General features: G+C 44.1%; 47 protein-coding genes and 1 tRNA gene (1 of these 48 only partly in view). 25 read left to right on the top strand and 23 right to left on the bottom strand.

The window, feature by feature from the left end; genetic code table 11:
• Positions 1-339 precede the first annotated feature (339 nt).
• From U2P89_RS06650 to U2P89_RS06640, 3 genes are all read left to right on the top strand, one after another.
• Entirely contained in the window at positions 340-1,500 is a 1,161-nt protein-coding gene (locus tag U2P89_RS06650) for a thioredoxin-like domain-containing protein (protein ID WP_091906577.1), read from the top strand.
• Between the two features lie 144 nt (positions 1,501-1,644).
• Positions 1,645-2,115 (top strand): transcription elongation factor GreA, encoded by a 471-nt coding sequence (greA, locus tag U2P89_RS06645; protein WP_091906579.1) that lies wholly within the window; start codon positions 1,645-1,647, stop codon positions 2,113-2,115.
• 75 nt (positions 2,116-2,190) lie between these two features.
• On the top strand, positions 2,191-2,580 hold the full coding sequence (locus tag U2P89_RS06640) for an HIT family protein (RefSeq protein WP_322190989.1): 390 nt from the start codon (positions 2,191-2,193) through the stop codon (positions 2,578-2,580).
• 93 nt (positions 2,581-2,673) lie between these two features.
• On the opposite strand, the gene coaA is transcribed toward U2P89_RS06640, so the two are convergent.
• Both coaA and htpG read right to left on the bottom strand, forming a co-directional pair.
• Entirely contained in the window at positions 2,674-3,624 is a 951-nt protein-coding gene (gene coaA / locus U2P89_RS06635; protein WP_091906583.1) for a type I pantothenate kinase, read from the bottom strand.
• Between the two features lie 193 nt (positions 3,625-3,817).
• Entirely contained in the window at positions 3,818-5,713 is a 1,896-nt protein-coding gene (gene htpG, locus U2P89_RS06630; RefSeq protein ID WP_092027619.1) for a molecular chaperone HtpG, read from the bottom strand.
• A 460-nt stretch (positions 5,714-6,173) separates the two neighbouring features.
• Between htpG and U2P89_RS06625 the strand changes: the two genes are divergently transcribed.
• Together U2P89_RS06625 and U2P89_RS06620 are read left to right on the top strand one after the other, a co-directional pair.
• On the top strand, positions 6,174-6,692 hold the full coding sequence (locus U2P89_RS06625) for an RNA polymerase sigma factor (RefSeq protein ID WP_019537761.1): 519 nt from the start codon (positions 6,174-6,176) through the stop codon (positions 6,690-6,692).
• 127 nt (positions 6,693-6,819) lie between these two features.
• Positions 6,820-7,779 carry a calcium/sodium antiporter gene (locus tag U2P89_RS06620; RefSeq protein ID WP_322190988.1) on the top strand — a complete coding sequence of 320 codons (960 nt, stop codon included), beginning with the start codon at positions 6,820-6,822 and terminating at the stop codon, positions 7,777-7,779.
• Between the two features lie 101 nt (positions 7,780-7,880).
• Here the strand turns inward: U2P89_RS06620 and lon are convergent, their stop codons facing one another.
• Positions 7,881-10,316 (bottom strand): endopeptidase La, encoded by a 2,436-nt coding sequence (gene lon / locus U2P89_RS06615; protein ID WP_416188623.1) that lies wholly within the window; start codon positions 10,314-10,316, stop codon positions 7,881-7,883.
• Positions 10,317-10,506: 190 nt separating this feature from the next.
• Between lon and U2P89_RS06610 the strand changes: the two genes are divergently transcribed.
• The 12 genes from U2P89_RS06610 (at position 10,507) to U2P89_RS06555 (ending at position 18,597) form a co-directional block, all read left to right on the top strand.
• Entirely contained in the window at positions 10,507-11,223 is a 717-nt protein-coding gene (locus U2P89_RS06610; protein ID WP_092027615.1) for a tRNA1(Val) (adenine(37)-N6)-methyltransferase, read from the top strand.
• A gap of 17 nt (positions 11,224-11,240) precedes the next feature.
• Positions 11,241-11,672 (top strand): thiol-disulfide oxidoreductase DCC family protein, encoded by a 432-nt coding sequence (locus tag U2P89_RS06605; protein WP_092027613.1) that lies wholly within the window; start codon positions 11,241-11,243, stop codon positions 11,670-11,672.
• 75 nt (positions 11,673-11,747) lie between these two features.
• Positions 11,748-12,284 (top strand): hypoxanthine phosphoribosyltransferase, encoded by a 537-nt coding sequence (hpt, locus tag U2P89_RS06600; RefSeq protein WP_322190986.1) that lies wholly within the window; start codon positions 11,748-11,750, stop codon positions 12,282-12,284.
• Positions 12,285-12,519: 235 nt separating this feature from the next.
• Entirely contained in the window at positions 12,520-13,218 is a 699-nt protein-coding gene (locus U2P89_RS06595) for an energy transducer TonB (protein ID WP_322190985.1), read from the top strand.
• A 72-nt stretch (positions 13,219-13,290) separates the two neighbouring features.
• A complete protein-coding gene (locus U2P89_RS06590; RefSeq protein ID WP_092027606.1) occupies positions 13,291-14,268 on the top strand; it encodes a polyprenyl synthetase family protein in 978 nt (325 codons plus the stop codon).
• A gap of 54 nt (positions 14,269-14,322) precedes the next feature.
• On the top strand, positions 14,323-15,018 hold the full coding sequence (locus tag U2P89_RS06585) for a hypothetical protein (RefSeq protein WP_092027604.1): 696 nt from the start codon (positions 14,323-14,325) through the stop codon (positions 15,016-15,018).
• Positions 15,015-15,791 carry a TatD family hydrolase gene (locus tag U2P89_RS06580; RefSeq protein WP_092027602.1) on the top strand — a complete coding sequence of 259 codons (777 nt, stop codon included), beginning with the start codon at positions 15,015-15,017 and terminating at the stop codon, positions 15,789-15,791. The genes U2P89_RS06585 and U2P89_RS06580 overlap by 4 nt, the downstream gene beginning before the upstream one ends.
• Positions 15,792-15,978: 187 nt before the next feature.
• A tRNA-Ser gene (locus tag U2P89_RS06575) sits at positions 15,979-16,066 on the top strand.
• 114 nt (positions 16,067-16,180) lie between these two features.
• Positions 16,181-16,975 (top strand): MotA/TolQ/ExbB proton channel family protein, encoded by a 795-nt coding sequence (locus tag U2P89_RS06570; RefSeq protein ID WP_092027600.1) that lies wholly within the window; start codon positions 16,181-16,183, stop codon positions 16,973-16,975.
• A gap of 5 nt (positions 16,976-16,980) precedes the next feature.
• Positions 16,981-17,460, top strand: a complete 480-nt coding sequence (locus U2P89_RS06565; protein WP_139233507.1) for a hypothetical protein — start codon at positions 16,981-16,983, stop codon at positions 17,458-17,460.
• Positions 17,461-17,500: 40 nt separating this feature from the next.
• A complete protein-coding gene (locus U2P89_RS06560; RefSeq protein ID WP_092027596.1) occupies positions 17,501-18,133 on the top strand; it encodes a biopolymer transporter ExbD in 633 nt (210 codons plus the stop codon).
• A gap of 2 nt (positions 18,134-18,135) precedes the next feature.
• Positions 18,136-18,597 carry a biopolymer transporter ExbD gene (locus U2P89_RS06555; RefSeq protein ID WP_322190984.1) on the top strand — a complete coding sequence of 154 codons (462 nt, stop codon included), beginning with the start codon at positions 18,136-18,138 and terminating at the stop codon, positions 18,595-18,597.
• Between the two features lie 68 nt (positions 18,598-18,665).
• Here U2P89_RS06555 and U2P89_RS06550 read toward each other — a convergent pair whose 3' ends face one another.
• Positions 18,666-19,904, bottom strand: a complete 1,239-nt coding sequence (locus U2P89_RS06550; protein WP_416188621.1) for an anaerobic sulfatase-maturation protein — start codon at positions 19,902-19,904, stop codon at positions 18,666-18,668.
• 139 nt (positions 19,905-20,043) lie between these two features.
• On the opposite strand from U2P89_RS06550, the gene U2P89_RS06545 reads away from it, so the two are divergent.
• Positions 20,044-20,457: a DoxX family protein gene (locus U2P89_RS06545; protein ID WP_076929366.1), complete on the top strand. Its 414-nt coding sequence runs from the start codon at positions 20,044-20,046 to the stop codon at positions 20,455-20,457.
• Here the strand turns inward: U2P89_RS06545 and U2P89_RS06540 are convergent.
• From U2P89_RS06540 to U2P89_RS06520, 5 genes are all read right to left on the bottom strand, one after another.
• Positions 20,395-21,672 (bottom strand): ABC transporter permease, encoded by a 1,278-nt coding sequence (locus U2P89_RS06540; RefSeq protein WP_322190983.1) that lies wholly within the window; start codon positions 21,670-21,672, stop codon positions 20,395-20,397. The two genes, U2P89_RS06545 and U2P89_RS06540, sit on opposite strands and share 63 nt — an antisense overlap.
• Positions 21,656-22,873: an ABC transporter permease gene (locus U2P89_RS06535; RefSeq protein ID WP_322190982.1), complete on the bottom strand. Its 1,218-nt coding sequence runs from the start codon at positions 22,871-22,873 to the stop codon at positions 21,656-21,658. Before U2P89_RS06535 ends, U2P89_RS06540 begins: the two co-directional genes overlap by 17 nt.
• Positions 22,874-22,886: 13 nt before the next feature.
• Positions 22,887-23,885 carry an HlyD family secretion protein gene (locus U2P89_RS06530; RefSeq protein WP_092027583.1) on the bottom strand — a complete coding sequence of 333 codons (999 nt, stop codon included), beginning with the start codon at positions 23,883-23,885 and terminating at the stop codon, positions 22,887-22,889.
• Between the two features lie 120 nt (positions 23,886-24,005).
• A complete protein-coding gene (locus U2P89_RS06525; RefSeq protein ID WP_092027581.1) occupies positions 24,006-25,532 on the bottom strand; it encodes a TolC family protein in 1,527 nt (508 codons plus the stop codon).
• Positions 25,533-25,605: 73 nt separating this feature from the next.
• Positions 25,606-26,046: a MarR family winged helix-turn-helix transcriptional regulator gene (locus U2P89_RS06520; protein WP_092027629.1), complete on the bottom strand. Its 441-nt coding sequence runs from the start codon at positions 26,044-26,046 to the stop codon at positions 25,606-25,608.
• Between the two features lie 688 nt (positions 26,047-26,734).
• On the opposite strand from U2P89_RS06520, the gene pepT reads away from it, so the two are divergent.
• From pepT to U2P89_RS06505, 3 genes are read left to right on the top strand one after another with little or no spacing between them, the layout of a single operon-like run.
• The gene (gene pepT / locus U2P89_RS06515; protein ID WP_322190981.1) at positions 26,735-27,964 is read left to right on the top strand and encodes a peptidase T; all 1,230 of its coding nucleotides are present in this window, start codon (positions 26,735-26,737) and stop codon (positions 27,962-27,964) included.
• A 1-nt stretch (position 27,965) separates the two neighbouring features.
• The gene (gcvT, locus tag U2P89_RS06510) at positions 27,966-29,051 is read left to right on the top strand and encodes a glycine cleavage system aminomethyltransferase GcvT (RefSeq protein WP_092027577.1); all 1,086 of its coding nucleotides are present in this window, start codon (positions 27,966-27,968) and stop codon (positions 29,049-29,051) included.
• A gap of 44 nt (positions 29,052-29,095) precedes the next feature.
• Positions 29,096-30,094 (top strand): lysylphosphatidylglycerol synthase domain-containing protein, encoded by a 999-nt coding sequence (locus U2P89_RS06505; RefSeq protein WP_092027575.1) that lies wholly within the window; start codon positions 29,096-29,098, stop codon positions 30,092-30,094.
• A 50-nt stretch (positions 30,095-30,144) separates the two neighbouring features.
• On the opposite strand, the gene folD is transcribed toward U2P89_RS06505, so the two are convergent.
• The 4 genes from folD to U2P89_RS06485 all read right to left on the bottom strand — a co-directional run bounded on the left by folD (position 30,145) and on the right by U2P89_RS06485 (position 34,224).
• The gene (gene folD, locus U2P89_RS06500; protein ID WP_092027627.1) at positions 30,145-31,026 is read right to left on the bottom strand and encodes a bifunctional methylenetetrahydrofolate dehydrogenase/methenyltetrahydrofolate cyclohydrolase FolD; all 882 of its coding nucleotides are present in this window, start codon (positions 31,024-31,026) and stop codon (positions 30,145-30,147) included.
• 130 nt (positions 31,027-31,156) lie between these two features.
• The gene (gene ffh / locus U2P89_RS06495; protein WP_092027573.1) at positions 31,157-32,482 is read right to left on the bottom strand and encodes a signal recognition particle protein; all 1,326 of its coding nucleotides are present in this window, start codon (positions 32,480-32,482) and stop codon (positions 31,157-31,159) included.
• Between the two features lie 287 nt (positions 32,483-32,769).
• Complete coding sequence (locus U2P89_RS06490) at positions 32,770-33,879, bottom strand: HigA family addiction module antitoxin (RefSeq protein WP_091906625.1); 1,110 nt, start codon at positions 33,877-33,879, stop codon at positions 32,770-32,772.
• A gap of 3 nt (positions 33,880-33,882) precedes the next feature.
• Positions 33,883-34,224 carry a type II toxin-antitoxin system RelE/ParE family toxin gene (locus U2P89_RS06485; RefSeq protein WP_091906627.1) on the bottom strand — a complete coding sequence of 114 codons (342 nt, stop codon included), beginning with the start codon at positions 34,222-34,224 and terminating at the stop codon, positions 33,883-33,885.
• A 303-nt stretch (positions 34,225-34,527) separates the two neighbouring features.
• Between U2P89_RS06485 and U2P89_RS06480 the strand changes: the two genes are divergently transcribed.
• A complete protein-coding gene (locus U2P89_RS06480; protein ID WP_322190980.1) occupies positions 34,528-35,451 on the top strand; it encodes a cation diffusion facilitator family transporter in 924 nt (307 codons plus the stop codon).
• 102 nt (positions 35,452-35,553) lie between these two features.
• Here the strand turns inward: U2P89_RS06480 and U2P89_RS06475 are convergent, their stop codons facing one another.
• From U2P89_RS06475 to U2P89_RS06445, 7 genes are all read right to left on the bottom strand, one after another.
• On the bottom strand, positions 35,554-36,015 hold the full coding sequence (locus tag U2P89_RS06475) for a V-type ATP synthase subunit K (protein ID WP_322190979.1): 462 nt from the start codon (positions 36,013-36,015) through the stop codon (positions 35,554-35,556).
• Between the two features lie 110 nt (positions 36,016-36,125).
• A complete protein-coding gene (locus tag U2P89_RS06470) occupies positions 36,126-37,943 on the bottom strand; it encodes a V-type ATP synthase subunit I (protein WP_322190978.1) in 1,818 nt (605 codons plus the stop codon).
• Positions 37,937-38,551, bottom strand: a complete 615-nt coding sequence (locus U2P89_RS06465) for a V-type ATP synthase subunit D (protein ID WP_322190977.1) — start codon at positions 38,549-38,551, stop codon at positions 37,937-37,939. Before U2P89_RS06465 ends, U2P89_RS06470 begins: the two co-directional genes overlap by 7 nt.
• The gene (locus tag U2P89_RS06460) at positions 38,551-39,867 is read right to left on the bottom strand and encodes a V-type ATP synthase subunit B (protein ID WP_322190976.1); all 1,317 of its coding nucleotides are present in this window, start codon (positions 39,865-39,867) and stop codon (positions 38,551-38,553) included. The genes U2P89_RS06465 and U2P89_RS06460 overlap by 1 nt, the downstream gene beginning before the upstream one ends.
• Before the next feature lie 84 nt (positions 39,868-39,951).
• A complete protein-coding gene (locus U2P89_RS06455) occupies positions 39,952-41,712 on the bottom strand; it encodes a V-type ATP synthase subunit A (RefSeq protein WP_322190975.1) in 1,761 nt (586 codons plus the stop codon).
• Positions 41,713-41,738: 26 nt separating this feature from the next.
• Positions 41,739-42,590: a DUF2764 family protein gene (locus U2P89_RS06450; RefSeq protein WP_313381566.1), complete on the bottom strand. Its 852-nt coding sequence runs from the start codon at positions 42,588-42,590 to the stop codon at positions 41,739-41,741.
• A 46-nt stretch (positions 42,591-42,636) separates the two neighbouring features.
• On the bottom strand, positions 42,637-43,224 hold the full coding sequence (locus U2P89_RS06445; protein WP_313381565.1) for a hypothetical protein: 588 nt from the start codon (positions 43,222-43,224) through the stop codon (positions 42,637-42,639).
• Between the two features lie 391 nt (positions 43,225-43,615).
• Here U2P89_RS06445 and U2P89_RS06440 point away from each other — a divergent pair, with 391 nt between their 5' ends.
• From U2P89_RS06440 to U2P89_RS06430, 3 genes are all read left to right on the top strand, one after another.
• Positions 43,616-44,908, top strand: a complete 1,293-nt coding sequence (locus U2P89_RS06440; protein WP_322190974.1) for an MATE family efflux transporter — start codon at positions 43,616-43,618, stop codon at positions 44,906-44,908.
• A 109-nt stretch (positions 44,909-45,017) separates the two neighbouring features.
• On the top strand, positions 45,018-45,566 hold the full coding sequence (locus tag U2P89_RS06435; RefSeq protein WP_322190973.1) for a DUF3267 domain-containing protein: 549 nt from the start codon (positions 45,018-45,020) through the stop codon (positions 45,564-45,566).
• Between the two features lies 1 nt (position 45,567).
• Positions 45,568-46,632, top strand: a complete 1,065-nt coding sequence (locus U2P89_RS06430) for a DUF3810 domain-containing protein (RefSeq protein ID WP_322190972.1) — start codon at positions 45,568-45,570, stop codon at positions 46,630-46,632.
• A 122-nt stretch (positions 46,633-46,754) separates the two neighbouring features.
• Here U2P89_RS06430 and U2P89_RS06425 read toward each other — a convergent pair whose 3' ends face one another.
• The 3 genes from U2P89_RS06425 to U2P89_RS06415 all read right to left on the bottom strand — a co-directional run.
• The gene (locus U2P89_RS06425) at positions 46,755-48,071 is read right to left on the bottom strand and encodes a TolC family protein (protein WP_416188622.1); all 1,317 of its coding nucleotides are present in this window, start codon (positions 48,069-48,071) and stop codon (positions 46,755-46,757) included.
• Positions 48,072-48,254: 183 nt separating this feature from the next.
• Positions 48,255-51,323, bottom strand: a complete 3,069-nt coding sequence (locus tag U2P89_RS06420) for an efflux RND transporter permease subunit (protein WP_322190970.1) — start codon at positions 51,321-51,323, stop codon at positions 48,255-48,257.
• A 6-nt stretch (positions 51,324-51,329) separates the two neighbouring features.
• Positions 51,330-52,197, bottom strand: partial view of an efflux RND transporter periplasmic adaptor subunit gene (locus U2P89_RS06415; RefSeq protein ID WP_092026161.1) — the 3' portion only. Its footprint extends 236 nt past the window's final position; 868 of the gene's 1,104 nt are visible here — the last part of the coding sequence; its start codon lies beyond the right edge, outside the window; its stop codon occupies positions 51,330-51,332.

Here is a 52,197-nt window from a genome sequence, read left to right as displayed (position 1 = left end):
ATTTCCCTTCTATTTCTTTGTCAATGGTTTGAGGGAAGTGCGAAACATGAGTAATTTATTAGATATCCAAAGTAATAATTATTCGAAACATTCACGTTTCAAAAGAAAATCATGTAAATTTGCAATTAGTTACACGTTAATTCAATTCTATTGTTTTTCAGCTTCGCCGTTATTCGCTTCGCGTTATTCAGCTACGCTGTTATTCGGCTTCACCGTTGTTTGCGCTTCGTGCGTAATTTTCAAACAACAATTGGACAACAACCGGATACGAATAACAGTTGGATAACAGCTGAACAACAATTGAACAACAACCGGATACGAATAACAATTGAATAATATATGAAGAAAAAACTGAGGAGATTTTTGCCGTTCATGTTGATAGGCATGATGTTTTTTTCCTGTAAACAGGGAGATACATTTAAAGTAACAGGGAATATCAGATCTGCGGAAGGAGATACTTTATATCTCGAACATCGTGGCTTGGCCGGTGTCAGCGTACTTGATTCAACGGTGTTGAAGAATGACGGGGCGTTTGCTTTCAAGCAATCGGCTCCTGAAAATCCGGAGTTTTATCAACTACGTATTGGGAGCCGGATTGCCGTTTTTGCTGTGGACTCTACGGAGACTCTCCATATCAGTGCCGATGCTTCAGATTGGTATAATTCGTTTGTTGTGGAAAATTCGCCCACCAATGACCAAATGAAAGAGGTGGATGCGCTTACCCGGGATGCAGCGCAGAAAATTGCCGGGCTGGAGGATCAACACAAATCCGGATCGATTGATGATATGGCATTTATTGAACAATTGGATACCACATTGCAGCAATATAAAACGGCAGTAACGAAGTTGATCCTGGGAAATCCGTCGGGTGCGACGGCCTATTATGCTGTTTTCCAGAAAATAAACGACTGGCTGATTTTTGATCCCTATAACAGGCAGGATTATGCGATGTTCGGTGCTGTGGCTACTTCATGGAATCGTTATTATCCTGATACCGAAAGGACAAAACACCTCTATGAGTTTACAATGAATGCCTTGAAGGCCAGAAGACAGCAGGAACAGCAAGCGAAACTGTTAGAAAATATACCTGTAGAAGAAGGAACGGGCTTGCCCGATATTGTCTTGTCGGAGGTGGATGGACGTAAAGTGGCGTTGTCTTCACTGAATGGAAAAGTAGTCTTGCTTGACTTTTCCGTGTATAGTGCCGACTTTTCTCCGAAGCACAATATGGATCTGAATAATCTGTATGGTCGCTACCAATCGAAGGGTTTTGAAATATATCAGGTATCGTTCGACTCGGATGAACATTTCTGGAAAACATCGGCTGCCAATCTCCCCTGGCTTACCGTCAGAGATCCAAGATCGGTCAACTCCACTTTATTGGCTACCTATAATGTGAGACAAATACCTACGGCCTTTCTTATTAATCGTGAGGGAGACATTATAGCCCGGATTGAAAACTACGATCAATTAGCCGGTGAACTGGATAAGGTGTTGTAAAACATACCTGAAAATTTTGTCTGATTGGAATAAAGCGTTATCTTTGTAAAAAGTATAAACATGGAAAAAAGGGGTTCCGGTCTTGGAGTAAAGGCCGGAATTCTTTTTCTTTACGTTGAGTTTAAAGTATAAAAAAAGAGAACTATGGCTGTAACGTATATGACCGAAGAAGGACTTCGGAAATTGAAAGAAGAATTGGTAGAATTAGAATCTGTGCAGAGACCTGAAATATCGCGCCAGATTGCTGAAGCAAGGGATAAGGGCGACCTGTCTGAAAATGCAGAATATGATGCGGCGAAAGAGGCGCAAGGGATGCTGGAAGCAAAAATCTCCCAGTTGAAGAATCTTATTGCAAATGCCCGTCTTATTGATGAGAGCGCCATTGGTACGGACGAAGTGCAGATTATGAACAAGGTCACAATCAAGAATCTCAAAACGAACAAGTTGATGACCTATATGCTCGTGTCGGAGAGTGAAGCTGATTTGAAAAACGGCAAAATTGCCGTCAATACCCCTATTGCCCAAGGTTTGATGGGTAAAAAAGTGGGTGATGTTGCCGAAATAAAAGTGCCGTCGGGTACCATGACGTTTGAGGTTGTTGAAATATCGGTTTGAATAGAACCAGGATTCAAGAACCAAGACTAGGGATAGTGGATTTTTGATTTTTCACTTTTAATTTTTCACTAAAAGATGACTATTTTTAGCAAAATTATCGTGGGTGAGATTCCTTCCTATAAGATTGCGGAAGACGACCGGTTTTATGCTTTTCTTGATATCCGCCCAATGTCGAAAGGACATACCTTGGTTGTTCCCAAGCAGGAGATTGATTATCTCTTCGATTTGGATGATTCTCTTTTGTCTGATATGGCAGTTTTTGCAAAAAAAGTGACAAAGGCGATAGAGAAAGCCATTCCCTGTAAAAGAGTGGGGATGATGGTAATCGGTTTGGAGGTTCCGCATGCGCATATTCATCTGATCCCTATCCAGAAAGAGGGTGACATGAGTCTTGCCAATCCTAAGTTACAACTTTCGCCACAGGAATTCGAAGAGATTGCTGAGAGAATTCGTAAGGCATTCTGATCAGAAATGTAAACTTACCCTAGAATATAAGATGAACTTCCCCCGGAGGTTCATCTTTTTAATTTCCGGGTCCACTATATCAGAAGAGAATCTCTATATTTTTCTGATACGGATACCTCTGACAAAGTGGCACTCTCCTTTTTCAAGGATAAGGTCAGCTCGGAAGCGTGTGGGGAGAATATTTTGTTGCAGGTTGGGCAGGTTGATCTCTTCCCATACCTCATTGGCAAATTTCAACAAATTTTTTTCCGAATAGGAGGCATATCTGTGGAAATAGGAATTGGGATCCTGAAAAGCCGTTTGTTGTAGTTTTTTAAACCGTTCGATATACCATTCACGCAAATCTTTCTCGCTTGCATCAACATATACAGAGAAATCGAAAAAGTCGGATACAAAGACTCTTCTCCGCATCTTTTTACCGGGCGATACCTGTAATACATTGATACCTTCCACGATAAGGATATCAGGTCGTTCTATGATTTGCATCTGACCCTGCATCACATCGTAATAAAGATGCGAATAGACGGGAACTTCGAATGTGTCACGTCCCGATTTTACGCTGGCAAGAAATGCCAGCAATTGTTTGGCATCATAACTCTCGGGAAATCCTTTTTTATTCAGTAGGCCGCGCCTTTCCAACTCTTCGTTGGGGTAGAGGAAGCCGTCGGTAGTAATCAGTTCCACTTTCGGTTGCTCCGGAGTCATGGAAAGCAGTTTCTGTAACACCCGGGCAGTGGTACTCTTGCCTACAGCCACACTTCCGGCTATACCAATAATATAAGGAATTGGTTTGCTTGTATTGGAGAAAAACTGGTCCCGTTCGTTGTGCAGATTGCGATAGTGGGTAAGATGGATCTGTAGCAGCCGGATCATGGGGATATAGATATCTTCCACTTCGTCGAGGGTGAGCGGCTCATTGAGTGCTTGCAATTTAGTCAGATCGATATCGGAAACAGGAAACATGGGATGCTCTTCCAATTTGCTCCACTCCTCACGGGTGAAAGCACGAAAAGGAGAGAAAGTCACCTCGTATGCTTTGTTCATTGCACAATTTTTTGTTGCAAAGATAAAGTAAAAACCGGTAAACCGTATGGTTTACCGGTTTTTTACTTGGTCCATGATTAGAGTGCCTAAGTAGAAAGGTGGTTAGGTGCCTGAGTGTGAATTACAATCCCAAAACCTCAATCCAAAGCCCGAAATCACAGTTAATCCTGGATCTTGAATCTTGAATCTGAAATCAGATCATTTCGAAACTTCTTTTCACGAAGTTGCTCAATGCTTCCCCTTTGAGCATTCCATTAGAAAGGAGGGCCAGGTCGACCATCTGCTTTAACCGCTTGTCGGATGTAACTTGTGCAATGAGCGCTTCTTTATCCTTCTGTTCGCTCTCATTGATCAGTTCTTTGACGAACGGATGCTGTACATTCAGCACGATCTGGTATGTATCAGGCATTTCACCATAGAAAGCCATCTGTTGTTGCATGGCTGCCATCTCTTTCATCCTTCTTGAGAATTCGTTTTGAGTGATTTGAATCGGCCGGGAAGTTTCTCCAAAGGCTTTGAAATCGACACTGAATTCTGTTTTTTCCATTGTCGGGAGTTGTGATTTCACCGCTTCCGACACATTCTCTTTCTGCTGGTCGGTCAATTCCACTTTTGTTTCTTCTTCCTTCTCAATGATATGTTCGATGGTATCGCTATCCACTCTCACAAAGCGGGTCTTTTCCGATTTCTGTTCCAGAAGTCCCATCCAGTGGGTATCGAGTTGTCCGTCCATCAGAAGCACATCGTAACCCTTCTCTTTCGCTGCCTCGATGTGGCTGTATTGCTCCTGTCTGTCGTTTGCATAGAGATAGACAAGGTTCCCATTCTTGTCGGTTTGGGCCGATTCGATTAGCGTTTTGTATTCTTCTGAAGTGAAATATTTGCCCTCCATATTTTTCAACAAGGCAAATTTGAGAGCTCTGTCACAGAATTTTTCGTCGGAAAGCATTCCGTATTCAATAAACAATTTCAGGCTGTCCCACTTCTCTTCATACCGGGTACGTTCTTTCTTGAACAGTTCTTCCAGCTTATCAGCCACTTTTTTGGTAATGTGGTTTGATATCTTTTTTACGTTCTGGTCGCTTTGCAGGTAAGAGCGGGAGACATTCAAAGGAATATCGGGTGAATCGATTACACCATGTAGCAGTGTAAGGAATTCGGGCACAATGCCTTCTACCGAATCGGTCACGAAAACCTGATTGCTGTACAGTTGTATCTTATTACGTTGCAGATCCAGATTATTCTTTATTTTTGGAAAATAGAGGATACCGGTGAGGTGGAACGGGTAATCCACGTTCAGATGGATCCAGAACATAGGCTCGTCGGTCAGGGAAAGAGGATATAACTCCCGGTAGAATTTCAGGTAATCTTCTTCTTTTAAGCCTGCCGGTTTCTGTCGCCATAGAGGATTAGTATCATTGACTACATTGTCCTCTCCGGTATCTACATATTTACCTTCTTTCCACTCCTGTTTTTTTCCGAAAACGACCGGTACGGCGAGGAATCTACAATATTTTTTGAGTAACGATTCAATCTTGTTCTTTTCCAGAAACTCCTTATTGTCATCGTCTATATGGAGAATGATGTCAGTACCCCGGTCATTTTTGGCAGTCTCTTCCATTGTGAACTCGGGAGTTCCGTCGCATGACCATTTTACGGCCTGTGCATCTTCTTTATAGGATTTGGTTACGATCTCAACCTTTTTAGAGACCATGAATGAGGAATAAAAACCCAATCCGAAATGGCCGATGATGGCATTTGCGTTCTCCTTGTATTTATCCAGAAAATCATTGGCAGAAGAGAGCGCTATCTGATTGATATATTTGTCCACCTCTTCGGCGGTCATCCCGATACCACGGTCGGATACGGTAAGCGTTTTATTTTTCTTGTCAATGGAGATATGTACCGATAGATCTCCCAACTCACCTTTAAAATCGCCGACGTCGGCTAAGGTCTTCATTTTCTGTGTAGCATCTACTGCGTTCGACACGATCTCACGGATGAAAATCTCATGATCACTGTAGAGAAACTTTTTAATAATGGGGAAAATGTTGTCAGTCGTTACCCCTATCTGTCCTTTTTGTATCATATATGTTTAATTACAAATTACTAATTACAAATTATCAATTACCCATTTTCAAGAGCAAATAGTATGCCATAAAGCCCGATTGGCAGGATCGGGGAATTGGAATTTTTCTTTCTTTCCCGATAATTAACCAGTTGTGTTAAACCGGAGGATTAACATATGGAATATTTGCTTGTCATCTGAAAAAATTATTTAGAATTGGTCTAAAAAAATCCACGGCTTTAAATCTATTGTAATCATTTATTCAATGATTTAAGACATAAATTTTTTTTATCAGTTATCGAGGGTTTTAAGTATGTTTTTTTTGATGTTTATTTGTCTGTTTATCAGTATATTTTTAGTGATTCTGTATTTGTTAACACTAATTAATCGTTTTTGGGTGTATAAAGGGAGTAGTTTTTAAATATATCTCTTTATATTTGCAAGGACAACGATCATTTAACACAACTAAAGCACATCGCTTATGAAAACAAAGATTTCTTTCGAAAAACAGCTATTGGGGCTGCAGGATAACATGTTCAACTTCGCATTGACATTGACAGCCGACCGGGAAGAAGCTAAAGATCTGTTGCAGGAAACAACTCTTCGTGTACTGGATAACAAGGAAAAATATTATGAGAATGTCAATTTTAAAGGATGGGTTTTCACCATCATGCATAATATTTTCGTGAATAATTATCGTAAGATCGTCAGGAGCCAGACTATCATTGACAAGACAGAGAATCTGTATCATCTGAATTTACCGCAGGATTCCGGTTTTGACACGCCTGACGGAGCTTATACGATCAAAGAGATCAACAAGGCAATCAATAGTTTTACCGATGAATATAAGGTACCTTTCTCAATGCACGTTTCAGGATATAAATATGAAGAGATAGCAAAACATCTTGGATTACCGATCGGTACTGTAAAGAGCAGGATATTTTTTGCCAGAAAGCGGCTTCAGGAGTTACTCAAGGATTTTAGATTTTATTCTGAATAATTGGAAGAATAAAGAGTAAAGAACAAAGACCCCTTTTTGCACAAAGGGGTTTTTTTATGGGTAGCTAGGATATTTCGGGATGACAGACTATATTTGTATCCCAATTGAGAAAAAGACAGGTTAGATTATGGAGATTGTTTGGTTATTGGTTTCGCTGGTTATTTTGTATTTTAGTGCGGAGGGTTTGGTTTCCGGAGCGTCATCGTTGGCAAAACGTATCGGTATCAGTCCGTTGATAATCGGGCTGACCATTGTTTCAGTAGGTACCAGTGCGCCGGAATTGGTAGTGAGTGTGAAGGCTGCTATGAGCGGGCAAAGCGCACTCTCTATGGGCAATGTGCTGGGGTCGAATTTTTTTAATATAGGACTTATTCTTGGACTGGCAGCCATGATTTACCCGTTGGCGGTAAAGAGGCAGTTGCTGAAACTGGATGTGCCGGTGATGATATTGACAACGTTGTTGTTTTTTCTGTTTTTTCTTGATTCCATAATTTCGAAGATTGAGGCCTTCATCTTTATTGTGATGCTTGTCTCTTATACGGTATATCTTTTGATTTCTTCAAAAAAGAAAAATATAAAAACACAGGATAGCGATAGCGAAAAAGAGATACGTTTGGAGGAAGAGATACGTTTAAATAAACACTGGACGTTGGATATTTTATTGATTGGAGTGGGATTGCTGGGTTTGGTATATGGTTCCGACCTGCTGGTTGAGAACGCGGTAATTATTGCAGCGCGGCTGGGAATGTCGGAAGCAATGATAGGGCTTACTATTGTGGCGGCAGGCACTAGTATGCCGGAGTTAGCTACTTCAGTGGTGGCGGCCGTCAAAAAGCGGGCGGATATAGCGATAGGGAATGTAGTGGGATCCAATATTCTCAATATTCTGTTGATACTGGGAGTAGCGGGGATGATCCAGCCGATTAGTGCGCCCGATATCAATTATATCGACAGCCTCTTTGTGATTGGGATCAGCCTGTTATTATGGATCTTTATGAAACGAGGCACCCGCATCACCCGATGGCAGGGAGTTGCTTTTATCCTGTTCTATCTGGTTTACTTTTCCGTCAAGCTCTCCACGATGTAAAAGATGAAAAAACAGCGTATCCGAAGAGGCTTCCATGCCAATGGGATACGCTGATGTCATCAAAAAATTGAAAATCGTTATTTACTTTTGAGATTTCTCCTTTATTTTGTTGAAAAGTTTTTCGGCTGATCCACCTTCTCATCCATAAGCGCCAGGTCTAACACCTCTTTCACGTCACTTACATAGTGAAACGTGAGTCCTTCCACATATTTAGGATTGATCTCATCAATATCTTTCTTATTATCCCTACAAAGGATAATTTCTTTGATCCCTGCCCGTTTTGCCGCCAGTATCTTCTCGCGGATACCGCCTACAGGGAGTACCTTTCCGCGCAGGGTGATCTCACCGGTCATCGCCAGGTTGGGGCGTACTTTCCGTTGTGTATAGGCCGACGCCAGGGAAGTGATCATTGTAATACCCGCTGAGGGGCCGTCTTTAGGCATAGCGCCTTCCGGTACATGGATATGGGTATTCCAGCTTTCAAAAATTTCCGGATCGATGTCCAGTTCCTGCGCATGAGAATGGATATATTCCATGGCAAGCATTGCCGATTCTTTCATCACATCACCCAAATTTCCGGTAAGTGTGAGTTTGGCGCCTTTTCCCCGGCTGAGTGAACTTTCCACGAAAAGAATCTCACCACCTACGGCAGTCCATGCCAGACCGGTCACCACCCCGGCGTACTGGTTGCCCTGGTAACTGTCCCTGCTGTACTCCTCAATACCTAAGTATTCTTTCAGATCGGATACTTTGAGCGTTTTAGGATAAGGCTCTTCCGATGCGATCTTGCGGGCTACTTTTCGCATGATCTTGGCGATTTTTTTGTTCAGTTCACGTACCCCTGATTCCCTGGTATAGTTTTCTATGATCTTCTGTAAGGCCGGTTTGGAAATAGTGAATGCTCCTTTTGCTATACCGTGGTTCTGAAGCTCTTTGGGAATAAGATGGCGATGGGCAATCTCGATTTTCTCCTCGGTGATATAGCCTCCCACATTGATCAACTCCATCCGGTCGAGCAACGGCTGCGGAATGGAATTGAGGTTGTTTGCCGTGGCAATGAAAAGTACTTTCGACAGATCGTAATCGATGGCAAGGAAGTTGTCATGAAAAGTAGAATTCTGTTCCGGATCCAATACCTCGAGCAGAGCCGAGGAAGGATCACCCCTGAAATCATTTCCGATCTTGTCTATTTCATCTAACACGAAAACGGGGTTGGATGAGCCGGCTTTTTGTATGTTTTGTATAATCCTGCCCGGGATAGCGCCGATATAGGTACGGCGGTGCCCGCGTATTTCCGCTTCATCATGCAGGCCGCCAAGCGAAACACGTACATATTTACGGTTAAGCGCTTCGGCTATGGATTTTCCCAATGAGGTTTTACCTACACCCGGAGGGCCGTATAAGCAGAGAATAGGGGATTTCAGGTCGCCCTTCAGTTTTAATACGGCAAGGTGTTCAATGATACGCTCCTTTACTTTCTCCATGCCGAAGTGGTCTTTGTCGAGCACCTTTTGAGCATTCTTCAGGTTGAAATTGTCCTTGGTGTAAATGCCCCACGGCAGTTCGAGAATGGTCTGCAGGTACCCGAACTGTACCGAGTAATCGGGCGACTGGGGATTCAGGCGTTCCAGTTTCTGTATCTCTTTTTCGAATGTTTTTGCTACTTCATCGCTCCATTTTTTCTCTTTTGCCCGTTTCCTGAATTCATCGATCTCGATTTGCTGCGTATTTCCGCCCAGTTCTTCCTGGATGGTTTTGATCTGCTGCTGGAGAAAATACTCTTTCTGCTGTTGATTCAGATCTTCCCGGGTCTTCATCTGGATGTTCATTTTTAGTTCCAGTATCTGAGACTCACGATTTAGTATCATTAGCAGTCGATAAGCTTGTTCTTTCTCATCGTTAATGCTGAGGAGTTCCTGCTTTTCATGTGCATCAATAGGTAAATTGGTGCCACTATAACTGATCAGCATGTCGGAAAAAGATTCACTGCTGAGGGTTTGTACCAACTCCTTGGGCGGTTCACCCAGCATATGGAGCATGTGAAGCAGGGAATCCCGGATGGAATCCAGGATTGCTTTGAATTCTTTATCCTCTTTCGATGCTTTCAAATACTCCCTTATTTTGAAAGTTGCCATCAAATACGGTTCGGTTTGGACGACCTGTTGCCATTCAAACCGTTTTCTTGCCTGTACGATGATGCTTAGATTGTTGTCCCCCAATTCAATAACACGTATTACTTCTGCAATTACGCCGACCGGATAGAGGTCATTCTCTGCCGGATCATCTACGATGGAATCTTTCTGACATACCAGTCCGATGTATTTTTGCTTCTTTCCAAACGATTTGATCAGATCCAGAGATTTTTTTCGTCCTACCGATATTGGCAGTGTACTGCCTGGAAAAACAATCGTATTACGTAACGGGAGCAAGGGAAGGGTTTCCCCCAATTGAGATTCGTCTATCTCCTGATTCCCGTCAACGAAATCGCTGGCAATAAAAGATATTACATTTGTTTCGGGGTACTCTTCAGGGGCCATATATTTTTTGAATGGATTCATCATTGTGTTTTGTATCTGTCTTTAAGACAGAAAATGTTTACTTTTGTTTTTGGTTTTGTACTGAATAGTATCGATCAAAATCCGTGCCAAAATTATTGCAATTGCCAATTAGAAATTACTAGTTACTAATTGGAAACTTTCAATTATCATTTTCAATTTTCAATTAATTATGAGTAATCCTTATTTTCGGTTCAAACAATTCACTGTCTTTCACGATAAATGTGCAATGAAAGTGGGTACTGATGGTGTGCTGCTGGGAGCATGGGCCAGCGTGGAAAACGCGACAGAAGTACTGGATGTAGGAACAGGTACCGGACTCATTGCATTAATGGTAGTGCAACGTAACCCGCAGGCAAGGGTGGTTGCTATCGATATAGATGAACGAGCAGTGGAGCAGGCGAAAGAGAATATAGGAAATTCTCCTTTTTCTGACAGAATTGGCATAGAATTGTTGGCTTTCCAGCAGTTTGTCCAGGGGAGTTCGAAGCGTTTTGACCTGATTGTTTCCAATCCTCCTTATTTTACTGATTCTCTTTTGCCTCCGGACAAAAGACGGTCAAGGGCAAGGCATTCCGTCTCGCTGACGTTGGATGATTTATTGGTTTCCGCCCGGAGCTGCCTTAAAAACCATGGGACGCTCTCCCTTATCCTCCCTTACGACAAGAGGGAGGAGTTAGACGCCTTGTGTGAGAAATATCTGTTTTACATGAAACGGAAAACTATTGTATACCCTTTGCCGGATAGTGAACCGAAACGGCTATTGGTTGAGTTGACGATGTGCCCAACCGGTCATATAGAAACAAGTTCGCTCATCATTGAAAATAGCCGCCACCAATACACTAAAGATTTTACCGGCCTGGTAAGCAGTTTTTATGTTCATCTTTGATATCTTTGTATAGAAAAATGAAACCTATTATTTTTTACGACGGAGAATGCGGTGTCTGTCATCGTTGGGTGAAATGGATCATAGAGAGAGATGCCGGCCGGGTTTTCAGGTTTGCGTCTTTGCAATCGGATTTCGCCAACGATTTATTCTTGCATTTTAATGAAAAGATGACTTATAATTCCATTGTCATCTTTAAAAATGAGACGGAATTCTTGACCAAATCAGAAGCAGTTTCTTTTATTTTCTCTCAATTGAATGCCGGTTCCATTTTCTACAAAATGTTGAAAGTGTTTCCCCGCTTTCTCTCAGATATAGGATATGATTGTATCTCAGCAATTCGAAAAAAAATAAAAATGCGTGTTTGCCCTGTGTTTAACGGTGAAGAAAAAATGCTTTTTCTGAACGATGTTGATTTCCCGGCGTGGTTATCTGAGAATTATCCATTATAATGCTGAAAAAGCTATTTTCATTTTTGTAAAATCATAAAAAGTAGTAATTTTGACGCTTTAAAAAAATCCGGAATAGTGAAAGAAGTCATAACCATCAAGGATAAACAATTTGAATTGTTTATTGAGCAAGAGATCATTGAACAGGGAATAAAGCGGATTGCCGAGCAGATAGATTCAGACCTGAAAGGGAAGGACCCTGTCTTTCTGGCTGTGCTCAACGGTGCTTTTATGTTTGCCGGAGAGTTGATGAAGAAGGTTTCCATCCCCAGTGAAATTACATTCGTACGTCTCGCTTCCTATCAAGGAACTTCTACTACAAACAAAGTGCAGGAGGTGCTGGGCTTGAATGAAAGCATCGAAGGACGCAATGTGGTGATTGTGGAAGATATTGTAGATAGCGGGAATACTATGGTGGCGCTTAAAAAGGAATTGGAGAAATATAATCCCCTGGAGGTAAAGGTTGCCACCTTGTTGTTTAAACCTGCTGCATTGCGGCAGAAACTCCATATAGATTATGTGGCGCTTGAGATCCCCAATGATTTTATTGTTGGTTATGGATTGGATTACGATGGATATGGCAGAAACCTTAAAGATATATATAAGGTAAAATAAATATCTTTCATTAAACCCCGGCCGGTATAAATCGTCATAATGTTAAAGAGTAGAAACCGGCATGGTGAAAGGGACATCACAGAAATGTGAAAAAGTGGATAAACGCAATTAAAGAAATTAAAAAGTGCTTTTTTTCGCAATTTTCTTTATAAATTGCAGTACGGAAGAAAAAAATAGCTATTTTTGCATTTAAACAGAGTGAAAGGAACAAGCAGTAGATAAAAAAAGAGACACAATGAACAAAGATGAAGTAAAAAAAACGCCGAAAGCGAATCTGGAAAGACATCGAGGCACATATATCCTGATGGGATTGGTGTTGGGTGTTTCTATCCTTTTCTTCGCTTTTGAATGGTCGACCGAAACCCGGAAGCTTGACGAAAATGTCATTGTTCAGGATGTTTTGGCCGAAGAGGAAATCGAGATTACTCGTCGTGAACCGACACCTCCCCCTCCCCCTCCTCCTCCAGAACCAGCAGCACCCGAAGAAATCGTGGTGGTAGAAGAGAAGGTGGATACTCGAATGGAGATAAAGACGGAAGACGACCAGACTCAGAGACAGACAGAGGTTTATATTCCACCTCCACCACCGAAACCGAAACAGGAAGAGGTGACAGAAGAGATCTTCGTAGTGGTGGAAGAACAACCGGAATTCCCCGGAGGACAGGCTGCCATGATGAAGTTCCTGAGTGACAATATCAGGTATCCGGTCATTGCACAGGAAAACGGTATTCAGGGACGTGTAATCTGTAACTTTGTAGTTGAGAGAGATGGTAGCATCACCGACGTGCAGGTGGTACGCGGGGTAGACCCGTCCCTCGATAGAGAGGCTATCCGTGTGATCCAACAGATGCCTCGCTGGAAACCCGGAAAACAACGTGGATCCGCAGTACGTGTTCGATTTACACTGCCGGTAGTGTTCCGTTTACAGAACTAAAATGATTATAAAATTATAAAGAAAGCTGCTTTTGAATCCCAAAAGCAGCTTTCTTTACTTATATCTATCGAGATGAAACATAAAATATCTGTTTTTGAAAAACTCATAGATGATTCCATCAGGAGAGTATTGAAAGATTATCAGCCAAGGACGCTATTTGCTCCTGCTGAATATATATTGTCCTTGGGAGGGAAGCGGCTTAGGCCATTACTGACACTGATGGCGGCAGATCTTTTCGGTAAAAATCCGGAAGAGGTTCTGGATGCTGCCTTGGCGGTAGAAATATTCCATAATTTCTCCCTTGTCCATGACGATTTGATGGATAATGCCGATTTGAGGCGCGGATATCCGACTGTACATAAAAAATGGAGTGAAAATAGTGCTATTCTTTCGGGTGATGCTTTAGTCATTGAAGCCTATAGGTATATCGCTAAAGTACCTGTTGACGTACTTCCTGATATTTTAGAGTTGTTTTCTACCACAGCCATGGAAATATGCGAAGGACAGCAATACGATATGGATTTTGAACAAAGGCTCGACGTAAGAGAAGAAGAATACATCGAGATGATACGCCTGAAAACGGCGGTACTCATCGCTTGTGCCTTGAAGATCGGTGCCATCATAGCCGGGGCTCCGACTGAAGATGCCGATTTGCTTTATGAATTCGGAATCAATATAGGGCTGGCATTTCAGTTAAAGGACGACTTGCTGGATGTATATGGTAATCCCGAGACATTTGGGAAAAAAATAGGGGGAGATATCCTATGCAATAAGAAAACCTTTCTGTTGATCAGATGCTTAAAGAATGCAAACGATATGCAAAGAGAGGAATTGAACAGATGGTTGACTGCAACCGAATACGATCCTGACGAAAAAATCAGGTTTGTTAAAAATGTTTATGATGAATTAAATTTGAAATTTGTCGTTGAAAATCTTATCGAAAAGTATTACCTTGCGTCGCTTGATTATCTGTCATCAATCAATATTACCGATGATCATAAAAGGGATCTGATCTCTTTAGCGGAAAATCTGATGTACAGAGAGAAGTAATAATAAAAAAAGAAAAAAGAAGAGGCTTATTGATGAAGCATAGCCGTTAGTTACATGCCCTATCGTAGATTACCAAATACAGACAGCGCCCGTATCAGGGCCTTGAGATCGGCAGTTGAAAAAGCGGCCGATACCGATTTTCAGGAGCTCTTATTCTCCACGGGAACTCTTGATGAGGCTAAGAGTGTATTGACTCATTTCGAACATTTGTCTGCCCGTTATCAGCAGTTGTACGATACACAGATAAAAGCCGGGAAATCCTTTGCCGGAAAAACGAAAAATGCCCGTATGTATATTTCCCATTTTATACAGGTACTATATATGTGTGTGATGCGCTCCGAGATTAAAGAAGAACAGCTAGCTCTGTATGGGTTGGAAGAAGCCAATATGGTTGTTCCTGATTTAACCTCTAACGAGCAACTGTTGGAATGGGGCCAAAAAATCATTGATGGGGAGCATCAACGTACCATACAGGGTGGAGTCCCCATTTATAATCCCTCCATTGCCAAGGTGAAGGTCATGTTCACCCTTTTTAAAGAAGGATACCAGACCCAGAAATTACATCAGAAGGCTACGGCCCGTGTCTTAGAGGACGTTGCTGCCTACCGGGAAAAAGTGGATAAGATTATTTTTGAGATATGGGAAGAGGTGGAAAAGCACAACAGTGGTTTATCTCCCGAAAAACGACTTGCCCGTAATAGGGAATATGGTATCGTTTATTATTATAGAAAAGGAGAAATCGCGGAATGAATCTCATTGATACGCACGCTCATCTGTTTGTGGAAGAATTTAAGGATGATCTGTCTGAAGTAGTGATTCACGCAAAAGAGGTGGGGGTAGAGAAAGTATTGCTGCCTAATATCGATGAAACCTCTATTGTACACCTGAAGCAATGCGTATTGGATTACCCCGGTTTTTTTTATCCGATGATGGGACTTCATCCCACCAGTGTGACCGGAAACTGGGAAAAGCAGTTAGATATTATTTACCGGGAGTTAAACTCCGGAGATTATATAGCCGTGGGAGAGATAGGGATTGATCTCTATTGGGATACTTCGCTGCGGGAAGTTCAGATGCATGCTTTTGAAGAACAATTGAAATGGAGCATTGAGAAAGATTTGCCTGTGTCCATCCATTTCAGGAATGCAACCGAAGAGGTGATACAAAGTATTCGAAAGGTGGGGGCGTCATCATTGAAAGGTGTATTTCACAGTTTTGGGGGTACAAAAGCAGAATTAGAAGCGATATTGGAGTTGGACAATTTCCTGATAGGGATCAACGGAGTGGTGACTTTCAGGAACTCCGGTTTGTCTGAAACGCTGAAACATTGTCCCTTCAACCGGGTAGTACTTGAAACCGACTCTCCTTATCTGGCACCAGTGCCTTACAGGGGAAAGAGAAACGAGTCGGCCTATCTGTTGCATGTTATTACGCAACTGGCCGGGATATGGAATGAGAGTCAGGAATCAGTCGCACGGATCACCAGTCGAAATGCCCGTGAATTATTCAAATTAGGCGATTAAGCGGGCCCTCGTTTATCAACCTAAGGTATGAAAATGGGTTTTTATTAAAATTATTGTGATAGAAGTAGTATATATTTGATAAATTCTGTAATTTTGTTTCCTGAATGGAGCGGGAATGAAATATTTTTTGTAATTTGCACCCGTTTTCAGAAAAATCTCTTTCAAAAGAGATCTCCATTCTCTTTAGGGAGAGATGCTCGAGTGGTTGAAGAGGCACGCCTGGAAAGCGTGTATACGCCAAAAGTGTATCGCGGGTTCGAATCCCGCTCTCTCCGCTCCCAAATAAAAGAAAAAAGTCACTATAAATATCAAGATATAGACTGAAAAACTGAAATTTAAATATTAAAAACAAACAAGTAAAGATCATTAATCAAAAAATTGAACACACAATGAAAAAGTTATTTGTAATTTTAGCGATCTTCGGAATGATGTCCGTAGGATTGTCGTCGGTTCTTTTGGCGCAAGATACTGCTGGAGAGACAGAACAAGTTGCCACTACTTCGGTTGAGACAACACAGGCTGCCGTTCAGGAAACATCAGGCGGTCTTCATCAGGCGCTGAAAGTGAAATTTATTGAAGGCGGTGCCAGCTTTATGAGTCTGATCGCTATCGCTTTGATTTTGGGGTTGGCTTTCTGTCTCGAAAGAATTATCTACCTGAGTTTGGCAGATGTAGATCCTGATCCTTTCCTCAATAAAATAGGCGATGCGCTCGACAGGGGTGACGTGGAAGCCGCAAAAGACATAGCCCGTAATACCAGAGGCCCTGTTGCTTCTATTGTATACCAGGGATTGCTTCGTCTCGACCAGGGGCCCGATGCAGTAGAACGCTCCATTGTTTCTTACGGTGGTGTACAGTCTGGCCTGCTCGAAAGAAACTTCTCCTGGATCACTCTCTTTATTGCGATTGCTCCGTCTCTCGGATTCTTGGGAACGGTAGTAGGTATGGTACAGGCTTTCGATGATATCCAGAGAGCAGGAGACATGAGCCCGACGATCGTTGCTGGCGGTATGAAGGTGGCTCTGATCACTACCGTAGGTGGTTTGATCGTGGCGCTTATCCTTCAGGTGATCTATAACTTTATCCTTTCTAAAATGGAGGGTATCCTTGGTAAAATGGAAGACGCTTCCATCACTTTCCTGGATCAGGTGATCAAATATAACGTTAAATACAAAAGCTTATAATAACTATGGCTGTAACAAAAATACACAGAACTTCCAGAACGGTTCTCATGATTGGGATTGTGATCTCAATCGTGGTGATGGGATTGTTTTATCTGGGAGGTCAGGTATCGGCGCATGAGAAAATTGTGGCCGATATGAGCCAGCCTAAGTTTACGGATATTGTATTGTACTGGGCTTATGTGCTCTTAGTTATTACGGTAGTAGTGCTTTTATTGTTTGCTATCGTGTCGTTTTTTAAACAGTTGAAAGAGAGTCCTAAAAAAGCATTGGGCGGGCTTTTAACCCTTGTGGGTCTGGTAGCATTGCTTGTAATCTCCTACGTAATCGGAGACGGTACACTGTTGAATATTCCCGGATACGAAGGTAAAGATAATGTCCCCCCGACTTTGAAGATGACTGATATGTGGCTTTATAGCGCCTACGTCATGTTTGCTCTTACACTGCTGGCAATGATTCTTTTGCCGCTGTTTAAAAGGAGAAAATAATCGACTCGATGAGAGATCAAATTAAAGAAAGGTAAATTTTATGGCAAAATCTCAAAGAAAGGTTCCGGCACTTAACGCAAGTTCAATGGCTGACATTTCTTTCCTGTTGCTGACCTTCTTCCTGCTTGTTTCGAATATGGACGTCGATTCCGGATTGGCGCGCCGGCTACCGCCGCCGCCACAGTCAGAAGATCAGACCTCCGTGGACGTGCAACGTAGAAATCTGCTGATTGTTTTGGTAAATGCACAAAATGAGACCATGGTGCAGAACCAGCAAGGAGTGGAGATGTACGCTAATGAGGATGAGTTGAGGGGTGTAGGAGGAAAGCCTGCATTAAAAGATAAGGTGAAAGAGTTTGTTTTGAATACGTCTAACAGTTCTGATTTGCCCGAACTGGAGGAACAGGATTTCGGTGCCCCGATAGGTATTGTGCCTGTTACTGCTTCGCATGTGGTTTCTATACAGAACGACGCTACTACCAGTTATAAGGCATACATCGCTGTCCAGAACGAAGTGGTAAGGGCATACAATGAGTTGAGGGAAGAGGGAGCCAGGAAATATTTCAATACCTCTTACGAAGAGTTGACGGAAGAACAGAAAAATCAAATCAACGAGCTCTATCCTCAACGTATCTCTGAGGCGGAACCAAAAAATTATGGAGGAGGGGAATAATTATGGGAAAATTCAATAAGAGTGGAAAGAAGGAGATGCCGGGTCTAAACTCATCTTCTATGCCTGATATTGTATTTGCTATTCTTTTCTTCTTTATGGTTACTACCACTATGCGTTCGGAAGAATTACTGGTTAGAGTGAAAGTGCCCACCGCATCGGAAGTACAGAAGTTGGAAAAGAAGTCACTGGTGACCTATATTAATATTGGTCCTCCTATGGATTCTAGACTGGGAACCGGTACACAGATGCAGTTGAACGACAGGTTCGCTCAAGTATCGGAAATCCAGGATTATATCGCACAGGAAAAGGCCAGTATGAATGAAGCGGATCAACCGTTAATGACTGTTTCCATCAAAGCGGATGAAGATACGCGAATGCAGTACATTACAGATGTAAAGCAGGCGTTGAGACAGGCTTATGCATTAAAGATCAGTTATTCCGCCCGCTCGGGAGAGAACAACTGATGATTGAAAATAATATTAAGAAAAACCGGGTCACCCAAAGTGATCCGGTTTTTTTACATTCTACCTTTTCACCTTCCCACTTTTCCACCTTTATTACGTGCCCATTCCATTACATTGGCAGGTGGGCGTTTTGCCAGCAGTTCACGTTTCATAAAATCCATATAGGGAGCCACATGGGAGAAAAACTTGTAATATCCTTTACAAAGGTAATTTAATCCTTCATTACCGTATTTATCCTTAATGAACCTGTTCTTGGGACACTCGCCATAGCAGGCAAAAAGCATATCACATTCACGGCATTGTCGCGGAAGTTTGTCGAATTTGTCATTTCCGAATTTCAGTTGTTCTTCGGAATACATCATCGAAGTGAGTGTTCTACTGTAAATATTTCCTAACTTATATTCCGGAAAAACGAAATGATCGCATGAATAGACATCCCCGTTGAATTCCATAACACCCGCGTGTCCGCAGGTCCTGGCCATGGTACATACTCCCGGTTGTTCTCCTACCCAGTTGGCAAGTGTGGAGTCGAATATCTGAATAAACATTTTTCCCACATCCTGTTTTACCCATTCATCGAAAATGGCACAGAGGAAATCACCCCATTTTTCGGCATTCACGGTGAAAGGAGCTAACTCCACTTCCTCCTCTTTCTCTTGTGCAGTAGCCAGTTTCAGTTCCCGGTTGTTTTTGCGTATGCGCTCCACAATTGGGGTGAATTGTACAAATTGGCAACCGATCTCTTTGAAGAACCGGTAGAATTCCAAAGGATAATCTACATTATAATCGTTGACCACCGCCATGCAGTTGAACCCCACTCCATGTTTCTGCAGGAGTTGTATTCCCTTCATTACACGGTGGAATGAGGGCCGACCCATCTTGTCGCGGCGGTATTCATCATGGAAATCCTGTGGCCCATCGATCGATATTCCCACCAGGAAATTATTCTCTTTGAAGAAAGCGCACCATTCGTCGTTGAGTAGTGTACCGTTAGTTTGAATGGAATTATCGATCTGCCGTCCGCCCGCATATTTTTTTTGTAACTCTACTGCTTTTTTATAGAACGCAAGGGGACGCATCAGCGTTTCACCTCCATGCCAGGTGAACATTACCTGAGGCATAGTCTGGGATTCGATATATTGTTGGATAAACCGTTCGAGAAGTTCTTCGCTCATTACCTGGTTTTTCCTGCCATAAAGGATTGCCTTTTCCAGATAGTAACAGTAATCACAATCGAGATTACACTTCGAACCTACTGGTTTGAGCATTACGTACATCGGTTTGGCAAAGGGAGCAAAAGTAGACATATTGATATTATTTATAAAGCAAAGATAAACAATTTATATCACTATATGGTTTAGAAGGCTAAAAAATGAGGGGAAGTGGGAGAGTAGGAGAGTAGGTGCCTATCCCAAATCCTTATGTCTTGGTTTTAATTTAAAAAATATGAAGAAAGAAAATTTATTACAGTTTGGATGGTTAATATTAAGGGTCGGTATAGGTATATCGATTTTTCTGCATGGTTTTCCAAAAATTACCGGTGGAACGGAGATGTGGACAGCTATAGGCAGTAGTATGGGAATATTCGGCATTAATTTTGCCCCGACTTTTTGGGGATTTTTAGCAGCCGTGGCTGAATCGGTTGGTGGACTTCTTTTTGCCCTTGGACTATTCTTCCGTCCGGCTGCTATTATGCTTACCGGGACGATGATAGTTGCTTTGGCTACTCATCTGGCTGCGGGTGACGATTTTATGCGATTCGGACATGCCCTTGATCTGCTGATTGTGTTTGCTGCGTCAATTCTGATCGGTGCTGGTAAATACTCCTTTGATGCGAAATTTTTGCCCAAAATTGCTTAGATAAGAACTAGAACCGGTCGTTCGTATTTGTATACGATAAGCAAAGACTGTTGCCAGAAAGTATACTGCAGTCTGGATCCACAAAGCAACATACTCGAATTGCACCTGTTGTAGTCCGGCTCCCATTGAATTGATCTTTAAGTATCCCTGGATACCGAATGTACTGGGGAAGATCATCCCAAATGTTTTCCAAAGCCATGGCATATTGGATTGTGGCCATGAAAATCCGCTTAGGAATAATAGTATAACCGAGAAGAAGGGAAAAATAATCATGGTTGTTTCCCTGTTGCGGATAAATACTGAAATCAGCATCGAGAAGAAGATGACAGCCAAAAGGAATGGTGTGAAAAACCGGATAATATCCAACGGATTGCCTATATGAGGCAATTGGAAAATTCGGGGTACAGCCAGTAATATATAGGAACAGATCACTATATACATGCTGAAATAACACAATGTTTTACCAAAGATGGTGGGGAAGAACTTGCCCTTTTGACGTAATTGGGGATCTATCGTCACCAGTTTCTCTTCACGCAATGATCCGGTCAGCATGGTGATTCCGAAAAAGAGTGTTTGATGAATAATCACGACAAGTACCACCGGCAGAAGGAAACTGGCAAATCCCATAGGCTCGTTGAACAGGATGTTCTTTTCATAACGAAAAGGAGCAGCGGAGATTTCTGCTGACCTGCCGGTGATACCGGCTGCATTCATCCGCTCTATTTTGATATCCTTTCCTACTTCGAGTATGCCCAGGTTTGCTCCCAGCATCATGGTGCGGTAGTACATAAAACTGCTCATGTCGCAATAGATTGATACGGTAGCTTGTTCATTGCGATTGATCTTTTGACTGTAATCTTTCGGGATATATACTACCCCATGTGTTTTTTGCTTATAGAACGATTCTCTTGCCTCTTCGAGATTATTCAGCTGATATGCCACGCTTAGGTCCGGAGTAGCATCGAGCCGTCTTATCAACTCACGTGACCTGGTGCTTTGTGATTCATCAATCACGGCAATAGGCATATCGTGGATTGTTTCGTTACGATATATGGATGAATAAAGGATTGGATAGATAAGTGTCGCTCCAAGAAAAACGACAGCCAGTCCCGAATCTTTCAGGATTATCCGGTATTCATCCAACATTATATAGATAACCCGTCTTAATTCATGTAAAAGCCGGGAAAAGAAATTGGATTTATTGGAGTTGTTCATTGAGTCTGCTGTTTTTTATTTTTATTTCTTCTCTGTCATGTTGTACGATGGTGCTTCTTAACCGGGTATATACCAGAAAGGGTAATACCAGAAATGCAAGCAATCCTGCAAAATATATCAGTGAATAGCGTATATCTGCACCATTCAGCGCTTCATTTACATATATCTTGAAATAGTAGCGGATGGGAAAAAACCATGAGAAAATTTGTGCGCCACGGGGCATTGCCTCTATCGGGAATGTGAAGCCGGCAAATGAGAAGCTCAATAGCCCGTAAAATACCCCTACACTGATGGAATCACGCAATCGCTGGAACAGGCCGATAATGAATATGCCAATGGCCTGATGTGCCATGACGAACAGGAACATGGAGAGTGACATCCATACAATGCTGCCGTTCATGGGAAATCCCATCACTCCATAGAGCAGGAATAATCCTGTCAATCCCAATAAGGTGAAGAGAACGGTATGGGGGAGTATCTTTCCGGCAAGCGCTGCCAATATCGATCCATTACCCTTGGAGAGCCATTCGCGTGTGCTGTTTTGTTTCATCTCTATACCTATGGCATAAATGGTAAACATGATGATCAGCAACTGTAATACGCCGGGCAGTAATACATTCGACAGATAGACACTGTAGTTGGTGTAGGGATTACCTATCTGATGCGTATCGATAGCGATAGGTTGTAAGATAGGCATCAGATTCTCTTCGCCTGTGATTCCCCTTGCCTGTAATGATTGCTGCAGGATGAAGCCCGACATAAGTTCGCTGATGTAGGTCAGATCTTTATAGGCAAGTGATCCGGCTACCAGATAGACATCATTTACATAATAGGCGATGGCCGGTTGCCGGTTGGCAAGCAGGTCGGACTGAAACCCCGGGGCAATGTCGATGATGGCATAAATACGTCCTTCTTGCATATCTTTGCGGGCTTCGGTAAATGAGGTATATTTACCCACGATTTCCACTTGTGGAGATGCATTTATATTCCGTTCCAAAGTGCGTGACATCGATGAATTGTCGCCGTCGACAATCCCTATGGGAAGCTGTTGGGGTAGCCCTTCCGACATCAATGTCAGGAAGAAGAGGTAACAGAAAAGCATCGCGAATATCGAAGAGAGAAGATAAACGGGTTGCGACAGCATCCGTTTCCATTCCCTACGAGCCACATTCCTTGTCTGTTGTATTATTGAATTGGTCATTGGTCATTGGTAATTAATTTCTTACCACCAACGCTGTCATTCCCGGGCGAAGGTCTTTGATAGGCTTTACCGGTTTGGCACGGACTTCAAATGTTTTCAGATCGAAATCGCCTGTTGTTTTTGTAGCCTTCCAGGTGGCAAACGACGCCATCGCCTTTATATAGGTAATTTCCAGTTTGGCTTCCTGGTTATCCAATGCCGGGATCTTTACGGTAATTACCGCACCTTTCTTCATGTCGTTCAATAAGTCTTCACGTACATTGAAACTGAACCAGATGTCATCCAGGTTTACTATATTCATAATTGGCGCGCCCGTACCGACCAATTCTCCTTGTTTAGGAAATATTTCTGTCACTTCTCCCGAAATAGGAGCGACAAGGGTGATCTCTTTCATGTAGGCTTCTACTTCTTGTACTGCTCCCTGTGCACGGTCCACCATTGCCAGTGCAGCGGCCTTGTCTTCCGCTTCGGCACCGTTTTTAGCCATCTCGTATTGGGATTTGGCTGCAGCGGCTTGTGCAACTGCTGCCTGATATTGGGCTTCGGCTTCATCCCGTTTTTGCGCCGTGACGACTCCTTTTTCAAAAAGACGTTGTACACGATCGTACGACTTCTTGGAGATATCTACGCCTACCTCTGCCTTTTGCCACATCTCATACGTGCCCTGGATCACTTCGCTTCGGGCACCTTTTTGCGCTTTACGGTCTTGTGCCTTTGCAGCGTTTTGTGCAGCTGTAGCTTGTACCAGCTTCGCATAGATTTCGGGACTATCGATGAATACCAGTGTGTCTCCACGTTCAACCCGTTGTCCTTCTTCTGTGAGGAACTGTTGAATACGTCCGGCTACTTTTCCCGAGACACGTACCTCGGTTGCCTCGGCAGATCCCTGGATAACGACCGGCTCCGGTTTATAAATGATCCACCCGATAATAAAAAGAATGATTACTACGGTGACGAGTCCTACCAGTGCAATTCTCAGATTGCGTATGTTTTCTGTTTTTTCTTTTTCCATTTCAGTATATATTATTTCAATTACTAAATACAAATTACTAATTACCAATTACTCAGTTCTAACTTAACCTCCTCCATCTTCTCAGTTCTAATTTCTTAATTCTCCACTTCTTGAACTTCTTCAATAAAGATTGCCTGTCGATTTCCTCAAGTACAGGTTATTTAATTTTACATCGACAGTAGCATCTAGGTATTCCGATTCAGCCGATAACCAGGCTGTTTGCGCCATTAACAGATCGGTAGAGGTAATCACCCCCGCATCAAAACCTTCCTGTGCATAAGAGAGGTTCTCTTTGGCATTCTCCACATTCTTCCGGGTCATTTCCTGTTTTTTTAGACTCTCTGTAATCCGATAACTGTTTTGATGTATTTGCAATTCGATCTTCTCTTTTGCTTCTTCCAGTTCGAGTTTGGCTATCACGGCCTGAGTCCGTGCTGCATTGAGTGTGTGAGCCTTTTCTCCAAAATGGAACAGCGGTACAACTGCGGTCACCCCGACGGTAAACATGCCGTTAAATTTCTTCTCAATCCCATTGAATGCGCTAGGGTTGGTAGTGATATAACCTCCGGTGAGTGCGACGGTTGGCATGAAGCGTGAAACCATGATCTTGCTGTTGGCTTCAGCTATATTGCCCGCCTGTGTTAGCATTTTGATTTCAGGGCGATTAGCCCATGCCTGTTCAATGGAAATGGCTGGCTGCAGATCGAGGGATTCCTTCAAATTGGCATCTTTCAATTCAATCTGTTCTTCCAACGGTAAGCCGCATAATTGATTTAATGCCATCCGAGACAGATTCAATCCGTTCTCTGCTTTCGTCAGCGAAACATCTGCTTCGTTCAACTTGACCTTTATCTTCAGTGCATCCGCTTTGGTTGCCAGTCCCTCTTCCTGCAATGCCCGCATATTTTTGTCAAGTTCTGAAACAAGGTTGCGGTATTCTTTAGCCAACTGCACTTTACTTTCCAGTGATACCACGCGCCAATAGGCTTCATCGACATTGACCAAAAGTTCTTCCGCTTTCTCCTGAACGCGTACTTCAGCAATTGCCTGGTTCGATTTTGCAATCTTATTGAGTTGGACAATCTTTCCTCCCATGAAAATCGGTTGTGCGAAACTGATCCCTCCTACGAAGATGTTGTGCATATCGAACTCCATCGCATCCTTTGGCAATAGGGCATGGTTTTTCCATTGTAAGTTTTCCGGATTTTTTCCCGGATCGAACGGATTACCCTGTGCATCTAGTGGGACAGGCTTTCCGTCGACCATGATGAATTTATTATTGATAGCCGAGTCATCAAAGGTAAATGTTCCGTCAGCATTGGGGGTAGGGCGGGAGCTTGGTCCGATACCCGGCCCGAAATTCCCACTTGCATCAAGCACGCCGATAGGTAAATGAATATCTTCACCTAAAAGAGATATGTTCTTTTGGTTATACCGGTATGACCCATAGACCGAAATGTTAGGTAGGAACTGCGCAAAGGCTGCTTTTGATAAGGATTGGGCCGCGCGAACATTCTCCTCAGCTATTTTTAGACTCTTATTGTTTTCCAGCGCCAGTTGCCTGCATTCCTCCAAATCAAGCTGTTTTTGCGCTTGCATGTAAGAAGCGGTGCAGATACAAAAAGTAATCAATAATATTTTCTTCATATTTAAATGGTTAGTTAAACAACTATTTGTGTGAATGTGAACTTATTTATTTCACCAATAACCTAAAACCAGTTTAGTATTCCCTTAAATTATGCATGATTTGAAGCAAAACATTTTTAGCTCCAATTAATTCTTTATCCGATATGCCTTCCAGTACATGATTGACAATGCTATGCACCACATCGGTTGTTTTTTGCTTTAGGGTAGCTCCACGGGGGGTGAGGTGAATGAGATTGTTGCGTCGGTCAGCTGGATCCGATTCCCGTCTGACCAGTTTCTTTTTTTCCAGATTGTCTATCAACCGTGTTACGCTCGGTTTGTCTTTCTGGGTGAGATCACAGATATCCTGTTGGATGATCTTGTCTTTATCCCATAAGCAGGATAGTACCGTCCATTGCTCAGTGGTGATATCAAGCCCCTCCTGTGCAAAAGCCTTCAGTACGGTACGATTGATGGCTCCGGAAATCTTTCCGGATAAAATTTCAAATATTTCACGTTCTGTTACTTTTATCATAGGATTCCTGTTTTTTAGTTGCATAAACAACTAATTGGCTGCAAAGGTATGTTTTCCATTGGAAAGTTGTTCTTGAATTAAACTTATTTATTCTGGTTTAACTTTTTATCAAGATGGGGATGATAGGAAAAACCGCTAATAGATACGGTCTGTAGGGATTATACTGTTTTGTTCTATATCGATCAAACTCTGTTAAAGTTTGTCACCTTATCTGGTGTCTGATCGCGATAGACCATAAAAAAAGGGTAAGCTTACTATATCGCGCCGCTACAACCAAATACCCTTGCTTCGATCAAGACCTGGGGGATTCAATGGGAGCTGGCCGTATAGGACTTACCCGACTGCAAAGATAAAGCTTTTTTTTGAGTTACAAAATGGTGAAATTGATTTTTACTATTCAGTCCCTTTTTTTATATTTAAAGAAGATAGGATGCATCTCGGCAATCCTTAGAGAGTAAACTCTCACGATTGCTCTCGATTTTCACTATCTTTGTAAAATATAAGATGCGCCTCGGAAAAGCCTAAGCAAGCTTGGCTTTTCTCTCGGCTTTCATTATTTTTGAAGAAGATAGGATGCATCTCGGCAATCTTTTGAGAGTAAACTCTCACGATTGCTCTCGATTTTCACTATCTTTGTAGGGTGAGTGTGGATTTAACTATGCAAGAATATTACCAAACATAAATAATCATGGATATTGTAGATAGGTTTATAAAGTATGCTCGCATCGATACACAATCGGATGAGAACAATACACAAACTCCGAGTACACAAAAACAATTCAATCTTGCCAAAGAGGTGGAGCAGGAAGTGCTAGAGATGGGATTGACAGACGTGAGTCTCGATAATAATTGCTATCTTATGGCCACTCTGCCGGCCAATACACAGAAGAAACTGCCGGTGATCGGTTTTATCGCCCATTTCGATACCAGTCCCGACATGAGCGGCAAGAATGTGAATCCGAGAATTGTAAAGAATTATGACGGAAAGGAAATCATATTGAATGAGCCGAAGGAGGTAGTGTTGTCGCCTGCCGATTTTCCCGAATTACTCCATCATATGGGCGAGGACATCATTGTGACCGATGGAACTACCTTGTTGGGGGCTGACGATAAGGCTGGTATTGCAGCGATCATGAGCGCTATGCAGTATCTGATTGATCATCCTGAAATCGAACACGGTAAGATCCGCATCGGTTTCACACCGGATGAGGAGATTGGCCGGGGGGCTGATAAATTCGATGTCGCCAAATTCGGTGCCGATTGGGCATATACTATAGATGGAAGTGAAGTGGGAGAGTTGGAGTATGAGAACTTTAATGCCGCTTCGGCCAAGATTGATATACAAGGAAGAAATGTACATCCTGGCTATGCAAAAGGGAAGATGGTCAATGCATTACATCTGGCCAACGAATTGATAGCGCTTCTTCCGGAGAGCGAGCGCCCCGAACATACAGCAGGTTATGAAGGATTTTTCCATCTGATTTCTCTGGGAGGCACAGTAGAGGAAGCCAGTCTGTCGTTTATTATCCGCGATCATGACCGGGAGAAATTTGAAGAACGTAAGCGGTTAATGGAGAGCGCTGTGGAAACGTTGAACAAAAAATATGGCGACCGGCTTACACTGCAGATGAAAGACCAGTATTATAATATGCGAGAGAAAGTGGAACCGGTGAAATACATAGTGGATTATGCCTACCAGGCTATGGAAGAAGTGGATGTGAAACCTAATGTGAAACCTATTCGTGGGGGAACCGACGGTGCTCGTTTATCATTTATGGGGCTTCCTTGTCCCAATATCTTTGCCGGAGGGATGAATTTCCATGGCAAATATGAGTTTTTACCTATTCCTTCCATGAAAAAAGCATCAGAAGTGATTGTGAAGATAGCCGAAATAGTAGCCAGAGAGGAAAAAATATAATATGAAGACAACCCCATTTACAGATTTGCATATCGGGCTGGGAGCCAAGATGCATGAGTTTGCAGGATATAATATGCCCATAGAATATTCCGGAATTATAGATGAACACTTGACAGTAGTGAATTCCGTGGGGGTATTCGATGTATCGCATATGGGTGAGTTTTGGGCAAAAGGCCCAAAGGCTTTAGAATTTTTACAGCGTGTAACCAGTAACGATGTTTCCGTGCTAAAACAAGGAAAAGCGCAATACACCTGTTTTGTGAATGAAGAGGGTGGGATAGTGGACGACTTTATCGTCTACCATTACGAACCGGAGAAATACCTTTTAGTGGTAAATGCCGCCAATATTGAAAAGGATTGGGCTTGGTGCCAACAATGGAACACCATGGGCGCGGAATTGGAGAATGCTTCGGATCATATGGCTCAATTAGCAATCCAGGGCCCCAAGGCTATAGAGACGCTGCAGAAGCTGACGGATCATGATCTGTCGGCCATTCCTTTCTATGCTTTTGAAACCGGGTCATTCGCCGGGGTGGAGAATGTGATTATATCCAATACCGGATACACCGGTGCCGGAGGATTTGAACTTTATTTTTATCCCGAATATGGCAAGAAAATCTGGGATGCCATTTTTGAAGCGGGTGCCGAATATGGTATCAAACCTGTCGGACTGGGTGCACGTGATACGTTACGGTTAGAGATGGGATATTGTCTTTACGGGAATGATCTGGATGATACGACTACGCCATTGCAAGCCGGATTGGGATGGATCACCAAGTTTGCAGATAATAAGCCCTTTGTAGGCCGTGAGGTGCTGGAAAAAGAGAAAGCAGAGGGTGTATCCCGTAAACTCTGCTGCTTTGAACTGGTAGATAAAGGAATTCCCCGCCATGGGTACGAGATCGTAAACGCAGAGGATGAGGTGATCGGCAATGTCACTTCCGGAACGATGTCGCCTGTGTTGAAGATCGGTGTCGGTATGGGATATGTGAAACCCGAGTTTGCGAAACCGGGTACCGAGGTCTACATAAAAGTACGCAACCGGAACCTGAGAGCAAATGTCGTAAAACCGCCTTTTAGAAAGTAGAGATAGATTCAATTGATCTGGAGGGAAAGTCGCCTAATTTCTTTATGGTAAAAAAAACGAAGATAGCCCAAAATCTATTTTTCTTTCTCGGTGGATTGGCGCTCGGGATAATGGTTTATAAGACTGGGTTTGACAATATCTTGATTAATATAAAGCAGACCGGTTGGTGGTTCGTGCCAATTATCGGAATGTGGATTATTGTATATCTTGTAAATACCTACTCCTTTTATGTCATTATCAATGATGGAAGTAAAGAAGCCCGGGAGATAGGATTCCTTCGACTCTTTAAGCTGGTTGTCAGTGGTTTTGCCGTTAACTATATCACTCCTTTTGGATTGATGGGGGGAGAACCATACAAGATCATTGAACTGAAGAGTACATTAGGAATACAGAAAGCTACCTCTACGGTACTGCTCTCCACAATGATGCATCTTGTTTCACATTTCATCTTTTGGATGATTTCTATTCCATTACTGCTTTTTCTGGTACCTGTGCTTTCCGGTTTGTTGGAATGGTTGATATTCCTGGTCAGTATAGCATCATTACTATTCCTTTTCTGGGCATTCAGGATATATACACGGGGAGGGGTGGAAAGAGCAGTGCTGATAGGAGGTAAACTCCCTTTTGTAGGGAGAAGGATAAGGGCTTTCTATAGAGAGAATCAGGAGAAACTCAGTCAAATGGATGGTTTGATCGCCGATCTCTATAAGAATCGTAAGGGAGATTTTGTCCTGTCTCTTGCATTGGAAATTTTCTCCCGTTTTTTTATTTGTGTGGAGATAATACTGATTATGCAGGCTATCAGATGGCCGGTTTCTTTCAGTCAGAGTATATTGATCGAATCCATTCAGTCGTTGTTCTCCAACTTATTTTTCTTTATGCCGATGCAAATGGGGGCGAGAGAAGGTGGATTTGCTTTAGTATACCGTATTCTCGCAATACCGGTAGCATTGGGTATTTTTACCAGCTTATGCAAGCGTATCCGAGAACTCTTCTGGACTTTAGCCGGACTGCTGTTGATACAGGTAAAACGGGGTAAATAGATGGATGATACCTGTTAACCGAGAATCGATAGTGTTTGTAAAAATGATAATTACCCGTAAATCCCTTTCTTTCCTGCCAGAAGGGTGTTTTTTAACAGTGACACGATAGTCATAGGGCCCACGCCGCCGGGAACGGGAGTGATATAGGAGCACTTGGGTGCTACCTCATCGAACAGCACATCACCGGTGAGTTTGAAACCCGATTTGGTCCTGTCACTAGGCACACGGGTAGTACCCACATCGATCACCACGGCACCTTCTTTTACCATGTCGCCTTTCAGGAACTCGGGCACACCCAATGCCGCGATAATGATATCTGCTTGCAATGTGATCTCTTTGATATTGGGAGTACGGCTATGGCAGACAGTGACGGTGCAGTCGCCGGGATAAGCTTTCTGCACCATCAGCATGGATACCGGCTTACCGACAATATTACTACGCCCCAATACCACGCAATGTTTCCCTTTGGTCTCTATTTTATATCTCTTTAGTAATTCTACGATACCGGAAGGGGTTGCGGAGAAAAAACAGGGCATACCGAGTGACATACGGCCCACGTTTACAGGGTGGAACCCATCTACGTCTTTGCGATAATCGATTGCTTCTGTGACTTTTGTTTCAGAGATATGTTTTGGGAGAGGTAATTGTACAATAAATCCATCTATATCGGGATCGTTATTCAGCCGCTCTACACAGGCAAGTAATTTTTCTTCGGTGACATCATCTTCATAACGGATCAGCGTGGAGTTGAATCCAACCTCTTCACAGGCTTTTACCTTGTTGGCTACGTAGGTCTCACTTCCTCCGTCGTGGCCGACCAATACCGCTGCCAGATGAGGTGTTTTGCCTCCGGCAGCTTTTATATTCGCCACCTCTTCGGCGATCTCTTTCTTTATCTGTGCGGCTACCGCTTTTCCGTCAATTAATTGCATATCCTTGGTTGATTTGCTGATTTGTTGATTCATTGATTTGACGATTATTAATTATTAAATCGTTAAATCATCATTACTTCCCGATAAATCTGAACAAGTCGTCCCGGTTTGTCGAGATCATCATATCGAATTATCTTCTTCTCATATTGCGCATTGCCTGACGGCCTCCACCGGTGGTCATCATACGCATCATCTTACGGGTCTCATCGAACTGTTTGAGAAGTTTGTTTACTTCCTGTACGTTGGTCCCACTACCCTTGGCAATACGGGCACGGCGGCTTCCGTTCAGTATCTCCGGATTGGTACGCTCCTGGGGAGTCATGGAACGGATGATCGCTTCGATACCCTTGAATGCATCGTCGTCGATATCCAGGTCCTTGATTTGTTTGCCTACTCCCGGGATCATTGATGCCAGATCTTTCAGGTTACCCATCTTCTTGATCTGCTGGATCTGGGCAATGAAATCGTTGAAATCAAACTGGTTCTTGGCGATTTTCTTTTGCAGGCGGCGCGCTTCTTCTTCGTCGTATTGCTCCTGTGCCTTCTCTACGAGCGAGACAATATCACCCATGCCGAGGATACGGTCTGCCATACGTTCGGGATGGAATACGTCGATAGCATCCAGTTTTTCGCCGGTTCCGACGAATTTAATCGGTTTATCTACTACCGAGCGGATAGATAATGCAGCGCCGCCCCGGGTATCCCCGTCGAGTTTGGTCAGCACCACGCCGTTGAAATCGAGCCGTTGGTTGAACTCTTTGGCGGTATTCACTGCGTCCTGTCCGGTCATAGAATCCACCACGAAGAGGATTTCCTGCGGATTGACCGCTTTCTTGATCGACTCAATCTCGTTCATCATCTCCTCGTCGATGGCAAGACGTCCCGCGGTGTCGATGATGATCAGGTCTTTTCCGTGCTGACGGGCATATTGAATAGCGTTTTGGGCAATTTTGACAGGATTCTTGTTGTCTTCTTCGGCATAAACCGATACTCCAATCTGTTCGCCCAATACTTTTAACTGTTCAATAGCGGCGGGACGGTAGACGTCGCCGGCGACCAACAAAGGATTTTTTCCCCGCTTGCTTTTAAGCATGTTGGCCAGTTTGCCTGAGAAGGTGGTTTTACCCGATCCCTGCAGACCGGACATAAGGATAATGGCGGGATTTCCCTTGATATTGAATTCGGCAGCGCTTCCACCCATCAGCGTGGCAAGTTCATCGTGGACGATCTTCACCATCATCTGCTCGGGTTTCACTGCGTTGAGCACGTCTTGTCCCAGTGCTTTCTCCTTTACCGTTTCGGTGAATTCCTTGGCGGTTTTATAGTTCACGTCGGCATCCAACAGTGCACGACGCACCTCTTTTAATGTTTCGGCCACGTTGATCTCGGTGATCTTACCCTGACCTTTCAGTATCTTGAATGACCTCTCCAGTCTTTCACTTAAATTTTCAAACATAATATCCTTATACTGTTTTTATTTTGCCTTTATTGTAAGCAATATACCAATTCAATTCAGATAATCAGTATGGTGAGAAACGAACCTGAATACCATTTGAAAGTGACTCATTGTTTGCACTATTACCAGACTCGCACCTGTTTCGGCTTAGGCGGTACAAAAATACATGAATTTTTGCCTATATCCAATCTCTCTTATACTTTTCTTGGCATTTTTGCTTTTTGTCGGTAGTTGGATTTTCAGCATGAAGAACAACGATTTGGGGCTGGTACTTGTTTTGAAAACTTTCAATCATAGTTCTCTGAAGATAAATTAACAGGTAGAATAAATTCACGCCCTACACTGTAATGAATAAGACCCTGATGTTGCAACCGTCCAATAATCATAGCTGGGTGCGTATTAAATTCTTGTGCATAAGCTGCAATTTGGTCGGCTGTAATTGAAGTAGGGTGTGCACGTAACAATTTTTCTTCCTGTTCTTTGGAGAAGGTATGTTTCACTGCGAAATCATGTGCTTCCTGTTCTTTCTCCGGGTCGGCAGCGGCAAAGTCAACATTCTCGAGTGAAATGTATTTTTTGCCATGTAAAACAATGTGCCCTAACTCATGAAAAAAGGTAAACCAGAACCTGTCGTTCTGTTTATAACGCGCTGTCAGTTGAATTAACGGATTGTCATTAATCCATCGTGTAGAACCGCTCAAAGGTACTTTAGGAAGTTTAGGTGTAAATAATAAAACCACTCCCGCCTGTAGACAAAGTTTTTGCAATTGCTTAAAGAAGTCTACAGGCTGTTCTACCATTAACTTGCGTATGGCAGGTATATTACTTTTTAGCTTCTTTACATTAAAAGCCGGGGCTTTAATTTGTTTTGCCTGTAACTCACCTTGTCGAAGCCAAGCCGAAATAGCATGTGGTTCGTGCATGTGTTTTAATGATGTATATGCAGCAACTTTAAGTTCAGATTCCATATATAGGCTTTCCCATCCCTTTTGGGTGGCTACACCGAAGTAAGTTAAGAGGTTTATGGTTTTTTCTTCGATTTTTCGAGTAGGTGCTACCCAGTTGAGTTTTGCCATCTCGGTATAGGGAAACTCTTTTGCCCAGTCTGCAGCCTCGGTAACAATGGTTTTCAGTTTTTCTCTTGTTTTAAACTCATCGTAGCGTTGTTGATGCCTCATCCAAAAATTAGCGGGAATTTTGGTCACATTCTCAAATTTAATGGCCATTTCCGGGGTAATGGCACTTGATCCTTTTAGAATGGCAATAATTGTTTTCTCGGGTTTGTCGGTACGTAAAGCAAATTCCTTAATACTCATACCCATTTCTTGCAACTTTTCTTCTAAGGTATCACCCGGGTGAAGAATGGTTTGCGGATAATATTGATTTTTAGATGTCATAATTTAGCCTTCCTTGTGATAGTCTGTAATTTCAATAATTTCGACCGCTTTTATTTCTATCCAAATATACTTACCGTCTTCATCGGTCGGGATGGGTTTTTCTAAAGGCTCAAATATTAAGCGGTAAGGTTGATCTAAACTACAGGCCCATTGTCCTTTTCTGTTACCTGTTAGTTCGTGCCAATGGCCTGGCATATCTCTCAATTCTTCCAAGTTCTCTACTACAAAGAGTGCCGTCATTCTTTTCTTCAATATTTCAAACCTTTTTTTGCCAAACTCTTTGAGTGCAAATCGGTCATCGTTGGCACATTTTTTAATTTTCTTATCTGCAAAGGTAATATTCATTTTTGAAAATTCAAAATATAATTTACACTTTCTGTGAATTAAAAAAATAAAATAAAGCTCTTGTATTGTTTAAAATATCATCTGTTTCTTAGTAATCCTTGATTGGTATTTCCGATTGTAAAGATATAAGAAATCATATTTAGTACTATATAATATGATTTCTTTCCAATATTTATCATGTTGTGTTTTTTCTGTGACATGGTTTACATCATGATAATCTATGAATATGACTTTATGGAATTAATGTATATAAAAGGAATATTGAAAAAATGACTATTTTTGTTGTCTCTTAAGCATGGCGCGATGAAAAAAAGTCCACTCCGTAGATTCATATCTCTCTCTATTGCCGCTGCAATAGTAACCATATTACTGAAATTTTATGCTTATTCTGTAACAGGTTCCATGGGTTTCCTGTCGGATGCGTTAGAGTCGTTCGTAAATCTGTTTGCGGCGATCTTTGCGTTGGTGATGCTCAACATTTCACAGAAGCCGGCTGATAAGGAACATGAGTTCGGACATAGTAAAGCGGAGTATTTTTCCAGTGCGGCGGAGGGTGCCCTTATCCTGATAGCAGCATTCACCATTATCTGGTCAGCTGTTCCGCGGCTTATCGATCCCCGCCCCATTGAAAATATCAACACAGGTCTGCTCTTTTCGTTGCTGGCGTCGCTTGTTAATCTGGCTGTGGGTATGACGTTGGTCCGCAACGGGAAAAAAAGGAGATCTCTCCTGCTGGAGGCAGACGGAAAGCATCTGATGGCGGATGTGTGGACTTCGGCAGGTGTGATTGTGGCAATCGTGATCGTGAAGTTCACCGGTTGGTTAATCGTCGACCCTATCATTGCCATCTTAGTGGCACTCCATATTATCTATACGGGATACAGACTGATCAGCCGTTCTGCCAGCGGTTTGATGGATGCTTCCATTCCCGGCGAAGATTTGGAGAAGATTACTAACTATCTTGATTCACTGAATGACCAAAAGATTGAATATCATTCGCTGTTGACCCGTGTGGCCGGACGCCGTAAATTTATCGCCATGCATATACTGGTTCCGGGTAAGTGGACAGTGAAAGAGGCACATGACTATGCAGACGAGATTGAAGAGACCATTGTGAATATGTTCGATGAACCGGTGACGGTGCATACTCATCTGGAACCGGTGGAAGATCCCGCATCGATGAAAGATATCGGTATTGACCGACAAGAGATCGATGATCATCTGTAACCTCATTAAGAGTAGCCTTCATCCGAAAGAAAAAAGCTGCCGCATAGTGCGACAGCTTTTCCATTGTTTTTTTCTATTGTTATTATCGGGCTGCGATAGCTTTTAGGCAACAGCGGAACCGATAAGGAACACACCGGCCAGTGCCACGATGGCATACAACTCCGGGAATACGGCAAGGATAAGGGTGTTTCCGAATACATCATTTCCCTGTCCGATGGCGGCGATACCGTTGGCACAGACCTGCCCCTGGCGGATGGAGGAGAGCAACCCCACCAATCCCATGGCAATCCCTGCCGCGAAAGCAGCAGCGGCCTGGATGGCTGTGATGTCGGGCGTCAGGATATTGAAGATACTCTGGAACATGAAGTAACCGGCAAAACCGTATAACCCTTGTGTGCCGGGCAGCGCCGTCAGCACGAGGAAATTCCCGAATTTGCTGCTGTCTTTCTTCAGTGCTCCGATCGCTGCATTCCCGGCAATGGTGACCCCGTAGGCGCTGCCGATACCTGAAAGTGCGATCATAAGTCCGATGCCTGTATAGGCGATTAATAAGTTGGTGTCCATAATGTTTTGTTATTTGTAATTGTTTGAATTTTTTCGTTTATTTCTTATTCTTTACTCTTCACTCTTCATTCTTCATTCTTCACTCTTCACTCTTCACTCTTCATTCTTCACTATTTCCTGAAAGGATTGTATTTTTTTCCTCCCCCGGCGAATTCCGCATTTTTATAGAACTCCACAAAGGTGAGGCGCAGCGGGTGTACAAAAGCGCCGAGCACGTTCATGAACATGTTGATGCCATGTCCGAAAAGGAAGATCAGCAGGAAGACGAGCGAACCCGCGATCACGTTGTCCGGCTTTAACCCCAGTGCCAGGCTGTTGAATACACTCGCCAGGATACCTCCGGAGAGACCTAAGGCGAAGAGGCGCACGTATGACAACACATCACCCAGCAGGCCGGTGGCCATATTGTAGGTATCCCACAATCCGAGTCCCACGTTCATGAACGGGTTCTTTCCGGGTGAGTTGAAGAAGAAGATCAGCACGGCCGATAATCCCATCACGATGAGGTGGACCGTACCACCCATCGGCATAAGAGCCGGGAAGAGATAGGCCACGCCTACGCTGAAGAGCAGGACAAACCAGCCGATGGAGGAGAGTGCATGCACCCATCCAAACTGCTTGACGCGGTTCACGATCTTCAGGAACATGGCGAATATGATCTGTATGACCCCTAATATAAGGGATAGCATAAACATCTGTTCATTATCGAAATAAACCTGGTCCCTCATATTCTCGAAGAAGGGTATGTTGGTCTCGTAGATACTGAAACCGAAGAAGCCGCCGGTGAGCAGTCCGCACACCATGGTGGAGGCACCCAGTATCTGTACGAGCGTGACTATGCCGCGCATCGATCCCTTGATCTTCTCCTTCGCGAATATCTTTGCCATTGTGGCCGCTACCAGCAGCAGTGTGCCGTATCCCATATCTCCCAGCGACAATCCGAAAAAGATCATATAGAAAGGGGCGAAGAAAGGGGTGAGGTCGATCTCGTTGTACTTGGGTAGCATGTAGAGCTCTGCGATCGGTTCGAAGAGCCGCGTGAACCGGTTGTTCCTGAATTTGATGGGCACATCGTCTTCAGGGGCGGGGTCGGACACCTGGTAATAGACATCCTGCGACTCTAAGTAATTCGTGATCTCCGGCACGTTCTCCTCCGGCGCCCAGCCCTGTAAGAGCATCAGTTTATCTTCTGCCGCAGGGGTGGCGCTGCGGGCTACCCTGGTGAAAAAGATATCCGATTCCAGCACTTTCAAGGCAGCTTCTGCCGACGGGATTTCCGCCGTGAGCGCTTTCAAGGCTTCATCCTCTTTTTGTATTTTCTCCTGTAACGAGTCGATCAGATTGGAGAGCGCCTCTAATGATACTTCGGGGACTTTCATCTCCTCCAACTGTAATTCGTCAGCCGGCTGTACACCTTTTGTCACCGTGATGAAATAGGTTTTGGATGCTTCTTTATGAATGACAATGGCGTTATAGCGCGTTTCCCACTCGGGATCATACTCCCTGTCGGGCACAATAAAGAAGTGGATATCATATCCCGCCTCTTTCAGCCGGTGGATATTCTCCGGGTCGAAATTTCCCCAAGGGCGTAAGGTGTCACGCTCTTTAAGGCTGACCTGTAACTGCTGGTGGAGAGCCGACTTTTTATTTTCGATTCTCTCTATCTCTGCCGGGATATTCATTCCCCGTTCTATATCGACATCATGAAATGGGGCGGCTGCTTTCTTGTCACGCAACTGCTTGAGTTTCTTGATTGATTCACTCAGCCGTTTCGATGCAGAGAGGTAGTCTTGTAATTTCTCTTCATCCACCTTTATATTATCCTGCTCCGCCACATGTATCATACCCAAATCACGCAGGGCATGGAGGAACCGGTCATAGTCCTTATGGAAAGAGATAAAAATAAATTTCTTCATTGTAGCTACCATACGCTTCCCTCCTGTTCTCTACGTTGTTCCTGATGAGCACGCATGATCTTCTGCGACGATTTAGAAAGGTTTTCCTCATCTTCCAGATAACGTTTTATCTTCAAAATGGCTTCCTGATAGCCCGGTATCTGTACTTTCTCGAAGAGGTTGACCTTCTGTGTGGTTTTTTTCCTTGCATACTCGAGCCGGGAGAGCCTTATCTCCTGAAAATCGCGGCGGATTCCTATCTCAGCCAGTCCTTCGAGGGTTTTTACCCCGTCGAGAAACCATTTGGGGCGGTTGAAAAGGCTGAACGGCCGGATCTCAAAATCTACCTTATCAAGCATTGGCAGGAGTACTCCCGCAATCTTTCTCTTTGAAAGGTGCACATCTTTTATGCGCAACAGGGTAGGGTCGAACTCCGTCCACATACTCACCATCTTATCGTACGATTTGATCTTTGCTTCGAGTTCCTTGTCGAGCTCTTCTATTTCCGCTTTGGTCTTTTTCACTTCCATCCGCAGCGCCGATTCTTTGTTCTGCAGCGTGGGAAGCGCCCGTTCACGTACAGCCAGTTGTTTTTCCAACTGCTGGCGGGACGTTTTATTATATTGAAATCGAATAGCCATTATTGTTGCCAGTAGGTATCTATCAATTCCTGTTTCATATTTACCTCGGCCGGTTTGAAATGCCTTGACAGCAGCTTCCATGTGTTGTCCAGCATTTCGGTGGTATCGAGGTTCACATCGATAGCGAGTATCTTTTCCGAATAATCCAGGGCAAACGAGAGAGTCCGGGTGTCGTAATCGGTCAGGTCGAACCCGTTCTCCATTTTCGTTTTGGCATTGGCGGCATCGGCATAGAGACGTACGGCGGCGTTCATCACCTGCGGGTGGTCTTCGCGGGTCTTCTTGCCCTGCACCAGTTGTTTCAGGCGGGAAAGTGAGCGGAACGGATCCACAACTACCTTACCTACATCACTGTCGCGGCGCAGGAAGAGCTGCCCTTCCGTAATATAGCCCGTGTTGTCGGGTACGGCATGGGTGATATCGCCCCCGGAGAGGGTAGTTACGGCTACAATGGTGATGGAGCCGCCCGCCGGGAACTGCGCTGCTTTCTCGTATATCTTGGCAAGGTCGGAATAGAGCGATCCGGGCATCGAATCTTTCGACGGGATCTGATCCATACGGTTAGATACGATAGAGAGCGCATCGGCATAAGATGTCATATCGGTAAGCAGTACCAGCACCTTTTCGTTTTTATCCACTGCAAAATATTCAGCAGCCGTCAGTGCCATATCGGGTATCAGCAGACGTTCTACTGCCGGATTTTCAGTGGTGTTCATAAAGCTGATGATCCTGTCCAGAGCCCCTGCGTTGCTGAATACATTCTTAAAGTAGAGGTAGTCGTCGTTGGTCATCCCCATACCGCCCAGGATGATCTTATCGGTCTGTGCGCGGAGTGCCACAGTAGCCATTACCTGGTTGAACGGCTGGTCAGGGTCGGCAAAGAAAGGGATCTTTTGTCCCGATACCAGCGTATTATTCAGGTCAATGCCCGAAATACCGGTGGCAATCAGTTCCGACGGTTGCTTGCGGCGTACCGGATTGACTGAAGGGCCTCCAATTGGTCGTTCTTCTCCTTCGGGTACAGGTCCGCCGTCTATCGGATCACCATAGGCGTTGAAAAAGCGGCCTGCCAGTTGTTCACTTACCTTCAATGAAGGAGATTTTCCCATAAAAATCACTTCGGCATTGGTAGGAATACCCTCAGTTCCTTCGAAAATCTGGAGAGTTACCTCATCGCCGATGATTTTTACTACCTGTGCCAGACGACCTTCTACGGTGGCTAATTCATCATAACCTACATTGGTCGCCTTTACCGAACAGGTGGCTTTGGTGATCTGGGTAATTTTTGTATATATTTTTTGAAATGCTTTTGCCATAAAATTCAAGATTCAAAATTTAAAATTCAAGATTGTGAATTGAAAATAGACGGAGTCAAATTGTAAAATTATCGAATCATCACATTAGTCAGATACTTTTTTTCGGGATATCAACTCGTCCAGTTGTTTCCTGTATTGATTGAACTTATCCGACCGGAACTCCGAGTAATTCATCTGTCTTCCGATATTGATCAGTTCCTTGAAAAAATCGGCAACCTTGTTAAAATTATCGAACTCGAAATCGGTACGACAAATATCGGTCACCATATCCAGGATATATTTCTGCCGTTCGATGGGAGTTACCGAGTCGATATCGTCGAAAGCATCCTGCTGAAGGACGATAAAGTCGATCAATTCCGATTTCCAGAAAGTAACGTGATATTCTGTCGGTACTCCGTCGTCCCCCAAGATATTGATCTGTTCTGCAATTTCTTTTCCACGTAAAAGTCGGGTCTTGGCTTCGTTTACCTTCTCTGTCCAGTCACTCGATATATGTTCCGAGATATACTCTTCAAACTCGGGATATTCGATATATTTGGAATAAGAGTCGATCGGGTTGATGGCCGGATAACGTTTCTTGTCGGCACGATCCTGCTCCAGTGCGTAGAAACAGCGGGCCACCTTCTTGGTGTTTTCGGTTACCGGCTCCTTGAGGTTACCCCCGGCGGGTGATACCGTTCCGATAAAGGTGATGGAACCCTCTTTTCCGTTGTTCAGGATCACGTGTCCTGCGCGGCCGTAGAAGTTGGAAATGATGGCCGACAGGTCCATCGGGAATGCGTCGGGACCGGGAAGCTCTTCCAGGCGGTTACTCATCTCACGGAGCGCCTGCGCCCAGCGTGAGGTGGAGTCAGCCATCAGCAACACTTTCAGTCCCATGGAACGGTAATATTCACCGATGGTCATGGCGGTATATACCGATGCTTCACGGGCAGCTACCGGCATATTAGAGGTATTTGCCACGATGATGGTACGTTCCATCAGTTTGCGGCCGGTATGGGGGTCGATCAGTTCCGGAAATTCGGTAAAGATTTCCACAACTTCGTTGGCACGTTCACCGCAGGCGGCAATAATCACAATATCTGCTTCCGCCTGCTTGGAGATGGCATGCTGTAATACCGTTTTACCCGTACCGAATGCTCCCGGGATAAATCCTGTTCCTCCTTCCACGATGGGGTTCAGGGTGTCGATGGATCGTACTCCCGTTTCCAGTAGTTTGGAAGGACGGGGTTTTTCTTTATAAGCTGTGAGCGGCATTTTTACCGGCCAACGCTGGATCATGTTTAGTTCGGTTTCCTGACCGTTACTGTCTTCCACTACGGCGATGGTTTTGTAAATATTGTAATCACCCTCTTCCGTAATGCTTTTTACAGTATATTCCCCCTTCATGATGAATGGCACCATGATCTTGTGGGGCTGGAAATTCTCATCCACTTCTCCCAGCCATGATCCGGCAGTCACTTTGTCACCCGGTTGGGCTATCGGTTTAAAATGCCATAGTTTCTCCTCGTCGAGCGGGAAGGTGTATTCACCCCGTTTCAGGAAAATCCCTTCCATCTTATCGAGATCGTTCTCCAGTCCGTCGAGGTTGCGTTGCAGTAGTCCTGGTCCCAGTACTACCTCGAGCATATGACCCTGGAACTCCACCTCCGTACCGACGGTTAGCCCGCGGGTACTTTCAAATACCTGCACATAAGCGTTGTTTCCGACCACCTTGATAACTTCCGACATTAAACGGGTGCCATCAAGGTCGATATAGGCGATCTCATTCTGGGCCACCGCACCGTCTACTTCCACAATAACGAGATTGGATATAATCCCTTTAACTGTTCCTTTTGTTAGCATATATGATTGTTTGTATTTTTTTCTTTCTATATATCCTCCGGTCTTTGTATCTCATTCTTTAATTGTGTGATCAGTTCCCGGAAAACACGCTCTCCCTCTTCGGCGTTGAGGCTTACCCACCGCTCCAATATCCTGAGTTTACAGAGATAGGCGAAGATATATTCGATATTGAAATAGTCGAACAGGGTGTTGCCCTCTAACCAGTCCCAGCGGAATTTATCGATCTTACGCTCCCGCTCGTAAATATCCGGTTCTTCCGCTATCCGCAGGATGTCATCGTAATAATCAAGTTCGCGGCTGATACCGAAATCGCGTGCATTGGCATTTTCTCTGATGAGGTTGGCAATTTCGTTGTTTCCGACAACCACTTGACTGACATCCATTCCGTATTTCCTCGCGAAGATAGCAGCAAGGATATTGCCGATGTTGAGATTCATTTCAAACCAACCAGAGATCAGACTATTTTTTACCTCCATCCCGTAGTCTGCATATAAAGAACTGATAAGGTCCTCCAGCGTTTTCAGGTGTCCGGGTATCTCTTCATCCAGCCATGCCCTGACGGTCTTTTCGAAATACGGCGGTACCTGTTTGTTCTCTATGGTATCTCCCTCTTTCACCTGCCGGATCACCTCTTCCAGTTCGGCATGTGAGAGTATTCCCTGCTTTTCCAATTCACTCTCCTTCTTTTCCAGCAACCGAAAAAGATTGTCGTTGTCGTAAGAGAGAAAATAACTGTACAAAAGCTTTTTATCTTCCGGTTCAAGGGCTTCGTCGAGCATCTCCCTGAACTCCTCTACGGAGAAGGGTAGTTTCATGCTATCGAAAGAAAAATCGGGTAATCCGGATATAAAATAGTAATATTGATTCTTAAAAATCATAGGCAAAGCCAACCTCCTGAAAGAGATCGATGAAAATTTTCAGTTTCTAAAAAAGAAGTTGTTGGATCTGGGGCCGTAAAAATTCCCTGAAGTAGTTGACAAACTCTTCTTCTCCGAATTTTACTTTGTAGGAACCATCTTCGGGTGCGAGGGTGAATCCGGTTTTGATGCCGTTTACCGATTCGATCTTTAATCCTTTCTCCAGTAGGTTTTTCGCATGTGACGCGATATAGGATTTCAGTTCTTCCGGATTTTCCACGCCAACGGTCAATGTGTCGTTCTTCGACCAGTTTTGTACCAGTTCCACGATCAACTGTTGCATAAATAATTTGTCTTCCACAACCGTTTTTACCTGTGTGGTAGACAACTTGTCGGTCACCAGATTGATGATTTCCGTTTTTAGTGCTTCGGTAGATTGGGCAGCATAGAGTTTCAACTCTGCCTCTGTGTTTTTTCTCAGTTCTGCGCTTTCCTTTTCCGCAGAAGAAATCAATTCTTTGGCTTTGGTGCGAGCCGCATCCACTATCTGTTGTTCTTGCGCCCGTGCTTCCGCAATAATCCTCCCGGCTTCTTCTTTGCCCTTTTCGACGCCTTCCGTGTAAAGTTTCGAAGTAAGTTCCTGAATCTTATCCATATATTAGTATGTAATGAGTTTTTTTTCTGAAAAACTGACACTCTTTCTTCCCAGTATGCTGATTTTTAATATGTTGTGAAAACATATAAAGTGAATTTACAAATTTACAAAAAAGAAAGTATAATTATTGCTTTATCATTTCAAAAAAATAGAATCTTTTATTAAAAATGGAATTTATTTTGTTTTCTGAAATGAAAATGATACAGTAGCTACTGTTTTGTATCTTTTGACAAAGATATGATATGAAGAGGTTTCCTGTTACATTAACTCCCCGAAACGAAAGATTTGGGTACTGAACTGCATAAAGCCATTACCCGGTCGTATATACGGTCAAAAAGATAATAACCGGTCAAATTGGGGTATATCGTCTTTTTGAAGTAATTTTGCGCCAATGGACAAAAAAATCTTCAGGCTCGCCCTTCCCAATATCATCACCAATATCACCGTCCCCTTGCTGGGAATGATCGATATTGCCATTGCCGGCCGACTCGGCTCGGCTGTGTATATCGGAGCCATTGCACTCGGTGCCAATATCTTCAATATGATCTACTGGAACTTCGGCTTTCTCCGGATGAGTTCCAGCGGGTTTGCCTCCCAGGCGTTGGGAGCCCGGAATTTTCCGGAGGTGATGAATGCATTTATCCGTTCGCTGGCGATCGGTCTGGGAGTAGGGATGCTGATCATATTATTGCAATATCCTATAGGGATGTTAGCTTCCGGTTTGATACAGTCGGGCCCTGAATCCACGGATCATGTGATGACCTATTTCCGTATCGTGGTATGGGGAGCGCCGGCTGTATTGGGTATGTATGCTTTTAAAGGGTGGTTTATCGGTATGCAGAATGCGAAGATTCCTATGGTCGTCGCCATACTGAATAATTTGCTGAATATTGTCCTGAGCCTGCTTTTTGTGTTCGGCTTTGGGATGAAGATTGAAGGGATCGCATTAGGAACAACACTTTCACAAGTTATTTCGCTGATGGTGGCAGCCGGGTTCTGGTGGAAGTACTATCGCCGATTACGGAAATATATCCGTAAGGAAACTATTTGGGACAGACAAGCTATACGGGAGTATTTCAGGGTGAACAGTGATATTTTTGTCCGTACTTTTTTGTTGACTTTGGTGACTACCTTTTTCACCTTTGCCTCCTCAGGAATGGGAGAGACTATATTGGCCGTGAATGCTTTGCTGATGCAGTTCTTTATGCTGTTCTCCTATTTTATGGATGGTTTTGCCTATGCGGGTGAAGCGCTGACCGGACGGTTTTATGGAGCAAAGAACCAGGAGTACCTGCAATGGATGATCCGCAGGGTCTTTTTCTGGGGATTGATAGTGAGCCTTGCTGCTGTAGTGATCTATATGCTCTTTCCCGATCCGATATTGCATATCATGACCAATGATCTTGTTATTATTGAGCATACCAAAGATTTTATGTTCTGGACGGTGCTGATTCCTGTTGTCGGCTTTGCCGCTTTCTTGTGGGACGGCATCTTTATCGGTGCGACCGCTTCCGCCGAGATGCGGAATGCTATGATACTTTCCTCCATCGTCTTTTTTGCCTGCTATTTTATCATGACACCGCTGTGGGGAAATAACGGCCTCTGGCTGGCGTTTATCCTCTACCTTTTTGTGCGAGGTGCTACGCAGACCCTTTGGGCAAAGAAAGCATTACGATTACCGTGATAGAAAACGGCACAACCTACATGAGGTCAGAACAATTGTCGGATATACAACGGGAAATTGAGAAACAGGCTTATGATAAAGTAAAGAGTTTAAATTTATCATCTTGATAATGGAAAATTTTGAAGATTACGAGAAAGAACTGAAAACGATCAACATCCATACTGCAAGTCGTATTTCGTTGGTGATTACCATTGCCGCGGCAATATTGTTCGGTATTCCTTTTTATTTTATATGGAGGCCGGAGTTCTCATTATCGCTGCAACAAAGTCTGTTATTTGTATTATTATTCTTAGTCGGTATTGTTCTACATGAACTGATCCACGGTTTTTTCTTCGGTTTATTTGCTGAGAAGGGGTTTAAAAGCATTCGGTTTGGAGTGATGTGGAAGATGCTTACACCTTATTGCCATTGCAAGGAGCCGCTAAAGATAAAGCATTATTTCCTGGGTGCATTGATGCCGGCGCTACTACTGGGAATCGTGCCGGCCGTTATATCGCTTTTCAACGGCAGTGGACTGATGCTGTTGTTTGGAATTATTTATACCGGTGCAGCAGCAGGTGATTTTATGATAGTATGGATACTGCGGAAAGAGCATCCTGAAACTTATGTACAGGATCATTCGTCGGAAGTGGGGTGTTTTGTTTACCGGAAGAGTTAGTATGATATCGAAACATAGAGATAAAGTATCTAAGCGGCAGTTTCTGCTTTTATTGATCAGGGTTGGTGCATTGTTTGTAATGATCTTTCTGTTTAGCCTTAGCACAACGCTTTCGGAATGGTATATGCGTGTGATTTATCCCGTTGTAGCCATAGTGCTCTCTTTTATCTCGAATATTTTCTCCTTTTCGTTATACGATATATTTTTGATCGTGGCGGTGCTGCTGTTGATAAAACTGATCCTGTTCGTCATCATACGAAAGATCTCCTTTTCGGAGTTTCTTTTTTCGCTGATCCGGTTTATGATGGTTATCGTTTTCTGGTTCTATTTTAGTTGGGGGATTGCTTATTTCCGGGAAGACTTCTATGGTCGGAGCGATGTGAAGGAAATGGCATTTGATCCGGAAATTTTCAGAGATTTTGCCGTCCGGTTTATTGACCGGGCGAACCTTTACTATGCCGATTGTACAGATATGGACAGGCACGAAGTACGGCGAGATATTGAGTTATCGTACCGTATAATGTATGAGACGTTAAGAATATCTTATCCCAACGGGAAAAGGAAGCCAAAGCCGATGATGTTCGAATCGGTCTATTCGAAAATGGGTGTTTCCGGCTATTTCGGCCCATTCTTCAATGAAATCCATGTGAATAACTATAGTCTGAATTTCACCTGCCCGTTTACTTTAGCGCATGAGATGGCCCATCAGTTCGGCATCGCTGCCGAATCGGAAGCAAACCTGTATGCTTTTGTTGTTTGTGCCCGCAGTGACGATGAAAAGATACGGTACAGCGCATATGTGTCAACGCTCCGGTATGTGTTGAACGATATACGCCGGTTCCTCCCGGATGAGTATGAATCGCTGGTTTTGTCCATCCGGCCGGAGATCATTGCAGATCTGCGACGAAACCGGGAGCATTGGCTTGCGGCAAGGGACGAATCCCTGTCGGATATGCAGGATAAGGTATATGATGCTTATCTGAAGACAAATAAAGTAAGTGGAGGGCAGGCTAATTACTCTGAAGTAGTCGGCTTATTGGTTTCAAGTTATGATGTTTTATTATAAGCAATCAACTATAATTCCACATCCCACATTCCACATCCCACATTCCACATCCCACATTCCACATCCCACATCCCACATCCCACATCCCACATTCCACATCCCATATCCCACATCCTAATGTCTTACTCCAAATATTCCCCGACTTTACCGCTGATCTGCAGTAAGGAGATTTCGTAAAGTTTGGTATTGTACCGTGCGGTGAGAAGCCGCTGTTCCGCTTCGAGCAGGCTGTTTTGCGCTTCCCGCAGTTCCAGTCCCGACAGGTCTCCGATCTTGTACCGTTCCATGGCGATCTCGTAGTTCAACTCCGCATTTTCGAGGCTTTCTATTTCCAGATTGGTCAGTTCCATGTTATTCTGATAGGCCATCCACATATTGGAAAAGTCGCTTTCCAGTGCCAGTTTGTTCCTTTCAACCTGTAACTCCCGGTTCTGGACGGTGATCTCGGCATTTTTCTGCTCCCTTCGGCGATTGAACCCGTCGAAGAGGGTATAGCCGAGCGTAAGTCCCACGTTCGGCCCCCAGGTCCGTTGCCTGTCGAATGTTCCCGTATTATAGTTATAGTGCGTAAAACCATAACCTGCGTTCAATCGCAGATAGGGATAATTGCGGCTTCTCAGGGTTTTAAGATCCAGTTCACTCAGCGTTTTGTTTTTTCCGCTCAGCAGGAGAACCGTGTTGTGTTGCATGGCCCGGTTGAACAATTCTTCTTTCGAGAGGGCAGTATCGAAAAGAATGGTAGTGTCTTTCGCCAGGAAGTGTTGCTCCACATCGCCTCCCATCATCTCATTCAATCGTATCCGGGAGCTGTTGAGAATCTCGTACTGCTGTATAAGCAGTGAGCTGTCTGCATTGAAATCGACTTTCGCCTGTTGCAGGTCGAGCCTTGAAAGGGAACCCACCTGATAACGTGCTTCCACAATGCGCAACCGTTCTTTGGAAAGCGATACCGCATATTGAAGGTTTCCCAGCCGTATCTGCTGTTGCACATAATTATAATATTCCGCCGTGAGGTTGGCGATGAATTCCTCCACAGCCAGCCGGGTATTTAATTCCCCCACAGTTTGTAACTCTTTCAGTCGTTGATAGTTGGTTTGCACCCGGAAACCTTCGAAGAGTGTCCAATTGAGATTCAGTCCGGCATCCAACGTTTGTGTATTGGAATTACGAGTTTCTATAGCCTCTCCTCCTTCTGCAGGATACTGATCGGAATTGCTGTTGCGCAGATTATAACCGGAGTTAAGACTGACTTCCGGCAGGAATCCGGCATTTCCCAATGTGACATTATTGTCTGAGATCAACTCTTCATTGCGTACTATACGCAGATCATAATTGTTCTCCAGCCCAATCCTCAGGCATTCCTGCAAGTCCATCACAGGCTGTGCGGATGCAGCGGAAGCAAGCAGGAGAAAGAGCAGTAACGGCACATTCTTTATCATCATATAGTCTGTTTTCAATTACCAATTATCAATTACCAATTATCAATTACCAATTACCAATTACCAATTATTTGAGAACCAAGAGCCAAGACTATAGAAATTCAATATTCAATATTCAATATTCCTCCACTTCTTGACTTCTTTATTAATTAATTTTCTTGGCACATTAATCACATCAATCCCTTAGTCCTGATCCAAATCTCTCTGTTTCTTCCTCAACCTCTTCATCTCTTTTGCTTCCCTGTCGGTAGAGAGATAGATATACATGGCCGGAATGAGGAAGAGAGTGAGCAAGGTAGAGATGAGCAATCCACCCACTACGGCCGTACCCATTGCGATCCGCCCGTTGGCTCCTTCACCGGTGGCGAACATAAGAGGCAGCAACCCAAGGACAGTAGAAATATTGGTCATCAGAATAGGACGTAACCGCTGTAATGACGCATCAATGATCGCTCTGAGTTTATTGATGCCGGCATTCTGGCGCTGGTTGGCAAACTCCACGATAAGAATACCATTCTTGGTAACCAATCCGATAAGCATAATAATTCCGATCTGGCTGTAAATATTCATCGTGATCCCGAATATCCACATGAACAGTAGTGCCCCGAACAGAGCCAGAGGAACCGTAAACATGATGACAAACGGGTCTTTGAAACTTTCGAACTGCGCGGCCATCACAAGGAAGATCAATACGATGGCCAGTGCGAAAGCGAAAAGCAGGCTGGAAGAACTCTCCCGGAAGTTCCTGGATTCGCCTTCGAGGGCAGTCCTGAACGTTTCGTCCAGCACCTCGGCGGCAATTCTGTCCATTTCTTCCAACCCTTGACCCAGTGAATAACCGGGTGCCAATCCCGCCGAAATGGTGGCTGAATTGAAGCGATTGTACCGGTAAAGCTGGGGAGGGGCAACCGACTCTTCGAGTTTCACCAGGTTGTCCATCTGAATCATTTGTCCGGCATTATTCTTGATGTAAATAGTTTTCAGGTCGACCGGTGTGTTGCGTTGCTGGCGGTTGATCTCACCCAGGATCTGATACTGTTTACCGTTCATATAGAAATATCCCATCCGCTGGCCGCTGAGCGCATATTGCAGGGTTTGGCCGATATCGCGGGTACTTACCCCTAACATGGCTGCTTTGTCGCGGTCGATGATTATCCGTGTTTCCGGTTTGGTAAACTTCAGGTCTACGTCACTCATCTGAAAGTAGGGACTTGCGTTCATCCTGTCCATAAAAGGGGGAATAAACTCTTGCAATTTTTCAATATTAGGCGCCTGTAACACATACCGTATTGGCATGCCGGCACGGCGGCCGCCGAAGGTGGATTGTTGCTGTACGAACGCACGGGCGGCAGTCTCATTCCTTACGGCAAGGGTGAGGGCATCGGCTATTTCCATCTGGCTGCGTTCACGTTGATCCATATCGGGCAAAACTAAGCGCACCATGCCGAATCCGCCGCGGGTCATGGTGATGTTCGATTCCCTTTCGGGCGCGACAGAATCGGCGATCTCTGAGATACGGTCGGTATAGTCCCTGATAAATTCGTAGGTAGCCCCTTCCGGAGCGGAACTTCTGACCATCACCACGGAGCGGTCTTCTAAAGGGGCCATCTCTGCGGGGATCATGTTCCAGAAAAGGATAATAAATACCCCGGAAACAATGATGACGGGCAGGACGAGCCATTTGTGGCGCAGAAACGAACGCAGCGATCTGTCGTAAAACCGGTTCAACCCATCAAAGATTATTTCGGTCTTTTCGTAAAGTTTATTCTTTTTCCGTCTTTTGGCGAGCATTTTGGATGAAAGCATAGGCACAAAAGATAAGGCGGCAAAAGAGGAGATGATGACTGCTCCGGAGATTACAATACTGAATTCACGGAACAGCCGCCCCGTCATCCCTTCCAGAAAAACAATCGGGAAGAATATCGCTACCAGCGTGATGGTAGTGGAGATTACGGCAAAGAATATCTCTTTGGATCCCATAATAGATGCTTCCTCGGGATCCATTCCGCTCTCTACTTTCTGATAGATGTTCTCAGTCACCACGATGGCATCGTCCACTACAAGTCCTACTGCCAGTACGACTGCCAGCATCGACAACACATTGATGGAAAATCCGGCCAGATACATCACGAAAAAGATCCCGATGAGCGAGATAGGGATCACCAATGCGGGGATCAATGTCACGCGCCAGTTCCTTAAAAAAATAAAGATGATAGCTACGACCAGGATGAAAGCGATGACTACCGTGGTTTCCACCTCATGGATGGAGGCCCTGATAAACCTGGTATTGTCGAATGCCACGTCGATGGCCACATCTTCGGGAAGGTCTTTGCGCATTTGCTCCATGCGTACCCTTACCTCGTCGGCAATATTGATATGGTTGGCACCCGGTTGTGGAATGATCACACAACTCACCATAGGCACACCGTTCCTCTTGAGGATATTCTGGCGGTTAGCCGCATCCAATTCGGCGTATCCCACATCGCGGAAACGTACAATACGGAAGTCATTCTCTACTAAGATCAGATTGTTGAAATCTTCCGGGGTTTGCATCAATCCCATGGTACGTATGGATTGTGCTATATGGTCGCCCTCTATACTTCCGGCAGGAAGTTCGATGTTTTCCCTGTCCAGTGCGTTTTTAATATCTATCGGGGTGATATTATATGCCGCCATCCTGAGAGGATCAAGCCACAGACGCATAGCGTAGCGGTATTCACCCCATATCTCCACAGCACTTACGTTAGAGATGGTCTGTAGCCGCTCTTTCACAGTAAGGTCGGCGATCTCGGAGAGTTCCAGCATCGAACGGACGGGACTCTGTATGGTGATCTGCATGATGGGATCGGAGTCGGCATCGGCTTTTGATACCGTGGGAGGATCTACATCGCGGGGCAGGTATCTTTGCGCGATGGAGACTTTGTCTCTTACGTCGTTTGCGGCGGTCTCCATATCCACGCTCAACTCAAATTCCACGGTGATCCGTGAACTGCCTTGGCTACTTTGGCTGATGAGCGACCGGATACCCGGAATACCGTTGATATTCTGTTCCAGCGGTTCCGTAATCTGGTTCTCAATTACTTCCGCATTGGCACCGGGATAGGATACGTGTACGGTAATGATGGGGTTATCCACGTTGGGATATTCGCGGACGGGAAGGCTGGTATAGCCGATCAGACCGAAGATAATGATGATCAGCACCATTACCGTGGCCAGTACCGGTCGCTTTATACTTAATTCCGATAAATTCATCTTGTATTAATCTGCTCTGTTTTCAACCATCTGGCCGATTTGCACCGGCATCCCGTTCCGTAACTGCATTACACCGGTGGTCAGAAGAGTGTCGCCGATATTCAGGCCGCTGATCACTTCTACTGACGAGGATGTACGCATGCCTGTAATAATCTCCACTTCCCTTGCGTTGCCGTTGTCGTACAGATAGGCAATATCGCGCCCCATCTCCTTGATACTGGAGATACTTGGTATGACGACGGCATTGTCGATCTGATCCAGGTTGATCCGGACACTGGCGGACTGACCCGGTTTCATCCTCCTGTCGGTATTGGGATAGCGGGCTCGTGCAAAGAGATTGAGGGTTTGTACGTCTAACCGTGATTCCACGGCATAAACCGTAGCATTATATACTGTCAGGTCATTTTCCACCGTGAAAAAAATTTCGGTTCCCGGTTGGATCATATTCACGAAATTCTGGGTAAGGGAGAATTCGATTTTCAGGGGTGAGATCTTGGTGAGATTGGCTACCACTACCGAAGGCGATGCGTATGCCCCTTCACTCACCTGCCTCAACCCGATCATACCGTCGAAAGGGGCTCTCAGCTCAGTCTGCCGGATACGTGCTTTCACCAGATCTATATCGGCTTTCAGTGTTTCTAGCTGCGTGGCAACCGATTGGTACGTTTCCTGGCTGATGGCATCTTTCTCAAGGAGTGTCTGTTGACGATACAGCCTGTCTTCTGCCAGCGGCAATTGGGCTTCCAGTTTTTTGAGCTCTGCCTGTAACGGAGCATCGTTTACCTTTGCCAGTAATGCCCCTTTTTGTACATAGGAACCCTCCTCGAAATAGATATCGGTGATCTTTCCTGCCGACTCGAAAGTGAGATCTACC

Source organism: Proteiniphilum sp., assembly GCF_034331125.1.
GTDB classification, from domain to species: Bacteria; Bacteroidota; Bacteroidia; order Bacteroidales; family Dysgonomonadaceae; genus Proteiniphilum; species Proteiniphilum saccharofermentans.
Note: the sequence above shows the minus strand (reverse complement) of the source record. Positions and strands in the feature narration are given on the sequence as shown.

Coding starts and splice junctions, on each gene's coding strand:
- U2P89_RS06650 (WP_091906577.1), top strand. CDS start 340: ATGAAGAAAAAACTGAGGAGATTTTTGCCGTTCATGTTGATAGGCATG.
- greA (WP_091906579.1), top strand. CDS start 1,645: ATGGCTGTAACGTATATGACCGAAGAAGGACTTCGGAAATTGAAAGAA.
- U2P89_RS06640 (WP_322190989.1), top strand. CDS start 2,191: ATGACTATTTTTAGCAAAATTATCGTGGGTGAGATTCCTTCCTATAAG.
- coaA (WP_091906583.1), bottom strand. CDS start 3,624: ATGAACAAAGCATACGAGGTGACTTTCTCTCCTTTTCGTGCTTTCACC.
- htpG (WP_092027619.1), bottom strand. CDS start 5,713: ATGATACAAAAAGGACAGATAGGGGTAACGACTGACAACATTTTCCCC.
- U2P89_RS06625 (WP_019537761.1), top strand. CDS start 6,174: ATGAAAACAAAGATTTCTTTCGAAAAACAGCTATTGGGGCTGCAGGAT.
- U2P89_RS06620 (WP_322190988.1), top strand. CDS start 6,820: ATGGAGATTGTTTGGTTATTGGTTTCGCTGGTTATTTTGTATTTTAGT.
- lon (WP_416188623.1), bottom strand. CDS start 10,316: ATGGCCCCTGAAGAGTACCCCGAAACAAATGTAATATCTTTTATTGCC.
- U2P89_RS06610 (WP_092027615.1), top strand. CDS start 10,507: ATGAGTAATCCTTATTTTCGGTTCAAACAATTCACTGTCTTTCACGAT.
- U2P89_RS06605 (WP_092027613.1), top strand. CDS start 11,241: ATGAAACCTATTATTTTTTACGACGGAGAATGCGGTGTCTGTCATCGT.
- U2P89_RS06595 (WP_322190985.1), top strand. CDS start 12,520: ATGAACAAAGATGAAGTAAAAAAAACGCCGAAAGCGAATCTGGAAAGA.
- U2P89_RS06590 (WP_092027606.1), top strand. CDS start 13,291: ATGAAACATAAAATATCTGTTTTTGAAAAACTCATAGATGATTCCATC.
- U2P89_RS06585 (WP_092027604.1), top strand. CDS start 14,323: ATGCCCTATCGTAGATTACCAAATACAGACAGCGCCCGTATCAGGGCC.
- U2P89_RS06580 (WP_092027602.1), top strand. CDS start 15,015: ATGAATCTCATTGATACGCACGCTCATCTGTTTGTGGAAGAATTTAAG.
- U2P89_RS06570 (WP_092027600.1), top strand. CDS start 16,181: ATGAAAAAGTTATTTGTAATTTTAGCGATCTTCGGAATGATGTCCGTA.
- U2P89_RS06565 (WP_139233507.1), top strand. CDS start 16,981: ATGGCTGTAACAAAAATACACAGAACTTCCAGAACGGTTCTCATGATT.
- U2P89_RS06560 (WP_092027596.1), top strand. CDS start 17,501: ATGGCAAAATCTCAAAGAAAGGTTCCGGCACTTAACGCAAGTTCAATG.
- U2P89_RS06555 (WP_322190984.1), top strand. CDS start 18,136: ATGGGAAAATTCAATAAGAGTGGAAAGAAGGAGATGCCGGGTCTAAAC.
- U2P89_RS06550 (WP_416188621.1), bottom strand. CDS start 19,904: ATGTCTACTTTTGCTCCCTTTGCCAAACCGATGTACGTAATGCTCAAA.
- U2P89_RS06545 (WP_076929366.1), top strand. CDS start 20,044: ATGAAGAAAGAAAATTTATTACAGTTTGGATGGTTAATATTAAGGGTC.
- U2P89_RS06540 (WP_322190983.1), bottom strand. CDS start 21,672: ATGAACAACTCCAATAAATCCAATTTCTTTTCCCGGCTTTTACATGAA.
- U2P89_RS06535 (WP_322190982.1), bottom strand. CDS start 22,873: ATGACCAATTCAATAATACAACAGACAAGGAATGTGGCTCGTAGGGAA.
- U2P89_RS06530 (WP_092027583.1), bottom strand. CDS start 23,885: ATGGAAAAAGAAAAAACAGAAAACATACGCAATCTGAGAATTGCACTG.
- U2P89_RS06525 (WP_092027581.1), bottom strand. CDS start 25,532: ATGAAGAAAATATTATTGATTACTTTTTGTATCTGCACCGCTTCTTAC.
- U2P89_RS06520 (WP_092027629.1), bottom strand. CDS start 26,046: ATGATAAAAGTAACAGAACGTGAAATATTTGAAATTTTATCCGGAAAG.
- pepT (WP_322190981.1), top strand. CDS start 26,735: ATGGATATTGTAGATAGGTTTATAAAGTATGCTCGCATCGATACACAA.
- gcvT (WP_092027577.1), top strand. CDS start 27,966: ATGAAGACAACCCCATTTACAGATTTGCATATCGGGCTGGGAGCCAAG.
- U2P89_RS06505 (WP_092027575.1), top strand. CDS start 29,096: ATGGTAAAAAAAACGAAGATAGCCCAAAATCTATTTTTCTTTCTCGGT.
- folD (WP_092027627.1), bottom strand. CDS start 31,026: ATGCAATTAATTGACGGAAAAGCGGTAGCCGCACAGATAAAGAAAGAG.
- ffh (WP_092027573.1), bottom strand. CDS start 32,482: ATGTTTGAAAATTTAAGTGAAAGACTGGAGAGGTCATTCAAGATACTG.
- U2P89_RS06490 (WP_091906625.1), bottom strand. CDS start 33,879: ATGACATCTAAAAATCAATATTATCCGCAAACCATTCTTCACCCGGGT.
- U2P89_RS06485 (WP_091906627.1), bottom strand. CDS start 34,224: ATGAATATTACCTTTGCAGATAAGAAAATTAAAAAATGTGCCAACGAT.
- U2P89_RS06480 (WP_322190980.1), top strand. CDS start 34,528: ATGAAAAAAAGTCCACTCCGTAGATTCATATCTCTCTCTATTGCCGCT.
- U2P89_RS06475 (WP_322190979.1), bottom strand. CDS start 36,015: ATGGACACCAACTTATTAATCGCCTATACAGGCATCGGACTTATGATC.
- U2P89_RS06470 (WP_322190978.1), bottom strand. CDS start 37,943: ATGGTAGCTACAATGAAGAAATTTATTTTTATCTCTTTCCATAAGGAC.
- U2P89_RS06465 (WP_322190977.1), bottom strand. CDS start 38,551: ATGGCTATTCGATTTCAATATAATAAAACGTCCCGCCAGCAGTTGGAA.
- U2P89_RS06460 (WP_322190976.1), bottom strand. CDS start 39,867: ATGGCAAAAGCATTTCAAAAAATATATACAAAAATTACCCAGATCACC.
- U2P89_RS06455 (WP_322190975.1), bottom strand. CDS start 41,712: ATGCTAACAAAAGGAACAGTTAAAGGGATTATATCCAATCTCGTTATT.
- U2P89_RS06450 (WP_313381566.1), bottom strand. CDS start 42,590: ATGATTTTTAAGAATCAATATTACTATTTTATATCCGGATTACCCGAT.
- U2P89_RS06445 (WP_313381565.1), bottom strand. CDS start 43,224: ATGGATAAGATTCAGGAACTTACTTCGAAACTTTACACGGAAGGCGTC.
- U2P89_RS06440 (WP_322190974.1), top strand. CDS start 43,616: ATGGACAAAAAAATCTTCAGGCTCGCCCTTCCCAATATCATCACCAAT.
- U2P89_RS06435 (WP_322190973.1), top strand. CDS start 45,018: ATGGAAAATTTTGAAGATTACGAGAAAGAACTGAAAACGATCAACATC.
- U2P89_RS06430 (WP_322190972.1), top strand. CDS start 45,568: ATGATATCGAAACATAGAGATAAAGTATCTAAGCGGCAGTTTCTGCTT.
- U2P89_RS06425 (WP_416188622.1), bottom strand. CDS start 48,071: ATGATAAAGAATGTGCCGTTACTGCTCTTTCTCCTGCTTGCTTCCGCT.
- U2P89_RS06420 (WP_322190970.1), bottom strand. CDS start 51,323: ATGAATTTATCGGAATTAAGTATAAAGCGACCGGTACTGGCCACGGTA.